At 48.3% G+C, this 57,671-nt stretch carries 38 protein-coding genes (2 of these 38 cut by a window edge); 35 read left to right on the top strand and 3 right to left on the bottom strand.

The genetic code is table 11. The features are described 5' to 3' along the window. The 6 genes from QFZ81_RS20330 to QFZ81_RS20305 form a co-directional block, all read left to right on the top strand. On the top strand, window positions 1-1,475 hold the 3' portion of the coding sequence (locus QFZ81_RS20330; protein WP_307604470.1) for a response regulator. The gene continues 115 nt to the left of window position 1, outside the view; the window shows 1,475 of its 1,590 coding nt (coding positions 116-1,590); its start codon lies off the left edge, out of view; the stop codon is at window positions 1,473-1,475. A gap of 20 nt (window positions 1,476-1,495) precedes the next feature. Further along, window positions 1,496-3,220 (top strand): glycoside hydrolase family protein, encoded by a 1,725-nt coding sequence (locus tag QFZ81_RS20325; RefSeq protein ID WP_307604468.1) that lies wholly within the window; start codon window positions 1,496-1,498, stop codon window positions 3,218-3,220. A 24-nt stretch (window positions 3,221-3,244) separates the two neighbouring features. Continuing rightward, window positions 3,245-3,904 carry an aspartate/glutamate racemase family protein gene (locus tag QFZ81_RS20320; RefSeq protein WP_307441934.1) on the top strand — a complete coding sequence of 220 codons (660 nt, stop codon included), beginning with the start codon at window positions 3,245-3,247 and terminating at the stop codon, window positions 3,902-3,904. Window positions 3,905-3,936: 32 nt separating this feature from the next. Continuing rightward, a complete protein-coding gene (locus tag QFZ81_RS20315) occupies window positions 3,937-5,196 on the top strand; it encodes a ribulose-bisphosphate carboxylase large subunit family protein (RefSeq protein WP_307604466.1) in 1,260 nt (419 codons plus the stop codon). 7 nt (window positions 5,197-5,203) lie between these two features. Further along, complete coding sequence (locus QFZ81_RS20310) at window positions 5,204-6,622, top strand: four-carbon acid sugar kinase family protein (protein WP_307604464.1); 1,419 nt, start codon at window positions 5,204-5,206, stop codon at window positions 6,620-6,622. A 76-nt stretch (window positions 6,623-6,698) separates the two neighbouring features. After that, window positions 6,699-8,981 (top strand): glycoside hydrolase family 95 protein, encoded by a 2,283-nt coding sequence (locus QFZ81_RS20305; RefSeq protein WP_307604462.1) that lies wholly within the window; start codon window positions 6,699-6,701, stop codon window positions 8,979-8,981. Between the two features lie 348 nt (window positions 8,982-9,329). Here QFZ81_RS20305 and QFZ81_RS20300 read toward each other — a convergent pair whose 3' ends face one another. Next, a complete protein-coding gene (locus tag QFZ81_RS20300) occupies window positions 9,330-11,996 on the bottom strand; it encodes an alpha-L-rhamnosidase (RefSeq protein WP_307604460.1) in 2,667 nt (888 codons plus the stop codon). Window positions 11,997-12,034: 38 nt separating this feature from the next. Then, window positions 12,035-13,039 carry a glycoside hydrolase family protein gene (locus QFZ81_RS20295; protein WP_307604458.1) on the bottom strand — a complete coding sequence of 335 codons (1,005 nt, stop codon included), beginning with the start codon at window positions 13,037-13,039 and terminating at the stop codon, window positions 12,035-12,037. Between the two features lie 237 nt (window positions 13,040-13,276). Here QFZ81_RS20295 and QFZ81_RS20290 point away from each other — a divergent pair, with 237 nt between their 5' ends. The 23 genes from QFZ81_RS20290 to QFZ81_RS20180 all read left to right on the top strand — a co-directional run bounded on the left by QFZ81_RS20290 (window position 13,277) and on the right by QFZ81_RS20180 (window position 47,687). After that, complete coding sequence (locus tag QFZ81_RS20290) at window positions 13,277-14,431, top strand: iron-containing alcohol dehydrogenase (protein ID WP_307606971.1); 1,155 nt, start codon at window positions 13,277-13,279, stop codon at window positions 14,429-14,431. A gap of 456 nt (window positions 14,432-14,887) precedes the next feature. Then, window positions 14,888-16,189 carry a four-carbon acid sugar kinase family protein gene (locus tag QFZ81_RS20285; protein ID WP_307441943.1) on the top strand — a complete coding sequence of 434 codons (1,302 nt, stop codon included), beginning with the start codon at window positions 14,888-14,890 and terminating at the stop codon, window positions 16,187-16,189. Continuing rightward, a complete protein-coding gene (gene pdxA / locus QFZ81_RS20280) occupies window positions 16,186-17,205 on the top strand; it encodes a 4-hydroxythreonine-4-phosphate dehydrogenase PdxA (RefSeq protein WP_307604456.1) in 1,020 nt (339 codons plus the stop codon). Before QFZ81_RS20285 ends, pdxA begins: the two co-directional genes overlap by 4 nt. A gap of 41 nt (window positions 17,206-17,246) precedes the next feature. Beyond that, window positions 17,247-18,140: a 4-hydroxy-tetrahydrodipicolinate synthase gene (gene dapA, locus QFZ81_RS20275; RefSeq protein WP_307441947.1), complete on the top strand. Its 894-nt coding sequence runs from the start codon at window positions 17,247-17,249 to the stop codon at window positions 18,138-18,140. Window positions 18,141-18,159: 19 nt separating this feature from the next. Further along, window positions 18,160-19,101 (top strand): dihydrodipicolinate synthase family protein, encoded by a 942-nt coding sequence (locus tag QFZ81_RS20270; RefSeq protein WP_307604455.1) that lies wholly within the window; start codon window positions 18,160-18,162, stop codon window positions 19,099-19,101. A 30-nt stretch (window positions 19,102-19,131) separates the two neighbouring features. Next, window positions 19,132-19,770 carry an SGNH/GDSL hydrolase family protein gene (locus QFZ81_RS20265; RefSeq protein ID WP_307441950.1) on the top strand — a complete coding sequence of 213 codons (639 nt, stop codon included), beginning with the start codon at window positions 19,132-19,134 and terminating at the stop codon, window positions 19,768-19,770. A gap of 197 nt (window positions 19,771-19,967) precedes the next feature. Further along, window positions 19,968-22,688 carry a glycoside hydrolase family 78 protein gene (locus tag QFZ81_RS20260; RefSeq protein ID WP_307604454.1) on the top strand — a complete coding sequence of 907 codons (2,721 nt, stop codon included), beginning with the start codon at window positions 19,968-19,970 and terminating at the stop codon, window positions 22,686-22,688. Then, window positions 22,663-23,442, top strand: a complete 780-nt coding sequence (locus tag QFZ81_RS20255; protein ID WP_307441952.1) for an SDR family NAD(P)-dependent oxidoreductase — start codon at window positions 22,663-22,665, stop codon at window positions 23,440-23,442. The genes QFZ81_RS20260 and QFZ81_RS20255 overlap by 26 nt, the downstream gene beginning before the upstream one ends. 36 nt (window positions 23,443-23,478) lie before the next feature. Further along, window positions 23,479-24,783 (top strand): alpha-L-fucosidase, encoded by a 1,305-nt coding sequence (locus QFZ81_RS20250; protein WP_307604451.1) that lies wholly within the window; start codon window positions 23,479-23,481, stop codon window positions 24,781-24,783. 31 nt (window positions 24,784-24,814) lie between these two features. Further along, window positions 24,815-27,526 (top strand): hypothetical protein, encoded by a 2,712-nt coding sequence (locus QFZ81_RS20245; RefSeq protein WP_307604449.1) that lies wholly within the window; start codon window positions 24,815-24,817, stop codon window positions 27,524-27,526. A gap of 26 nt (window positions 27,527-27,552) precedes the next feature. Continuing rightward, window positions 27,553-29,928, top strand: coding sequence for a glycoside hydrolase family 95 protein (locus QFZ81_RS20240; protein ID WP_307604447.1), 2,376 nt, complete (start codon window positions 27,553-27,555; stop codon window positions 29,926-29,928). Beyond that, window positions 29,925-30,908: a sialidase family protein gene (locus tag QFZ81_RS20235; RefSeq protein ID WP_307441958.1), complete on the top strand. Its 984-nt coding sequence runs from the start codon at window positions 29,925-29,927 to the stop codon at window positions 30,906-30,908. Before QFZ81_RS20240 ends, QFZ81_RS20235 begins: the two co-directional genes overlap by 4 nt. A 110-nt stretch (window positions 30,909-31,018) precedes the next feature. After that, entirely contained in the window at window positions 31,019-33,172 is a 2,154-nt protein-coding gene (locus tag QFZ81_RS20230; protein WP_307604445.1) for an MGH1-like glycoside hydrolase domain-containing protein, read from the top strand. 37 nt (window positions 33,173-33,209) lie between these two features. Further along, window positions 33,210-34,277: a sialidase family protein gene (locus tag QFZ81_RS20225; RefSeq protein ID WP_307441961.1), complete on the top strand. Its 1,068-nt coding sequence runs from the start codon at window positions 33,210-33,212 to the stop codon at window positions 34,275-34,277. Window positions 34,278-34,291: 14 nt separating this feature from the next. Beyond that, the gene (locus QFZ81_RS20220; protein ID WP_307441962.1) at window positions 34,292-35,182 is read left to right on the top strand and encodes an AraC family transcriptional regulator; all 891 of its coding nucleotides are present in this window, start codon (window positions 34,292-34,294) and stop codon (window positions 35,180-35,182) included. A gap of 69 nt (window positions 35,183-35,251) precedes the next feature. Further along, window positions 35,252-36,274, top strand: coding sequence for a dienelactone hydrolase family protein (locus QFZ81_RS20215; protein WP_307604443.1), 1,023 nt, complete (start codon window positions 35,252-35,254; stop codon window positions 36,272-36,274). Between the two features lie 112 nt (window positions 36,275-36,386). Further along, complete coding sequence (locus tag QFZ81_RS20210; protein WP_307441965.1) at window positions 36,387-37,508, top strand: ABC transporter ATP-binding protein; 1,122 nt, start codon at window positions 36,387-36,389, stop codon at window positions 37,506-37,508. A 15-nt stretch (window positions 37,509-37,523) separates the two neighbouring features. Beyond that, window positions 37,524-40,490, top strand: a complete 2,967-nt coding sequence (locus tag QFZ81_RS20205; RefSeq protein ID WP_307604441.1) for an extracellular solute-binding protein — start codon at window positions 37,524-37,526, stop codon at window positions 40,488-40,490. Further along, a complete protein-coding gene (locus tag QFZ81_RS20200; RefSeq protein ID WP_307441971.1) occupies window positions 40,477-41,454 on the top strand; it encodes a carbohydrate ABC transporter permease in 978 nt (325 codons plus the stop codon). Before QFZ81_RS20205 ends, QFZ81_RS20200 begins: the two co-directional genes overlap by 14 nt. Beyond that, window positions 41,455-42,354: a carbohydrate ABC transporter permease gene (locus QFZ81_RS20195; RefSeq protein WP_307441973.1), complete on the top strand. Its 900-nt coding sequence runs from the start codon at window positions 41,455-41,457 to the stop codon at window positions 42,352-42,354. It abuts the gene before it with no gap. Window positions 42,355-42,388: 34 nt separating this feature from the next. Then, window positions 42,389-43,822, top strand: a complete 1,434-nt coding sequence (locus QFZ81_RS20190; protein ID WP_307441974.1) for a DUF5060 domain-containing protein — start codon at window positions 42,389-42,391, stop codon at window positions 43,820-43,822. A 28-nt stretch (window positions 43,823-43,850) separates the two neighbouring features. Further along, window positions 43,851-45,293: a DUF5605 domain-containing protein gene (locus QFZ81_RS20185; RefSeq protein WP_307606969.1), complete on the top strand. Its 1,443-nt coding sequence runs from the start codon at window positions 43,851-43,853 to the stop codon at window positions 45,291-45,293. Between the two features lie 33 nt (window positions 45,294-45,326). Next, the gene (locus QFZ81_RS20180; protein WP_307441976.1) at window positions 45,327-47,687 is read left to right on the top strand and encodes a glycoside hydrolase family 95 protein; all 2,361 of its coding nucleotides are present in this window, start codon (window positions 45,327-45,329) and stop codon (window positions 47,685-47,687) included. Window positions 47,688-48,425: 738 nt separating this feature from the next. On the opposite strand, the gene QFZ81_RS20175 is transcribed toward QFZ81_RS20180, so the two are convergent. Beyond that, window positions 48,426-48,650, bottom strand: coding sequence for a hypothetical protein (locus QFZ81_RS20175; protein WP_307441977.1), 225 nt, complete (start codon window positions 48,648-48,650; stop codon window positions 48,426-48,428). A gap of 395 nt (window positions 48,651-49,045) precedes the next feature. Here QFZ81_RS20175 and QFZ81_RS20170 point away from each other — a divergent pair, with 395 nt between their 5' ends. The 6 genes in view from QFZ81_RS20170 to QFZ81_RS20145 are tightly spaced (at most 43 nt apart) and all read left to right on the top strand, a layout consistent with a single transcriptional unit that may run on beyond the window. Next, window positions 49,046-49,174, top strand: coding sequence for a hypothetical protein (locus tag QFZ81_RS20170; RefSeq protein ID WP_307604439.1), 129 nt, complete (start codon window positions 49,046-49,048; stop codon window positions 49,172-49,174). Continuing rightward, the gene (locus QFZ81_RS20165) at window positions 49,140-50,141 is read left to right on the top strand and encodes a Gfo/Idh/MocA family protein (protein ID WP_307604437.1); all 1,002 of its coding nucleotides are present in this window, start codon (window positions 49,140-49,142) and stop codon (window positions 50,139-50,141) included. Before QFZ81_RS20170 ends, QFZ81_RS20165 begins: the two co-directional genes overlap by 35 nt. Then, window positions 50,138-50,989, top strand: a complete 852-nt coding sequence (locus tag QFZ81_RS20160) for a sugar phosphate isomerase/epimerase family protein (protein WP_307441981.1) — start codon at window positions 50,138-50,140, stop codon at window positions 50,987-50,989. The genes QFZ81_RS20165 and QFZ81_RS20160 overlap by 4 nt, the downstream gene beginning before the upstream one ends. Window positions 50,990-51,002: 13 nt before the next feature. Next, the gene (locus tag QFZ81_RS20155) at window positions 51,003-52,652 is read left to right on the top strand and encodes a hypothetical protein (RefSeq protein ID WP_307604435.1); all 1,650 of its coding nucleotides are present in this window, start codon (window positions 51,003-51,005) and stop codon (window positions 52,650-52,652) included. A gap of 43 nt (window positions 52,653-52,695) precedes the next feature. Next, window positions 52,696-55,773 carry a glycosyl hydrolase 2 galactose-binding domain-containing protein gene (locus QFZ81_RS20150; RefSeq protein ID WP_307604433.1) on the top strand — a complete coding sequence of 1,026 codons (3,078 nt, stop codon included), beginning with the start codon at window positions 52,696-52,698 and terminating at the stop codon, window positions 55,771-55,773. Further along, window positions 55,728-57,671, top strand: the 5' portion of a protein-coding gene (locus QFZ81_RS20145; RefSeq protein WP_307604431.1) for a glycoside hydrolase family protein. Its footprint extends 135 nt past the window's final position; 1,944 of the gene's 2,079 nt are visible here — the first part of the coding sequence; it begins with the start codon at window positions 55,728-55,730; its stop codon lies off the right edge, out of view. The genes QFZ81_RS20150 and QFZ81_RS20145 overlap by 46 nt, the downstream gene beginning before the upstream one ends.

The raw sequence follows: 57,671 nt of genomic DNA, 5'->3' as shown, positions 1-57,671 counted from the left end.
AGGCGCACACGATCGCTCTTGCCGAGAAACCGGATCTTCTTTTTCTGGATATGCGAATGCCTGGACTGGACGGCAAACAACTGCTCGGAATGCTGCATCGTGATTTACCGGATTTATTAACGATCGTCGTAAGCGGGTATTCCGACTTTGAATATACGAAAGAAGCTATCCGACAGAAAGCATTTGATTATTTATTGAAACCAGTTAAAAAAGATGAGCTAGTCTCTGTGCTGGAGAGGGCAGTAGCAAAGATGAAACAGCAGGAAAAAAAGAAGAGCACATGGCAGTTTGACAGTAAGGAAGACTGGCTTCAACGAGTTTTGTACCATGCGGTCACAGATGTAGAAGCTCATGAGAATGAGGAAGAAATTCCTCTTCCTGAAGGTTGGTCTTGCGGCGAAACCTATGTGATGGTCGGGCAGCGCGATACATTTCGAGATGGATGCGAGTCAAACAAACTTGTTGGGCAACTGCGGGAACTGTTAAACCGGAACAAACCATTCTTGTTCGGGGGAGAATGGAACTTCGTCGTAACAACCTCACCGGAAGCAAATTGGGAATTCGTTATCACTATCGTCGGTGAGCGACTGCAGTTAGAGGAAATGAATAAACTATGTCAGCTCATCCAAAGGTTGCTCAAACAATTGGAAATGGGCAGCTACAGCTTGGGCATCGGCTTGAAAAAAAAGGATGCCCACTATTTACGGCGTGCTTATCTGGAGGCCGGGCAAGCACTGAAAAAGAAAAGGCTGGGTGTGTCAGGTACCGTCCTTTGGGCTGATAATGACATGAGTAAGCAACGGGTTAATTATCCTCAGGAGAAGGAAAATGCTTTTCTCCGTTCCCTTCAAATGGGCAATAAGGAAGGGGCTCAGCAAGAATCAGACATGCTGTTTGCCGCAATTAGTGAGGATTCAATGACTGTAGATCATTTACAGAGGAGCGCCTTTTTGCTCGTCCACTCTATCGAGAAACAGCTTCGAGGAACGGAAAATCGGCTAGAGGAAGTATGCGGTAAAAATCCGCAGATGTATACAGAGATGATCCAGCACCGGAACGATGCGGCATCCGTAAAACGGATTTTCGATGAAGAGATCATTCCCTCTGTGCTCGCGTACTACAAACGTTCGCGTGAAAAGCAGGGCAAGAAGATTGTCCGTATGATTCAGAATATGATAGAAAATAACTATGATCAGCCGCTTTCCCTTCATCAGATTGCTGAAAGTCATTACATGAACACGGATTATGTAAGCCGTTTATTTAAAAAAACGACAGGTCACAATTTTGTTGATTATATGACGGATTTCCGGATTAATAAATCGAAAGAACTGATGAAATTGTCTACCTATAAAAATTACGAGATTGCGCAAATGGTTGGCTACGAGGACTACCGATATTTTAGTCAAATCTTTAAGAAAAAAACAGGCATGACCATTGGTAAATATCGGATAGCCGCCGAAACTGCTAATCATTGATGACTAAGGAGTGAATGTAGATGGTAAGACGACTTATTCCCGATACTCTGATGCTGGAAGAACGAGCAGGACATGCTATTAATGCCATGGTGGGGATGGCTGACAAGGATCACAATTATATTCCGTTCTTTAATGCGGATCTGTTACACAAGCCTGCTTTTATGACACATGGTGATTGGGATTACGGCTCTTCGCATGGCAGGATGATCGATGGATTGATTCTTGCAAGACATATGTCGGGGGAAACATTCGGTAAGGATGTAGAGGAGCATTACCGTGCTAACTTGCTCTCCTTCTTTAAAGAGGATGGCATGAGCTACCGCCAAATTAATCCCTCCCGTAATTGGGAGCCAAACGCTAATCTGATCGATCAACGTGCCGTTATTTTATCTTTGACGACATGGTTTATGGAAACAGGTGACCCGAAAGTAAAGGAAGCAGCAGACCGTCATGTGGCAGCGCTGAAAAGAATTGCTATCAAAGAGCGCGATGTGTGGTACTATCCGGCATCCGAATACAAAGAAACAGGTTGGCCTTCCGCCAATGGCGTGCAGCTGAGGCTCGCTCCAGATCCGGCTGCGTTCTGTGGCCGATTGGTCATGCCGCTCTTGAAATATCACGAATTGACAGGGAATCAGGATGCTTATGATTTGTGTCAGTTTTTCACGGCTCTGATCATAGAGCGCAGCGGCGTCTTTCATCCGGATGGCAGCTTTAACGATTCGTTGGCTTACCGCAGCGGTCATTTCCATACGCGTCTGGGCACACTCGATGCAATTGCCCGATTCGGTACCTTCACGGGCGATGCGGCGATGATCAGTTGGGTGAAGAAGTGCTACGATTGGGCGCTAACCAAATGCACGGCGTTTGGCTGGACGCCTGGAGATTTGCATGAACAAGCTTATGAGCATGAAACTTGCTCCCTTGTGGATTTGATTGCGACAGGAATAACCCTGGCTAAGAGCGGTTACGTGGAGTACTGGGGAACGGTAGAGCGCTTCCTGCGCAACCATTTGACGGAATCACAGCTTCTGGATTTGGATTGGGTTGAACAGACAGATGATAAATCGAATGACATTCCAGCTAACAAGTCATTTTACAAAGTGGCCGAGCGTACACGGGGATCTTTTGCCGGCTATTCAGCTCCTAACGATTTCATAAGCGATGTAAATGAAGGCCGGGGACATACGAGCGATTTGCAATTATGCTGTCTCGGTTCAGGCACGCGCGGACTGTTCATGGGCTGGAGCAACAGCATCACCGAGAAAAATGGGGCAATCAGCATCAACTTCCTCCTGAACCGAGGCTCCAAATGGCTTGATGTGAGCAGTTATTTGCCGCATGAAGGCAAAGTCATTATTGATGTTCATATGGATGTGCCACGACTTCAAATTCGGATTCCGGAATGGGCCGGTTTTACGAAAATCCGCTTTACTCGCGAGGTTCATGGTCAGGTTACGGAAGGAAAAGGTAGCGAGGAGAGCAGATGGGTCAATAAGCATTTCCTACTGCTAGGTCCAGCAACTGCCGGGGAAAAAATTACGGTAACTTTCCCTCTCAGCTTCCGCAAAACATTGGAAAACGCCGTGGGTCAGACGTTCGAAGCGGAATGGCGCGGTGATGATGTCGTGAATATTACGCCAAAAGGCGAGAAGAAGCCGCTCTACAGTGGTCGTAAAGTATACAATGAGGCACCGATGCGTGAAGGCGATTACCGCAGGTTGGAGAAAGAATTTGTGTGGTAGAGGTTGTATTTTAGAGGAGGAAGAATGATGAAGACTGTTGTAGCTGTCTATACCGGCCAAGGTTTGGCCGACCCGCTCAAAGCGGTGTTTAAGGAACTGCTCCCGGATTGCAGGCTTGTGAACATTATCGATGATAGCCTGATTGGCGATGTGGTGCAAGCAGGGCATGTTCCGCCGGGAGTGGCACGAAGATTAATCCAGTATTTTCATCATGGAGAAGAAATTGGAGCCGATGTGATCCTGAATACATGCTCCTCCGTAGGCGAAGTTGTTGATGATGCGCGCCGACTCATCGGTGTACCCATTGTGAAAATTGATGAATCCATGGCAGCAGCGGCTGTTAGCTATGATCGTATCGCAGTGCTGGCGACTCTGCCATCAACATTAGAACCTACGATGCGGCTCATACAGAAGCAAGCAGAGGCAGCTGACCGACAAGTGACGCTCGTCAATGGACTTGCTGAAGGCGCATTTGATGCGCTTGTTGGCGGTAAACCTGAGGAACACGACCGCATTTTGTTGGAGACGGCAAAGCGGATTGCAGATGCGGCTGACGTGCTTGTACTAGCACAGGGTTCGATGGCACGCATGGAACAGAAACTCAAAGAATTAACCGGTAAACCGGTGCTCTCTTCTCCTCGAATGGGCGTTGAAGCAGTTAAAGCTTTGCTGGAAAAAGCATAACAGTAGCAAGCATAGCAGAGGGGAGAGGCAGGATGAATCAAGAACGTGTTAGGGCTACCTATCTGGTAGAAACGCCATATTCTTTAGAACGTGCAGCAGCGACGATTGCTGGGGAACAATCAACGGGTACCTTTACATCTGTCCCAGGGGAAACGGATGAATTAAAAGCGAAGTACGGCGCAATTGTTGAACATATAGAACAGCTTGCAGAAGTAGATATACCTTCCTTACCGGGAGCGAAGCCGCCCGCTGGGCATGACGGCAAGTACCGTCAAGGGCGCGTAACGGTCTCATTTCCGCTGCATAATTTTGGCCCTTCGATTCCTAACTTGCTTGCAGCGGTAGCCGGAAATCTGTATGAACTCCAGGAACTCTCAGGACTACGTCTATTGGATCTGGATTTACCGCAATCGTTTACGACCCGCTATCCTGGACCGAAGTTTGGCATTGCAGGCACTAGAAAGCTGACTGGGGTGTATGATCGACCCATTCTAGGCACAATTATTAAGCCCAGTATAGGGTTATCTACGGAACAATTGTCAGAACTCGTAAAGAAGCTTGCTCTAGCAGGGATGGATTTTATCAAAGATGACGAGTTGAATGCAAATCCTCCGTGTGCTCCCTTGGAGCAAAAAGTAAAAGCGGTTATGGAAGCCGTCGAACGAGCTGCGGACGCTACCGGTAAGAAGCTGATGTATGCTTTTAATATTACAGGTGACATTGACGAGCTTCGCCGAAATCATGATCTCGTCGTGAAATCAGGAGGCACATGCGTTATGGTCAGCATATTGAGTGTGGGACTGAGCGGCCTTGCTTACTTGAACCAGTACAGTGAAGTGCCGATTCATGGTCATCGTAATCAATGGGGGATGCTGACAAGGAGCCCCCTGCTCGGCATAGAATTTACCGCATATCAAAAGTTATGCCGTCTGGCAGGTGCCGACCATCTTCATGTCAATGGCTTTAACAGCAAATTCTATGAAAGCAACGAATCCGTATTGCGTTCTATTCAAGCTTGCACATCGCCGTTATTAGGCGGGTATCATTCGATGCCTGTCATTTCGTCTATGCAGTGGGCGGGGACAGCTCCAGTCACCTATGAGGCTACACGTTCCGTTGATGTGATGCACTTGGCCGGTGGCGGCATGCTCGCACATCCAGATGGTCCAGCAGCAGGATTTGAGAGCATGAAGCTCGGCTGGGAGGCCGCTGTACAAGGATTTTCTCTTGACAGCTATGCTAAGCAGCACCCGCCGCTTCAACGTGCGATAGAGAAATACGGGAGAGGTTGAAGCGCCTATGAACGGGATGAAGCTAGTCGATAATCAGGATGAGGCTCAAGATCAGATTAAGCGATTGTTATGTTATTATGGTGACGATTTTACCGGGTCAACTGATGTACTCGAAGCTTTGTTTCAGGCAGGGTTGAAAACGATCTTGTTTCTGGAGCCACCTTCACCGGAAATGCTGCGGGAGCAGTTTCGAGACGTGGATTGTTATGGGGTGGCGGGTGTGGGACGGTCTTTATCACCTGGAGAGATGGAGAAGGAATTACGTCCGTTGTTTACAACGATGAAGATGACCGGAGCGGTTGTTGTGCATTATAAGATATGCTCAACGTTTGATTCTTCACCTGATATCGGAAGTATCGGAAAAGCGATGGAGATCGGCAGGGATGTATTCGGTGGACGTTATGTGCCTTTATTAGTGGGCGTGCCCTATTTACGAAGGTATACACTCTTTGGCAATCATTTTGCGGCAGCAGGAGAGCGCATACATAGGCTCGACCGCCATCCTACGATGTCGCAGCATCCCGTGACTCCGATGGTAGAAGCGGATATACGGAAGCATTTGCAAAAGCAAACGAAAATGCAAACTTCATTGTTTGATATTTTAGCGCTTGAAGGACCCGATGTAGAGGTGCATGGGAAATTAGAGCAATTAATTGAAAACGAACGGCCTGATGTCGTGTTATTCGATGTTCTGGATGAGCCTCGATTAGAAAAAGTAGGCCGTTCGATCTGGCAGGAAGCGAATGATGGCGAGGGATTGTTTGTAGTCGGCTCATCAGGTGTTGAATACGCGCTCAATGCTTGCTGGAAAGCAGATGGTATCTTAGCACCCGCAGAGCAAGATGTAGTTGCGGTTGAATCTGTCGATCGTCTTTTAGTGGTGTCGGGCAGCTGCTCACCAGTTACAGATAAACAAATTCAGCGTGCTTTGGAGGCAGGATTCACCGGAATTCGGGTTCCGATGAATGAATTGATCCAACCGGAGCTGGCTCAGGAAGCGCAGTTGCGATTGCAGCAAGAGGCGCGATCGGTGCTGGAGAGCGGTCGAAGTGTGGTACTGTATACAGCCTCGGGACCACAAGACCAGACGATTGCTCTCATTCGTGAAACGCTTGCTGCACAAGGGCTTAAGGCCGAAGACAGCGGGCGTCTGCTGGGCAAGGCGCTTGGTATGCTGACCAGAGAATTAGTGGTAGAGACAGGTCTTTCTCGCATTCTTATCGCTGGCGGGGATACATCAGGCTATATAACCCGTGAGTTGGGTATTTATGCACTAGCCTGTAAGGCGGCGCTGGAGCCTGGTGGACCTTTATGCCGTGCATATTCGACAGAGGCGCAGTTTGACGGTCTGGAGCTTGTACTGAAAGGCGGGCAAGTCGGTGGTGAGAATTTTTTTGAGAAGGTAAGAGTTGGCACGTCATTGTAAAAATTGTGCATGGCTATGCGGTATGACGTTCGGGTGGCGAAGGTCGTGGTATTGCATAAATACTTGGGAGGTATTCATGGATAAAATTTGGTTTCGGCAGCCGGCTGCCGAATGGAACGAAGCGCTGCCGATTGGGAATGGCAGGCTGGGGGGCATGATTTTTGGCAAGGTTGCCAAGGAAAAAATTCAGCTGAACGAGGATTCGGTTTGGTATGGGGGACCGAAGGAACGCGACAATCCGGATGCCCTGCAGCATCTTCCGCAAATCCGTCAATGGATCGCGGAAGGGCAAATCCGCAAAGCGGAGCAGCTTGCGGTAATGGCGCTTTCTGGCGTCCCGGAGGGGCAGCGCCACTATATGCCGCTCGCCGATTTGACGCTGGCGTTTACCGGTCACGAAGATGAGGTCGAAGATTATCTGAGGGAGCTTGACTTAAGTACTGGCATCGCATCCGTATCTTACCGAACGGGCGGTGTTCGTTATAAACGCGAGATGCTTTCAAGTCACATCGATCAGGTGTTGGCGGTTCGGCTGGAGGCTGACAGGCCTGGCGCCTTATCGTTAACCGCGCGTCTGATGCGGGGCGAGAAAAATAAGTATGTAGAACAAATAGGCAGGCTGTCCGATCACAGTATTGCGATCCGAGGCAATTGCGGCGGCGGTGGGTCCGAATTTTGTGCCGTATTGTTTGCGGAGGCTCAAGGAGGCGCCGTCAGCGTTATCGGTGAACATTTGATCGTGGATCGAGCCGACAGTTTGACACTCTACATAGCGGCAGCCACCTCATTCCGTTACGAAGATCCGGAGGCAGTATGCGTCAGACGGGTAGAGGAAGCGGTATCGAAAACGTACCCGCGGTTGAAGGACGACCATCAGGAAGACTTCGGACGTCTGTTTGACCGAGTTTCCTTTAAGCTGGAACCCCCTTCGGAAGAAGCTAAGGATTTACCAACAGATAAGAGGCTTGAGCGGGTTCGCGAGGGCGGCGAAGATTCAGGGATCATCCCGCTCTATTTTCAATATGGTCGGTATTTGCTCATATCCAGCAGCCGTCCAGGCTCCTTGCCTGCCAACTTGCAGGGTATTTGGAATGATAAAATTGAGCCGCCGTGGGACAGCAAATATACGATCAATATTAATGCTCAGATGAATTATTGGCCTGCGGAAACATGTAATTTGTCGGAGTGCCACGAGCCACTGTTCGACCTGATCGAGCGGATGCGCGAGCGCGGACGGAAGACCGCACAAATCATGTACGGCTGCCGAGGATTCGTTGCGCATCACAATACGGATATTTGGGGCGATACTTCTCCGCAGGACATATATATTCCGGCAACGTACTGGCCGATGGGCGCTGCATGGCTTTGTTTGCACCTGTGGGAGCATTTCGAATTTGGCGGCGACCGCGAATTTTTGCTGCGAGCTTATGAAACGATGAAAGAATCGGCATTGTTCTTTCTTGACTATTTAATAGAAACTCCGGACGGCAGGCTGGTGACCTGCCCATCCGTATCGCCGGAAAATACGTACGTGCTGCCAAATGGGGAAAGAGGCTGCCTCACTATGGGCCCGGCGATGGATAATCAAATCTTACATGCTTTGTTCTCAGGATGTATTCGGGCAAGCGAATTGTTGGAAGCGGATGAAGCGCTGCGGGAAGAGTGGATTCATGTCCGCAGTCGGCTTCCGGAGCCGAAAATCGGCCGTTACGGCCAACTGCAGGAATGGCTCGAGGATTACGAAGAGAAGAAGGCCGGACACCGGCATATTTCCCATCTGTTCGGACTTCATCCCGGCAGTCAAATTAACGTTCGGGAAACACCGGCATTGGCCGAGGCAGCGCGCAAAACGTTGGAGCGCAGACTTGCACACGGAGGCGGGCATACCGGTTGGAGCCGGGCGTGGATCATCAATTTCTGGGCTCGTCTGGAAGACGGAGAGGCCGCATATGAGAACGTCATGGCTCTGCTAAGCAAATCGACACTGCCGAATCTGCTTGATAACCACCCTCCGTTTCAAATCGATGGCAACTTCGGGGGAACTGCGGGCATCGCCGAAATGCTGCTGCAAAGCCATGCCGGAGAACTTCACTTGCTGCCGGCGCTGCCAATGGCATGGTCGGACGGAGAAGTGAAGGGACTGAGGGCACGAGGGGGCTTTGAGGTGGATATCAAATGGAGGAGCGGAAAACTCGAAACGGCCGAGGTACGATCGCAGCTCGGTGGTATTTGTCGTCTTCGAACGAGTGTCGAAGTTCGTATAGTTGGAACTGAACTCTTAAAAGATTATTCGCTATTGGATCAAGTGGTGTGGTTTAAGACGGTCCCCGGAATGGCTTATGTCATCGAGTCGGTCTAAATCGTGATCCTATGTAAGTAGAAAAAGAGCTGTCCACCTTGTAGTCCTACACTGGTCGAAAGCTCTTTTTTTTGTTGTTGAAGGTTCCCAAAAGTAATATAACGGTTGAAATTGCCCATTTGAAGCGAAATCGACACGAAACATTGTACTTTTGAGACTGTCGATCAATATAAGTCTCAAAAAAGCTTTTTAAATATGTCGAATTAATTGATTTTCAGCGAGATTTATAGAATAAGAGCCTCTTTGTAAGGTTGTTTTTCATCGTTCCAGATGCTTGGGAAAGCGGAAGCGGGTTTGTAACGATGTTTTTCAATCTTACAGACGAGAAAAGAGCGGACCTGTAAAATGTTATATTTCGCTATTAAAACAGTACTGTCCCGAAGATACGCGAAGGACGGCATACCCGGCTTCATAACCGATGATCTCGACGCACGGTACTTTCTCAATCATAGATCCGTTTTCTGTAATCGCGTCCATGGATATCGCCGGGACGTATACATCTCCTGAACAGTTTGCAGGAATGACCACGTTTAACGTCAACTGATTATGATCAGTTCGCTTCCAAACTACACGCAAACATCCAATTGGCAGCTGGTGCTCAGCCTTGACTTCTTCCAATCCTTGGGGGAATGCCGGTTTAATCGTCACCTTATAACTTTCAAAGTCAGGGTCATATCGATAATCGATTCCAGCCAAACCGGCGTATAACCATTCCTCCAAGTGACCGAGCATAAAATGGTTTTGCGATTTGCCAACGGTCGGACCGTCCCACGCTTCCGTCAACGTCGTCGCACCGTGTGCGATTTGATATCCGTAGCTCGGATGATCAGTTTGTCGAGTCATTTCGTAGATGATGTCCGAACGGCCATTCAGCGCGAGTGCAAGCAGCACATAACGATGCCCGACATCGCCCGCTGTCGTATGATAACCATGCAGACGAATGTCTTCGATCACTCGGGATAGTACGGTTTCCTTATACGGCTCATCGACAAGCCCCAATACAAGCGGCATGGCGTTCGAGGTTTGACTGCCTGTCGCATAACGGGATGTTTCCCGTTCAAAAAATGCGTCATTAAACGCCGATTTGATCTTCTCCCGCAGGGCTGCGTAGTTGACGGCGTCCTGGCTGTTGTTTAACAAGCTTGCGATTTGTGCGAAAATATCTACGATATGGTAAAACATCGCTGTTTCAGTATGAGAGACTGGTGTCTTTTGTGCGAACCCGGGTCCTTTTTCCCCGACATCATACCAATCACCAAGCCCTTGACTGACGATTAAATGATCGGAGCCTTCTGTCACGTAATCGATGTACGCTTTCATACCCTCATAATGCTCGGCCAAAATCCGAGTGTTGCCGTACATACGAAATAGGTTCCATCCTGTCAGCACATACGCACCGCCCCACGAAACGGAATCGCGGAAACAGCGCCACTTATCGGAAAACACGACATATTCGGGTGCCGTCGTTGGCACCATCCCACTGGGCAGTTGGGCATCTCTGATGTCTTCCATCGTTTTCGTTAACAAGGGTTCAATCTGATAATTGAATGCTACGGCAGAGCCCATCAGATGGACTTGTTCCAACCATCCGAGCTTTTCTCGATGGGGACAATCCGTAAACAGGCTTTTCATGTTGCTAAGAATCGCTTGATTAATAATCTTGTGCGTCCGGTTCAGCATAGTATCCGAGCTTTCGAACCTTCCTAAAAATTTCGTATCTGGGTAGATCATCTGTCCTTCAATGGTGACAAGAACGGGGTAATCCGTAGGGGACCCGGACGAATCTGCGGGAATAGCGCTTTCGATTTGTACATAACGAAAACCGTAATAGCTGAACCGAGGCGACCAGATTTCTTCTCCGTTTCCTTTCAGGATGTAGGAAAATCTGTATGGGGAACCGGTCCATTTTTGATTGGCCGTACCGTCATCCTTCAATAGTTCTGCTGGGGATAGGGTGATCTTGGAACCTTCCTGACCAACAACGGATATTTCAACCCATCCTGAAAAGTTTTGCCCGAAATCGGCGACATACACGCCTGGTGTAGGTTGCGATATGCTCACTGGTTTGAAGGTCTGCATGACTTTCAAAGGAGAAAGCGCTTGTGATTTCAGCTTTCCAACAGGCGGGGCAACCTCGGCAGCGTATCCCCAGGCTTCGCGTTCCGTGAAACCGGGCAAATCCCAACCCGCTTGCACACGGCGTGCGTCAAAGTCCTCGCCTCCATATATGCATGAAAAGGTGATCGGTCCCGCAGAGGTTTCCCAGTCCTGATTACTGGCAATCGTGACGGTCGTTCCATCGGTATGCGTGATTTCGAGCTGGATCAGACATCTCGGGGTACCAAAGGAATGTTTGAATTTGCTGTAACGGCCGCCCGTCACGTTGAAAAATCCATTCCCGAGCATAACGCCCACCGCGTTAGCGCCATTTTTCACTTCGTCAGTCACATCGTAAACGCAGTAGAGACAAGTTTTGTCAAAGTTAGTCCATCCGGGCGTAAGCACATGATCGCTGACCTTGTTTCCGTTTAACCGAAGCTCGTATTGTCCCAAACCGCATATGTAAGCTCTTGCTCTTTCCACAGATTTATCTAGGTTGAATTCATATCGGAACAAAGGAAGCGAAGCACGTTCCTGCGGCTCTCCGTCAGGTTCACCAATCCAACGGGCTGCCCAATCATTCTCGTTTAAAAGTCCCATTTCCCACCATGATACCGGACTTTCCGACATCTGATCGTTTTGATCCCAAAACTGAAGCTTCCAATAGTAGCGAGTGCGGGACTGTAGCGGAGGGCCTTCATATAGAATATGTACGTTTTTCCTGCTGGCCATTTTCCCGCTATCCCATAGGAAGCGCTGCACACATTCCTCTTCGGTTGACACCACGATCCGGTAGGCTGTTTGCATTTGTGAGCGAATGAGACCGGATTTGTAGCTCCAGCCGAAAGCAGGGCGTGTGACATCGACCCCAATAGGGCATATTTTGCTTTCAACAAACATTTCATCCAGGTGCATCGGTTTGAGTCTCCTTTTAACCATCCTCTAATAGGAATTCATTGACGAAAGACATCTTGCGAGGCGGCCACACTAATCGTTCGGAACTCTTTACCGTAATTTTTTGTCGGATCGCCATCCTTATAGGGTCTGCAGGAGCAATAGAAGTGATATAGCACGCCATTATGCGTAATGACGGAAGGCTTATGGGCAAAAATGGAGTCGATGGTTCCCTCTTCTCCAACGCGAATGATCGGATCGGGATATTTGTCCCAATGTAAAAGATCCTTCGAAAGCGCAATCCCTTCTTGTGCTTGCTTGTAATTATAGCCAAAGAAATACATAACCCATTGGTCTTTATCCTGTAAAACACAAGGGTCGCTGACAAAACCAGAGTCCCATCTTTCCGGAGAGACACATAATATGGGGTTTTGCTCGTATCTTTGCCAATGCATCAGGTCAGTGGAGAGAGCAACGCCTGTCTGTTCGATCCATTTCCCCTTATTCGTGTTTTTGGCATTATAAAACAAATAGAAAGTGTCTTTATGTTCAATTAGGCATTCCTTGTATAAACCGCCTTTTTCCCAATCCGCACCTGCCTCCGGGGTTAGAATCGGATCAGAGTATCTGTGCCACTCCAGCAGCTGTTCATCTTCCGTCCATGCGATTCCGATTTTTGCCGAACCTTCTTCGTACCCGAACTCAGGATAGGCGTGATAGAGCAGCCAGTATTTGTTGTTCCATTTCTTGAGCAATGGTGGAGCATCGATCTGATTTTCCTTCAAGATCCATGTTCCTGCTATATTTTTCGAATCCCAGCCTGAACCTTCATCTCGTCGTAAAATCACACTTAGGTGATCCCAGTGTAACAGGTCTTTGCTTGTGGCCAAGGCTGTTTGATAACCCGTACCGTCAAACCCTACATACATCATGTAAAACTTATCGTTATGCTGAAAGACAAAGGGGCAATCAACAGCACGTTCATCAAAATGACTGGGGACGCCGGATCCGACAAGCACCGGTCTACCCAATTTATATGGTGTTACATAGGGCGCAATATTCATCGTTTTCACACTCCTCAACTGTGGTTAGAACTTGTGACAGATGTAACTTATTTTAAGATTACTATCATACATCTTCCTACTGAGGGGGGGATTGAATCCGATATATAGGGCGATTGAATCTTCAACTTACAGCTGCATTGACATCGCCTGTAAGCGGGCGTAGGATGAGGGGAAATTGTGGAAGTTTCGTTCGGAAGGGGGACTACAGTGAAAGCCGATTATGTATCCAATCCGTACATGTTTCAGACAGCTGGCAGCATTGTCGCCGGACGTAATACCATCGCCCAACTGATTCCGCGAATCAAGTTGCTCGGCGAATTTCGGCATGCGGTGATCGTTACACAGCCTTCTATAGTAGCGCTGGGGGTTATCGAGCAAATCGGCGTCGAGCTCAAGCAAGCGGGTATATCCAGCCATTGTATAACAGAGGTGAAGCCAGAACCGACCGTTGACAATATACGCGCAGTATTCGCTAATATATCCGCAGAACCTGTGGATTTGTTGATAGGTATTGGTGGAGGAAGCGTTCTCGATGCTACGAAAATATTTTCCGTTTTGCTGACTAATCCAACGGACGTGCAGAGTTTGATCGGCACCGATCTCGTTTCGCAACCGGGCATCCCGACAGTTCTAGTGCCGACGACTTCGGGCACCGGTTCCGAAGTGACGCCCAATGCGATTGTAACCGTTCCCGAAGAACAGTTGAAGGTCGGTGTAATTAGCAGGCATTTGCTACCCAAGCTGGTCATTATCGATCCAGTTTTGACGGTAAGCCTGCCGCAACCGATTACGGCAGCAACGGGAATGGATGCTTTTACACATGCCTTAGAATCGTATATATCCAATAAGGCCAACCCGATAAGCGACATGTTTGCTTTGGAATCAATACGCTTGATTGCAGACAGTCTGGTTCATGCCTATCATAATGGCTCGGATCTCGGAGCGAGGGAGAAAATGCTGCTCGGGTCGATGTACGGCGGCATGGCATTGAGTGCGGCAGGCACAGCAGCCGTACATGCGCTCGCTTATCCGCTCGGGGGCAAGTTCAACATTTCGCACGGAGTTGCCAATTCAATGCTGCTGCCGCATGTCATGGCCTATAATATGGATGCCATATCTGGGCGGCTTGGAAACGTAGCCCATGCCATGGGACTACAGGTGGAAAAAGGGGGAGGGAAGGACTCATCTGAACGGGTGATCGAGCAGATTTTTGAGTGGACTTCAGAGATGCATATCCCGCAAAATTTGCGTGAATTCGGCATTACGGAACAGGATGTGGATGATTTGGCGATCGCAGCATCGAAGGTCACCAGGCTTTTAAATAATAATCCGAAGCCAATGGACTTGGAATCGATCAAGTCGGTTTACTGGAAACTGTTCCCAAAATTATAAAACGAGTACTATATACATCAACATCAAAGCGAGATGAGCGGATGAGCCATCGTTCAATAAATAAGAGCTTCCAGGGACTTCTAATTCTTTGTCATAAGATCGGATCCTTAAAATAGCAGTCTCCAAAGACCTTTATCTGTTTGATTTTCACCGAAATGAAGAAAAGCCTTAAGAATAAGAGCCTCTACGGGCTCCTATTTCCACTAAATGTGATAAAAATGGCAAATTAACAGCCTCTAAAGACTCTTATTCGCAAGAATGCCCCTCACCAGATAAAATTTGTTTAGAAAGCGTTCTAGTTGTTGGTCGTTGGTCGTTTCTGAGCGAATGCTTACGAAGCAAGTTTTGATAAGAAAAGGTCAGTGAGTGCTTACGTAGTAGGTTTTCTAGTGAAAACTCAGCTAATTCTTACGAAGTAAGTTTTGCTAAAGCAAAACGCTAAGGAGGAAACCGCAATTGAAAATTGCCGTCATAGCTGATGACCTTACGGGAGCGGGGGATACTGGCGTACAGTTTGCCAAACGTGGGCTGCAAGTATCCGTGCTTCTGCAATTTGTGTCCGAGTCATGCGCGGTGTCAGAGCGGGATGTGCTCGTACTGGATACCGACAGCCGTTCCCTAGATGCCGAATCGGCATACCAAAGAGCTGCGGAGGCATCGAGGTGCGCTCAGGCTTTCGAGGCGGATGTTGTGTTTAAAAAAATCGATTCCACCTTGCGTGGGAACCTTGGGTCCGAAATTGACGCCGTTTACGACACATTTCGTCCCGATTTCGTCGTCATCGCCCCTGCCTATCCGGAAACCGGCCGTCTGGTTCGGGAAGGCAGATTGTATGTTCATGGAAAACCGCTGCATGAAACCGAGTTCGCAAACGATCCGAAAACGCCGGTCACCGAATCATATATCCCCGAATTGCTGCGGCACCAGACGAAGCAACCTTTTGAAGTCATCCCATCCGGGATATTAGCGGAAGGGAAAAGCTCTATAGAACTGGTTTTGCAAAGCTGCATGTCTCGGGGAGTCAGCTACTTACTAGTAGATTCGGCCGATGATGAAGACCTGCGGCGTATCGTTTCCTTGATCGGGGAGACGACTTACGCAGTCGTTTGGGTCGGTTCAGCCGGCTTGGCGCGACAACTGGCTATTCAACATTCGTCTTTAACACAGCCCTCGCCACAGGAATGTCGCAAAACGGACGGACCAATACTTATCGTGATTGGCAGCGTCAGTCCTCGGTCGCGTCGCCAATTGGATGTCCTTCTCAGTAATCCGGAAGTACGGGGCATCCGGATGGAGGCTTACCAGCTCGTATCGGGCAAAACCGAAAGGGAGCAGGAATTGGCGAAAGCGGAGGAAGAAGCAGCGTTGACCTTAAGCGCAAACCTTCATACGGTGTTATATTCGTCAGGTGACCGGGAAGCCATACGACTCGCTCAGGATGCTGGAGTACGAAATGGCATGGATGCGCAAAAAGTCAGCAACGCGGTATCGCAAGCTTTGGGGGAATCCGTGTCCCGTGTACTGAGACGAGTTAGGGTTGGAGGGATCGTCATGACTGGAGGCGATACTGCAAAACATGTTTGCTCAGCTCTCCAAGCGATCGAATTCCGTGTGTTTGACGAGGTGGAAAGCGGTGTGCCGATTGGACTGCTCATGATGGACGAACCGCTTCCGGCGGTCACCAAAGCGGGAGGATTTGGATCGGATCAAGTGCTGCTGCGAGCGTTGGAGTCATTGAATGGAGGAATCGGGATATGAAACCAATTATTGGAATTACAATGGGCGATGCATCAGGCATCGGACCTGAAATAATCGTGAAAGCGCTGCATCATGCTCCGGTATACGAAACCTGCCGTCCGCTCGTGATTGGCGACCCCGTTATGTTGAAACGGGCTCTTCAGATCGTGGGAGGTTCGGCTTCCATACATACAGTGTCAGGATCATCAGAGGGGCGTTACGAATACGGCAGCATCGATTGCTTGGATATACGTCTGCTCCCACCGAATCTTCCATTCGGTAAAGTATCCGCCGATGCGGGACACGCCGCTTATAAGTTCGTTGAGAAAGCAGTGGAATTGGCGTTAGCCAGGCAAATTGACGCCATATGCACCGCCCCGTTAAACAAGGAGGCTCTGCATAAGGGTGGTCACCTATATCCGGGTCATACGGAAATATTGGCAGGATTGACGAGTACCGAAGACTATTGCATGATGCTCACTGCCCCGAAGCTGAAGGTCATACATTTGACTACACACGTCGGATTAATTCAGGCGATCGAGATGATCGACCCGGAGCGGACATACAAAGTGATTAAGCTGGCGCATGAAACGTTACGGAGGGCTGGAAATGATAGACCGCGTATCGCCGTTTGCGGGATTAATCCGCATGCAGGGGAGAATGGCTTGTTTGGGAACGGGGAGGAAGAACAGAAACTGATTCCCGGCATCATGCAGGCAGCGGAAGAAGGTGTGGACGTTACCGGCCCTTATCCAGCGGATACACTATTTTATCGGGCTGTTCGCGGGGACTTTGACATTGTAGTGGCTTGTTATCATGATCAAGGACATGTTCCGATCAAAGTGCTCGGCATTGAAGCAGGCGTGAATATCACGATCGGGTTGAACGGAGGCATCATCCGCACCTCAGTCGATCATGGAACGGCCTTTGACATTGCCGGTACAGGTAAAGCGGATGAACGAAGTATGTTGGCAGCGATCCGCTCTGCGATTGAGCTTGCGCCCAAACGGATTGACAACCTTTCACAAAACATATAACCGATGTATTCTACTATCCGATCCATACAAGGAGAGATACGATGTTAAAGCCCGCCGGCATTATTCCCGCTATGATTACCCCTTTTGACGAAACTCAAAACATCAATGAGTCCGCATTACGACAATTAGTCCGCAGGTTCATCGATGCAAGCGTTCACGGTCTGTTTTGCCTCGGTACCAATGGGGAGTTCTTTGCTTTGACGATCGAAGAAAAGTTGCGAGTTGCCGAGATCGTCATAGAGGAAGCGCAAGGCAGGCTTCCGATTTATGTGGGCGCAGGGTGTGTCGGAACGAAGGAAACGGCCCAGTTGGCCGCAAGCCTGGAACAAATGGGAGCCGATGCGTTATCTATTATAACTCCCTATTTTTTGGCGTTTACGCAGCAGGAGCTGATCGAGCATTTCCGTACGGTTGCGGAAGCGACGGCACTACCTATTATTTTGTATAACATTCCGGCGCGGACTGGCAACTCTCTTTTACCTCGGACGGTCATGGAGTTAAGTAAAGTGCCTAACATTGTTGGAATCAAAGACAGCAGCGGAAGCTTTGATAACATTTTGCAAATTCTAGAGCTGTGCGAGCCGGATTTTGCCGTATTGGCAGGGACAGACTCGCTCATATTGCCCACACTAATGGCTGGCGGACACGGAGCCATCGCAGCAACAGCCAATGTATTCCCGGAGGTCGTCAGCTCCATTTACGATTTATGGATGCAGGGTAAACCGGAAGAAGCCGAATTGTCACAGCGAAAGCTGCGCGCTCTGCGCAGTGCGTTCTCGCTGGGAACCCTGCCGTCCGTTCTGAAGGAAGTGATGAACATGATCGGTTTGCCTGCGGGAGAACCGCGACTGCCGGTTCAATCGCTCACTCCATCAGCCAAAGGGGAGCTGAGAATTGTGATGGATCGATATATGGGCGAAGGCGTCATAAAATAATCAGGATGAGGTGTTGAAGATGAAGGATGTAAACATTCCGAATGGAGTTTGGCCAACGATGCTGACCCCGTTCACAAATTCCAACGAAGTGGACTATGGCGCATTAGGGCAACTAGTCGAATGGTATATTGCCCAAGGCGTTCACGGCCTGTTCGCGGTCTGCCAATCGAGTGAAATGTTTTACTTGTCTTTGGAGGAGAGAGTAGGGATCGCGCGGTTCGTTAAGGAGAAGGCTTCTGGCCGTGTGCCAGTGATCACTTCTGGCCATATCTCAGACAGATTCGATAAACAGGTGGAAGAGCTTCAGCGGATGGCTGACACGGGAGTTGATGCGGTCGTGTTGGTCAGCAACCGGCTAGCCGGGCCGGAAGAATCGGACGAGATATGGTTGACCCGTGCAATGGAGCTGCTGGATCGAGTGCCGGATGTGCTTTTTGGTATTTACGAATGCCCATATCCTTATAAAAGGCTGATGACCCCGAAGCTGCTCAAATGGTGCGCGGATACGGGCAGGTTTGGGTTTCTCAAGGACACGAGCTGCGATCTTAAGCATATTGCCGAGAAGCTCGATGCGGTAAAAGGAAGTCCATTGAAAATATTCAATGCTAATTCCGCAACACTGCTTGAATCGTTACGTTTGGGCGCGGCCGGCTTCAGCGGCGTAATGGCCAATTTTCATCCCGAGCTGTATGTACGTTTGATGGAGCGTTGGAATATAGAGACCAATACGGCCGAAATGATACAAGCGTTTGCCGGACCGGCGTCCTTGATCGAACTGCAGATGTATCCCGTCAATGCGAAATATCATCTGCGAAAAATAGGCCTACCCCTAGCAATACACTGCCGCACCAGAGATTCTAGTGCTTTCAGAGAAAACCAAAGGTTTGAAGTGGAGCAGCTCAATTCACTGTATCAATTGTTCAAGCAGCAGTTTATAACAAAATCGAATGTAAGCGTTTGAGCAGAGTGAAAATACGAGGGGGGCGTTACAGTGCCATTTAAAGCAAAGGACAAAATCGTATTTATCGGTGACAGTATAACGGACAAGGGAAGAAAAAAGGACCCCTTAAAGCTGGGCTCGGGTTATGTTCGGCTGCTGCACGATTATCTCACTGCGGTATATCCGAAGCTGTCGTTGAAAATAATCAATGAAGGTGTATCCGGAAACCGCGTGATTGATTTGGAGAGAAGATGGAGAATCGATGTACTGGATCACCAACCGCAGTGGATTTCGATTTCTATCGGTATCAATGACGTATGGCGGCAATTGGATTCGCCAGATGCGGAACAAGTATACCCCGACAAGTTCGAAGCGGTGTATCGCAGCCTGCTGGAACAAGCAAAACAATTACCCAATTGTCGTGCGATTCTCATGCAGCCTACGGTAATCAAGGAGTATCCTGATTCTACAGGGACCCAGTTACTGAAACCTTACGTGGATATTGTTAACCGTCTGACGGAAGAATTTAATGGCATCCTTGTGCCGACGCATGAAGCATTTATCGATTTCTTACAGTGTGAAACAGGTCAGGACTTAACGACCGATGGCGTTCACATGAACACGCTTGGAGATATGCTGATGGCCACAACTTGGCTGAAGGCGGTTACGGGCACCCCCAATAGGAATTAGTATTGGCTATTATTCAGACTGCATGCCATTCACGATGGATGCAGTCTTTTTCATGACTTTTTTCAAGAGATTCATGGAGAGGTGGAAGGCGTCGCCTATAAAATAGGTGAATTCGCCCTATAAACGAAAGTTGAATTTTAGATACACTTGACTCAAGCATCCCGGTGAAGGGAGTCTGTCTATAGGAGGAGAGGACTATGAAAGTTTCTGATCTAAAAACGGAATACATCGAAAATCCGTTAGGTATCGTTACAACCGTTCCCCGCTTAAGCTGGATCATGGAATCGGAAGAATACGGTCAGGTCCAGTCGGCCTATCACGTATTGGTAGCATCTCGTCCGGAGCTGTTGAATGAGAATAAGGGCGATCTATGGGACAGTGGAAAGGTTCAGTCCGGCCAATCTATCCATATCTCTTACGAAGGAGCACCTCTAGAATCTAAGCGGGTTTATTATTGGAGGGTCAGGGTTTGGGATAAACGCGATATGGTGTCTGAATGGAGCAGGTCAGCTCACTGGTCGATGGGATTTCTAAACCAAAACGAATGGCAAGCACGTTGGATTGGCAGAACCAATCCTCAGAATACGGAGCTTTTGCCTTCTCCCTATATGAGAAAAACATTTCGAATCGAAAAGCCGGTCCGCCAGGCTTTCATTTACGCAACTGCATTGGGCTTGTACGAACTGCATATTAACGGTGAAAGGGTAGGACGAGATTATTTTGCCCCCGGATGGACAGATTACAACATTAGGGTACAGATTCAGACCTACGACGTAACGGCGCATCTGGGTACCGGAAGTTTCGGAAGTATGGCTTTGGGAGCGATCCTAGGCACTGGTTGGTATGCCGGTCACGTGGGCATGTTCGGTCCGAACAGGTACGGAGACAACCCTTACTTGCTCCTTGAACTGCATATCGAATATGAGGACGGTTCCTCTGACATTATTGTGACCGATGAATCATGGAAAGCGTTTGCAGGTCCTATCCTGTACTCGGATTTACTAAAAGGCGAAAGCTTTGACGCCCGTCTGGAACCGAAGGGATGGAGCCTGCCGGGATTTGACGATGACTCTTGGGAGACGCCTGTTGTTTTGGAACGCTACGATGGGGTCCTGACGGCACAAGTAGATCCTCCTGTTCAAGTCATGAAGGAACTGCTGCCGATCAGCATGAAGAAAACACCGCGAGGCTCTTACCTATTTGACATGGGACAAAATATGGTTGGCTGGGTTCGTCTTCAAGTTGAAGACGGGCAAGAAGGTCAGAAGGTTACCGTCAGCTGCGCGGAAATGTTGAATGACGATAATACGTCGTTATACACCATAAATCTGCGCGAAGCCGTTCAGCAGGAGACCTACATCCTAAGTGGTGAAAGGGAGGAATGTCTGGAACCTCACTTTACTTTTCACGGGTTCCGGTATGTGGAAGTAACGGGATTGATGAATTCACCCACGCTGCAAACGGTCATCGGTAGAGTGGTTCATTCGGCGACGCAGCAAACGGGTTGGTTAGAAACTTCCAACGTCATGCTGAATAAGCTTCTTAGCAATATTGAGTGGGGACAACGCGGCAATTTTCTCAGCGTGCCGACGGACTGTCCGCAGCGTGACGAACGGTTAGGTTGGACGGGAGACGCGCAAATTTTCGCTCGTACGGCCAGTTTTAATATGGATGTCGGACGCTTTTTCAATAAGTATATGATCGACGTTATCGATGCCCAACGGCCCTCCGGAGCTTTTCCAGATGTGGCGCCGGATTCCGGCTGGGAAGCGTTTAAGCATAATCATGCGGAACTTAACTGGCATGCTCCCGACAATGGCGGATGGGGTGATGCGGGGGTTATTATTCCTTGGACCGTTTACCAGGTGTATGGCGACCACAGAAATTTGGAGGAATGCTATCCGGCGATGGTCAGATGGGTGGAGTATTTGCAAGCGAACACGGTGGACTTGATCCGACCGGGTTACTCGAATTATGGGGATTGGCTCTCCATCCATGCGGACACGCCAAAGGACGTGCTCGATACTGCTTATTTCGCTTACAGCACCTTACTGTTGTCCAAATCTGCGAAGGCACTCGGCAAGGAAGAAGATACACGTAAATACGCGGATTTGTTTGAAAAGATCAAACAAGCTTTCGAGGATGCGTTTGTGGATGAGGCCGGACGGATCAAAGGAGATACGCAGACCGTATACGTGCTTGCACTGAAGATGAACCTGCTGACAGAAGAGCAGCGCGAACTTGCGGTTCGACATTTGGCGGGGAATATCCAGCTGCACGGCAATCATTTGACGACAGGTTTTCTCGGCGTCGGGTATTTACTTCCTGCTTTAACCGAAGGGGGGAGAGAAGATCTTGCTTACACCTTGCTCAATCAAGGTACTTTCCCTTCTTGGCTTTATTCCATCAAGCATGGAGCTACGACCATTTGGGAACGGTGGGACGCCTGGACAGAAACAAACGGATTCCAGAATCCGGGTATGAATTCGTTTAATCATTACTCGTTGGGTTCAGTCGGCGAGTGGATGTATCAAAATATTATGGGGATCAACACAGACGAGGACAGACCGGGATATAAGCATATTGTGATTCATCCCCGTCCAGGGGGCGGGCTCCATTTCGCCAAGGGCGAATTTCATTCTGTTTACGGCAGGATCCGAGTAGAGTGGAAATTGGAGCGGTCGTGGTTCGTTTTGAAAGTCCAAATTCCTGTGAACACAACCGCCACGATCTATGTGCCAGGTGCCGTCCTGAATGAGGATGGGCACGTAACCGAGGGATTGCATTATGTAGGAATGGAAAACAATAAATCCATTTACAGCGCTGGTTCAGGAAGTTACACATTCGTTTCTCGGTGGACAGATGTCGGATTGTGTCTGGGAGCGGAGACAAATGTCACGCATGAGATTGGAGCGTAAAGTAGCTGTTATTACCGGTGCAGCTTCCGGTATTGGAGAGGCTGTTGCACGGCGATTCGCCGAAGAGGGAGCCTGCGTTATCGTCAATGACATTTCCGAAGAGGGAGTTCGGGTCGTCGAAGAGATCGTAGAGGCAGGTGGGAACGCCTTGTTTGTCCACGCCGATATTCGCGCCGAAAACAGCGTAATTGCATTGATGGAAGCTGCCAAAACATATTTCGGCGCCCTGCATATTCTCGTTAACAACGCCGGGGTTACTTGTAGTGCGAACGTCGTGACAGCTGACGAAGCAGCTTGGGATCACGTGATGAATTTGAATTTGAAAAGCGCTTGGTACTGCTGCAAGCACGCCATTCCGTTCATGATGGAACAGGGTGGTGGCAGCATAGTCAACATCGGCTCGACTCATGTTATCCGTACTCAGCGAAATCATTTCCCTTATCACTCTTCCAAGGCAGGCATGCTTGCGATGGCGCAAGGGATATGTGTCGATTTCGGAGGTCAGGGAATCCGTGCGAATACCATTAGCCCGGGGTTTATTGAAACCCCGCTTGCCGAGACCTACATGCAGTCCTATCCAAACCGGGAACAGAAACGCAATGCCATGCTGGCAACACACCCTGTCGGGCGATTCGGTAAGCCGGAAGACGTGGCGAATGCGGCCGTTTTTCTTGCATCTGATGAAGCCGGATTCATTGCTGGAGCAAATCTCGTTGTGGACGGAGGCAGGTCTGTTCTGCAGGTCTTCGATTAAAGATCGAACGGTTAATCATAACAAGGGAGAGAGACTATGACATTCGAAGTTGAGAAAACCGCAGGCGACAGTGAATGGTTTACACATGACCGATTCGGCATGTTTATCCATTGGGGACTATATTCACTTGCAGCGAGGCATGAATGGCTGCAATCCCGGGAAAAATTGAGCGGGGAACAGTACAGGCAAAAATATTTCAAACGATTCGATCCGGATTTGTACGATCCCGATCTTTGGGCACAACTCGCCTCCGACGCAGGCATGAAGTACTTCGTGGTGACGACGAAGCACCATGAGGGTTTTTGCTTATGGGACAGCAAGCTTACCGATTATAAAGCGACGAATTCTCCGGCTGGGCGAGATGTGCTAAGACCTATGGTAGATGCGTTTCGTAAACGCGATATGAAGGTTGGTTTATATTATTCCCTGCTAGATTGGCATCATCCCCATTATTCGGTCGATCCTAAACATCCGCTTCGCTTTGATCCCAATCATATTGCCGGGAATACACAATTAGACTTCACCAACTACCGGAACTATTTGTATGGACAAACGAAGGAATTGCTGACGGATTTCGGTCAAGTAGATCTGTTATTTTATGATTTTTCGTTCCCGGAAGAAAACGGTTTGGCGGGCAAAGGCAAGGAAGATTGGGGCAGTGAAGAGCTAGTCAAAATGATCCGCACCTTACAGCCGAACATTTTATTGAACGACCGCTTGCAGGTGGGTGGCGATATCACAACCCCTGAACAGTATATGCCGACCAAATGGGTCCAGGTAAACGGAAAGCGCGTCGTATGGGAAACTTGCCATACCTTCAGTGGTTCATGGGGCTATCACCGGGAAGAAGAGTCATGGAAAAGCGTCGAATTGCTGATCAAAATGATGATTGATACCGTGAGTAAGGGTGGCAATCTATTATTGAATGTCGGCCCAACCGGACGCGGTGAATTCGACGAGCGTGCCGTAGACCGGTTGAAGGGAATGGGGGAATGGATGAAGCGACACAATCGCTCCATATACGGATGCACACAAGCCCCGGAATCATTCGTATGCCCCGAAGATTGCCGTTTAACCTTCAATCCTCAGACGAACCGTATGTATTTGCATGTGTACAGCTGGCCTTTCAAAAATATCCATCTTCACGGATTCGCCGGAAAAGTGGAGTATGCCCAATTCCTAAACGACGCATCGGAAATCAGATTTAAAGAAGGCTTTGTGCCAAGCGGTATTGAAAACGGAGCTTTCAAGGAAGGGCGAGATGACCATACAGTGACTTTATCGCTTCCAGTCAAGAAACCAAATGTTACGGTGCCGGTCATTGAACTGTTTTTAAAATAAAGCAAAATAGAATGGAGGTTGGGTAATAACGATGAAAGCCGTCACTCTTGGATACGCACCTAATCCTGCCCCGCGGGTGGAAAATGGCATCCGGCTGTTGAAACAAGCGCTGCTGGACTGCGGATATGATGTGAAAGTTGAAGAAGTGTCCTGGACGTGGGACAGCTATCGATCCGCACAGGAAAGAAAAATCTTTGTGGGAAACCGCAATGAATCTGACTTGCTTCGGCAGTTGGAAGAACGTGACGTACTCTTGTATCACACGGAAGCTCCTGAGGGAGAAGGGTTTTATATCGCCGCTTGCCCGGGCAATCTGATGACGGTTTCTGGGGGCAGCGATTCCGGAATATTATACGGCTGTATGGAGCTTGCGCAGCGAGTTCGCGCTGCAGGGCTTCTGCCCGAAGATATCGCCTACGGTGACGCTCCGCGATTCGCGCTTAGGGGGCCGGCGATTGGACTGCAGAAAACAACCGTCGAACCGCCTCGTCAAACGTATGAATATCCGATTACCCCCTCACGCTTTCCCTGGTTTTATGACCGGGCATTGTGGCGGGAATTTCTCGATATGCTGCTGGAGCAGCGGTGCAACATCGTCTATTTGTGGGCTGGACATCCCTTCTCCTCGCTAGTGAGATTGGATGATTACCCGGAGGCACTTGAAGTTACAGAAGAAGAGTTTTCGCAGAACGTTGAAACGTTTCGTTGGGTGGCGCAGGAAGCGGACCGACGAGGCATTTGGCTCGTGTTGAAGTTTTACAACATTCATATTCCGCTGCCTTTTGCGGAGAAGCATGGATTGAAGCTGCATCAACCGAAGCCGCTGCCTTTAACAAGCGATTACTATAAGAAATCGATCGCCACTTTCGTTCGATCATTCCCTAACGTGGGTATGATGGTCTGCCTCGGGGAAGCGCTGCAGGGGCAGATATACGGAGTGGAATGGTTTAACGAAACGATTCTCGCAGGCTTGTTGGAAGGGCTTAAGGATTCAAATGTGAAGGAAAAGCCGCCGATTATTCTACGCTCACACGCGATAGAGCCACAAAAAGTCATTGAGGCGGCGCTGCCTCTGTATCCGAATCTGTATACGGAAGCTAAATATAACGGTGAATCATTGACAACGTATACGCCTCGGGGCAAATGGCAGGACATTCACAACCGTCTCGGTTCGCTGAAGACGATTCATATCGTCAATGTACATATACTTGCTAACCTGGAGCCTTTCCGTTACGGGGCGCCTTCGTTTATCCAAAAATGTATGCAGGCGGCGAAATATCGGCTGAAAGCGAACGGACTGCATCTGTATCCGTTGTTTTTCTGGGATTGGCCGTTTTCGCCGGATTTGGCGGAGCCAAGGCTGAAACAATTGGACCGCGATTGGATTTGGTTCGCAGCCTGGTTCCGTTACGCTTGGAACCCGGATCGCGATCCAGCAGCCGAACGGCATTACTGGATCGAAGTGCTTGGACACAGATACGGTAGCCCGGAAGCAGGCGAAGCGATACTGGACGCATACGAAGCGTCCGGAGAATGTGCGCCCAAGTTGCTGCGGCGGTTCGGTATTACCGAAGGCAACCGTCAAACGATGAGCCTGGGGATGACCATGAGTCAATTGACGAATCCGGAACGGCACATGCCGTGGCCAGATTTATGGGAATCCCAGTCGCCTCAGGGTGAAAGGCTGGAGGAGTATGTGATCCGGGAGCTGAAAGGCGAACCGCACGTCGGAGAGACGCCGCCGGACATTATTGCTGATGTCAGTCGGCATGCGGAAGATGCGGTGCAAGCGATTGAAAGAGCGCGCAAGTTGGTGAAACGAAACTGGGATGAATTTGATCGCTTGTTCGATGACATGCATGCGATTCATCATATGGTGCAGGTGTATGTGCATAAAGTCCGGGCGTCGCTGCTAATTTTGATCTACAAGCATTCGGTCTGTGGAGAGTATTTCAAGCAATTGGAGTTCTTGGAAGAAGCCGCTGTACAGCTTGAGATCGGCCTGAATAGCTACCGAAAGCTAACGCTTTTGACGGAAAAGACGTATTTATTCGCCAACAGTATGCAGACGCCGCAGCGGAAAGTGCCGATTCGTAATGGTCTTGAATTCAAGCACTGGACGGAGTGTCTGCCAGTCTATGAGTTAGAATTGGAACGCTTCCAATTCCATCTCGATGAATTAAAGACGGGCACCCTGCCTGAGGCACTGAAAAACATGAAAGAACCGATTGTTCCGTACCAGGAAGTGCCATTCACCTTGCTGTCTGAAAACGCGGAAACATACCGCGTTGAGAAGGAAGCGCAAGTGTTTGTGGATGGGGATATTCACATTGTCGGTTGTGCGGAAGAACTGGATGGTTTGACGGGAATCCGATTCAGCCAAATGGAAGCAGGTTTGAGCGGAGTGACGATCGATATCGAATTGCAGCAGCCATCCAAGGTGTTGATCGGATATTTCAATTCGAAGGATGAGCAGTGGCTTCAAGTCCCGAGCTTGGAGGAAAACACACACGCGGACGACTTAGGCGGGTATGCGCCGGTATTGCAAAAAGGATTGCGTTTGTACGCGTATCCATCTGTAAATATCCATACGTTTCGATACGAAGCAGGACGGCATTCGCTAGATTTCGGCATGGGAGCTTACTTGATTTTGGGCGTCGTACCTGCTGATCTAGAAATTCGGCCAAGGAATGTCGAGCACAAAAACGATGGCATCAACACATTGGATTGGCTGTACGAGTAAGCAAGCGACAGATTAGGAGAGAGTCTATGTCTGATAAGAGATCCACACTCTGGTATGCCCAGCCGGCCAAGGATTGGTTCGAAGCGCTTCCTATCGGCAATGGCCGATTTGGCGGGATGGTGTATGGCGGCACGAACCGGGAACACATTCAATTGAACGAGGACACGCTTTGGTCGGGGGAACCCCGGGAGACGGTCCGCTATGATGCAGAGCGGCATTTGGATCCTGTTCGTGAATTGATATTTTCGAAGAAGTACGCAGAAGCGGAACAGATGATCGAACAGTACATGGAAGGGCCGGATATTGAGTCCTACATGCCGCTCGGGGATTTGGAACTTATCTACGACGAAGATGGCGAAATATCGGATTATCACAGGGAATTGGATTTGGATGATGGGGTTGTACGGGTGCGTTACTGTCAAAATGGCGCTATGTTCACCCGTGAAGTGTTCGTATCTGCCGTTGATCAAGTGATGGCGATACGTTTGCACAGCGAGAAAAAAACCAGTTTTACCGCCGTGCTTCACAGCCCGCTGCAGTTTTCCGTACGCAAAACTTCTGTAGATCGGGTGACGCTCTCCGGCCGCTGCCCATATCACGTTTTGCCTAACACGGTCAAATCATCCGATCCCATCCTCTATGCCGAGGGAAAAGGAATCGGCTTCGAAATCCACCTTCAAGCAGCATCGGAGAGCGGAAGGGTGGAAGTCAGCGGCGGGCGGATTCGCTTCAGCGGGAAAGGATCGGTTACTCTGCTGCTGGCCGCCGCTACCAGCTACAACGGCTTCGAGAAAGATCCGGTCGTACTGGGCAAAGATCCTTCAGACTTGTGTGTTGCATGGCTTACGAATGCTGTACGGTTGGGGTACGATCGTCTGAAAGAGCAGCATATGAGCGAGTACGCCGCACTATTCGACAGAGTTTCTATCGACATTGGTGACGGAGGGGAAGACAAAAACATTCTACCTACGGATGTCCGCATCCAAGCGGTTAAAAACGGGAATGACGATCCTGGTCTCGCTGCACTGTTCTTTCAGTTCGGGAGATATTTGCTTATATCCAGCTCCCGTCCCGGTACACAACCGGCGAATCTGCAAGGCATTTGGAACGATAAGAACCAACCACCGTGGTGCAGCAGCTGGACAACAAACATTAATATTGAAATGAACTATTGGCCGGCGGAAGTAGGCAATCTTGCAGAATGCCACCGCCCGCTGTTTGATCTGATTGAAGACTTACGGATTACAGGCCGGAAAGTGGCCAGTATCCATTACCGCAGCAGGGGATGGACCGCTCATCACAACATTGATTTGTGGCGTACCGCGACACCGGTGAGCGGATCGCCCAGTTGGGCATTTTGGCCGATGGCCGGCGCTTGGTTATGCCAACACTTGTGGGAGCATTACGCTTTCAGCCAGGATGAACAATTTCTCAAACAAGCGTATCCGGCAATGAAAGAAGCCGCGCTGTTTTGTCTGGATTGGCTTATCGAGGACCCAGATGGCTATTTGGTCACCTGTCCGTCCACTTCCCCAGAAAATTTCTTCATTACCCCGGACGGGCAGCGAAGCAGCGTAACAAAAGGAACGACAATGGATTTGGCGCTTATCAAAGGCTTGTTTGCCCACTGCATGGAAGCCAGCCGCATTCTAAACCTAGATAACACGTTTAGGGGACAACTGGAAAAGGCATTGAGCCGAATGCCCCCCTTCCGAATCGGTAAATACGGGCAGCTGCAGGAATGGGACGAAGACTTCGAAGAGTTGGAACCGGGCCACCGACATATTGGGCATTTGGTCGTTCTTCATCCACTGGATCAAGTAACACGTCATGGACAGCCCGAACTATTCGACGCCTGCAAGAAAACACTCGAACGCCGTCTTGACCATGGCGGAGCGCACACGGGCTGGAGCTGCGCTTGGACAGTCAACTTTTGGGCGCGGTTGGGTGAACCGATAGAAGCACGCCGATTCTTAAACGACTTGCTGGCTGGTTTACACCCGAATATGATGAATGCTCACCGGCATCCGAAGGTGAAGATGAGTATTTTCCAAATTGATGGTAACTTTGCCGGCATGTCAGGCATTGCGGAAATGCTGCTGCAAAGCCATGCAGGAATGATCCAGCTCCTGCCGGCCTTACCGCCCCAGTGGAGGCGCGGTAGCGTGAAGGGATTGAGAGCCCGAGGTGGGTTTGAAATCGACATGGACTGGGAGGATGGAAAACTATCACGCGCTTGCATCAAGTCGATTGCCGGCAAAAAGTGCCGGCTATGGACCGCTCAGCCGGTTCAAGTCCTTCTGAATGGACAAATCTACCGTTCGTCTAATGACAAGTCGGTGTTTGAAACGGGCAAGGGATTCTGTTACGAAATCGTTCCCGTATTGGAGGCTAAAAGATGAAATACGTCAATACCGTTAAGGAATTCATTTTTGAGGACGACAGACCCTTCCTGAGTTGTCACGCATCCACGTTGGAACTGCTGCCCGGGGGAGATGTGATTGCCGCATGGTTCGGCGGAACACGAGAGAAAGCCGGGGATGTTGCGATTTGGGTATCACACAGGGGAGATGGGGGATGGACGCCACCCGTGAAAGTGGCGGATCAAGAGGATGTTCCCCATTGGAATCCCGTCCTTTTCCGAAACAATGAGGGCGTTCTTTTTCTATATTATAAAGTCGGAACTAGTATTGCCGAATGGGAAACAATGGTTATTCGCTCTACGGATAACGGATACATGTGGTCGCCTCCGATTCCTTTGGTTGAGGGGGATAAGGGAGGAAGGGGACCCGTCAAAAACAAGCCGATTGTGCTGCACGACGGAACGATTGCGGCCCCTGCTTCATTGGAACCAGCTTGGGATGTATTCGTTGACCTCTCGGCCGACGGAGGCGAGACCTGGAATCGCAGTGAGACCGTCCCATTAGACCGCAGCAGAATGATAGGCTCAGGCATTATTCAGCCGACCTTATGGGAATCTAGTCCTGGATACGTGCATATGTTCACTCGAAGCATCGAAGGGGCTATATACCGCAGCGACTCGGTGGACGGGGGAAGAACTTGGTGTCCGGCATATCCCACCGAATTGCCCAACAACAACAGTGGAATCGATTTGGTGAAGCTGGATAACGGAACAATCGCGCTGATTTACAATCCAACACGTCCGGAAACCGGGAAGAAGAAAGGACCGAGAACACCGCTCGTCATCCGGCTTTCACAGGACAACGGCCTTACTTGGGAAAATGAATTCCTGTTGGATGAAGGAGAAAAGCAGTATTCCTATCCCGCTATTGTTGCAAGCGGCCTTAACCTATATGTGACCTATACCTGGAAGCGTGAACGCATTGCCTTCTGGAAAATCACACTTGCCGATTTAGCATGAATGCCCTATAGATTGAGACGATAACCACCATCCATCCCTCAGATGACTTCGATATAATAGACATGGTAATATAATACACCCATAAGTAGTTATGGGATGGGAGGTCATCCATGCCAGCTGGCAGCCGATTGGACGAAAAATTGCGCGCGGGAAAAAAAGCGCTTCGTACGCTCCCCGGTGCACTCTTGCTCGGTTCGACCGGAGCGCGGTTGTGGGCCGATTATTTGGATCCCGTACCTGGTTTTTCCGGACGGTTCGATTTTATTCACAAAGTCAATATTCCTTTGTTGTTTAAGATAACGAACAATTTGGAAGAAAGCTTTGAGCCGTGCCAGACCGAATGGTTTCCGAGTCACTTGCTCATGGCATATACAGGTAATCGTCTTTCATTGGTTGAACGCAAGTTCATTTCTTGGAACGACTGTGCAGTTTCCTGTCAGACTTGGACGAATCGAAGCAGCGAGGAGCTCGTATTACGATTGGAGACGTATGGTGATGCGTTCTCGGAATGCAAAGGGAATTATCTACATGGAATGTTTAACATCGAGCATTACAGCTTTGACATCGCAGGTGTAGTTGCCGTCAGCGATCCCGCATTGTTCGAAGAATTGCGTTTGAAACCAGGAGAATCCAAAGATATTATCGTCTCGGCAGCATTTGGGATTTCCGGTCAGGACAACAAGGACATGCTGAAAGATCGGGCTTCGGCGTATGCGGAAAGCGTTTACACAATCGACCAGATCATAGAAAATCAGAGTAATGAGTATCAAATCTGGTTTGAAAAAACACCGACATTTACCAGCAGCGACCCTGTGTTAAACAAGACTTGGACCTATCGGTGGTTTCTGCTTCGGCACAATTTGGCCGATCCACAGTACGGTCACTTGTCCTATCCATTGTTTTACGAGGGAAGATCTCATAAAAAAAGTAAAAAGCCCTTCAGTAAAGGGGGGTGGGAGTTCAGCAAGCTGATTAATCTGTCCGTTCCTCTGCATATTATGGATGCCAGATGGTACCACGATCCGGTATATGGCGAAGGACCGCTGCGAAACATGAAGAATGCTCCAGGCGAAGACGGCATGTTCAGCTGCTTGACGGTAGATACCATCATGCATTCGTTTGCTAACTTCTCTTGCTGGGCCGCTTATCAGCTGTATCTCGTACATCGAAACATCGAAATGATATCCGACATACTGCCTGCCATGAAATTGAATGTTTCGGCATGGAACCGTGTAAACGGCAACGATCAGGACCATTTGATGATCGAATACAAACATACAAGGACGGGAAAAGAATACCAGCCAAGTTATTGGTATTTCCATCAATTTCCTAAGAACCCGAAGGACAAGGAAACCTACACCCATCTCAAGAGGGTGGATCGTGCGGTCTATCACTACTTGAACACGCTCGGCGTTGCTAAATTGTGCGAGGTTACGGGCGATCCGGAAGCGGAAGAATATAATCGACAAGCAGAGAATATCAAGCAGGACATTCTTGATAAAATGTGGAATGAAGATACAAAGTTCTTTTACGATCTTCATTATCAAACAGACGAGAAAGCGTTTGTCAAAAATATTGTCGGGTTTTATCCTGGTTGGGCAGAGATCCTTGATGAGCGTTTCAATGGGATGATCGAGCATCTGTTTAATGAGCAGGAATTTCATACGAAGTGTCCGTTCCCGTCCGTTTCCATCGATTGCCCAGCCTATTCGAAAGAAGGGGGCTGGATGGGCCATTTTGTCAAAGGAAGGAATGGCTGCGTCTGGGACGGTCCGACCTGGCCTTATACCAATTCGATTGCGCTCGACGCACTCGCAAAGGAGAGTAAACGGAGAAATCATCAATTCGATCGTCAGTTTGCCTATTATCTGCGCGAATATTCATTTCTCCATTTTATGCAAAGGGATTTAAACCAGCCTGGTCTTGTTGAGCATTACAACAGTGCAACGGGTGAACCGTTAAGCGACGAACAAGAATACAATCACTCGTATTATATCGATCTGTTGATTTCACATGTGGCGGGATTGTCTATTGAAAAAGAGGGGATTATCTTAGATCCTCTGAATACAGGATTGGATTATTTTTGCTTGGACCGCGTGAAGGTGGCAGGCACGGAAATACGGATTACTTACAGGAAACCAAGTGTGTCATCGGATCTTCTGAATGTTGAGGAAGGCTACTGTTTATACGTAAATGGCAAACTTATTTTCTCAAACCATACGCTTTGTCGAACAGAGCTAACTTGGAAGGAACTGGCCTTATAGTGAGATAGTGTACTAAGCGGACAAGGAGTGTGTTCTAATGAAACGTTTCAATGGAGTTGTTGTACAGTCGGAGACGGATCCGCATCTACGGGAAGCTTACCTTCCCATTCCGTATCCGAATGACAACCATGCTGCTAATTTACTAGAACTTAACAACGGCGACCTGCTCTGCGTGTGGTTTTCGGGTAGTGGGGAGGGAAATCCCGATACAAATGTGTTGATGTCGAGATTACCTGCTGGATCCAACCAATGGACTTCTCCCATGCAGCTTTCGGGTGATCCCGAACGATCCGAGCAAAATCCGATCATGCATCAAGCACCAAATGGCAAACTTTGGCTGTTCCATACGTCTAACGAGCCCCATAACCAAAAAACATCGAGGGTTGTTTGCCGCATATCGGAAGATCAAGGCTTTACTTGGAGTCCGACTGAAGTTTTGTTTGATGGTTTGGGCATATTTCTGAGGCATCCACTGCTCGTGCTCAAAAATGGCGATTGGCTGCTCCCGACATATTACTGTAAGCTTGACGGGCATTACAGTGTTGTGCAAATTAGTTCGGATCAAGGGAAAACATGGCAAGAATTCGAAGTGCAGGGCAGCACCCACCGGGTTCAAATGAACGTTGTTGAATTAAACGATGGTACGCTCTACGCGATGTTCCGGAGCCGCCAGGCGGACCGAATCTATACAAGTTTTTCTCGCGAAAATGGAAAAAGTTGGACAGTTCCTGTCAAGAGTGAACTGCCGAACAACAATTCCTCGATGCAGTTCATTAAGATGCAAAATGGCCATCTGGCCTTGATCTATAATAACTCCACGATGGAGCGTGACCAATTCCGGTGGGTCCAAAGAAAGGGTGAATTCCGCAAAAAGCCGCTTCGTACGCCACTTACGTTAGCCGTTTCGGAAGACGAAGGAAAAACATGGCCTTATTTCAGAAACGTACAGATGGCAGATTTGGAGTACAAAGAAACTGAAATTGGATATTCATATCCTTCGATTATCTCCACGCGTGACGGAAAGATTCATATCGCTTTTTCGTATTTGCGCAAAGGAATCAAATATGTTTGTCTAGAGGAAGAATGGGTTAAAGAGGGCATGTGACGGAGGTGATGGTCATGAATGGGAGAATAGATCATTTAAGTGGAGACTTGTTTTTTGACGAAAAAATGGATATTTTCATAAATCGTGAATTGGAATCGTTTACAACCTCCCAGCATACGCATGATTTCGTTGAAATCAGTTATGTGGGGGAAGGAAGCGGTTATCACTATATTGAAGATCAAGTGATTCCTATTAAACAGGGAGATCTGTTTGTGATTCCAATTGGAACATCACATGTGTTTAGGCCATCCTCTCCGACGCAGGATAAAATGCTCGTCATTTATAACTGCATTTTCCGAGTAGGGCTCTTGGAGAACTGGATGCATCTTCTTCAGGAAGAATCCCACACCTACAATTCCATCTCTTTTCCGTGCAAGTGTCCCGAGCGGTGGCTGCATTTTCAAGATAAGCACGATACGTTTTCAACGCTTGTTGACAATATGTACCGGGAATATTTGAAGCGAAGCACCGGCTTTGAGACCATTCTGACCGTTTTGCTGATCCAAATGCTGGTGATGCTGCAGCGTTTTGAATTGAAAAATGAATCAGAGGCTGTTCCTTTTAGGATGTTGGAGGAAGTCGTACATTTTATCAAATCTCATTACACGCAAAACCTTACGGTTCAACATGTGGCGGATTACTTTTTTTTAAGCGCCAGCCATTTTCAACGCTTGTTTAAAAAATCAACGGGTCTGTCATTCACGCAGTACTTGCAAAACGTACGCATTCAAAAATGCTGCGAACTTTTGAAATCTTCCGATATTCCGATTTACCAAATCGCCAATCAAGTCGGTTATCAGGATATGAAGTTTTTCCATGCCCTATTCCGTAAAAAAACGGGGGTAACGCCTCGACAATATCGACAAAACTTCCAAGAGTTCGAAGATAAAGCTATAACGTATTAATATGTGTGGGGCTGACCATAGCAATGGAACAGCTTTTTTTTTTTACATATTGAAGTGGAGGAATAACGAATGTTGAATCCGGATGATTATTTGAATCATTTATACAACAACCTGAACGATGAGACCAGCCAAGCGCTCAAAAAACCATGGAACGAAAGAAAAGCTGAGGTGCGGTCAAAACTACTTGAAAGTTTGGGGGAATTCCCCGAAACGTCAAGTGAATTGAATCCGGTTGTACGCGAGAGAATTGATAAAGGAGATCACTATCTAGAGCGTGTTAGTTATACGACAGATATAAACCTTCAGGTTGCTGCATTCGTACTAATTCCGAAACGGCTCACGGGTAGGGCGCCGACCGTATTGGCATGGCACGGACATGGATATGGGAGCAGAGAGATCGTTGGATTGCAACCAGACGGAACAACGGATTATGGGGCTCCCGGCATACATCAGCATTTTGCTTTGAAGCTTGTACAAAGGGGTATGATCGTCGTAGCGCCAGAAATCATCGGGTTCGGTGATCGTAGGCTGTCGGCTGATAAGGAGAAGGATCCAAAGAAGAACAGTTCTTGCTTTTCACTTGCCTCCCGCTTGCTGCTTTATGGAAAAACGTTAGCCGGCCTGCGGATTTATGAAGCCATCAGATCGCTTGATTATTTGTTAACTCGAGAGGATGTCGATCTGGAACGGATCGGATGCATGGGATTTTCCGGTGGCGGTTTGATTGCTTCGCTCGCTTCCGCTTTGGACGTACGTATTAAGGCTACCGTTATTTGTGCGTTTACAAGCACGTTTAGAGGAAGCTTATTAGCAATGAATCATTGCATAGACAATTATATGCCTTCGATTCTTCCTTACGCGGATCTTCCTGAATTGATTGGATTAATCGCACCGAGAGCGCTGTTTGTCGAATCGGGAATCGAAGACCCCTTATTTCCGGTCGCCTCTGTACAGGAAGCTTGCGTCAAACTCCAGGAGATATATCATACAGAGGGAATCGGAGGAAAGTTCGAAGTTGATCTTTTTCCAGGAAAACATGAAGTGTCCGGGAGAAAATCATACGATTGGTTAGCCCGGCAGTTGAAAGCATGATTCACCTATAGAGTAAGCCATCATCACCTATAAGTTAGAAAGTCGATGGATGTATAATGAACTGAAACCGTTATCATCGGGAAGTTCGAAACAGACTATAGGAGGTGCCGCAATGGGGCGCATTCTTTTGAATCACGTGGAAAAACGATATGGTAAAGATGGCGGATATGCCGTTAAAGATTTCCATTTGGAAATACACGACGGAGAATTTCTTGTCATGGTAGGTCCGTCCGGCTGCGGTAAATCGACGACACTCCGGATGATCGCCGGCTTGGAGGATATTACATCGGGAGAACTTTATATCGGAGATCAATTGGTCAACCATTTGCCGCCGAAGGATCGGGATATTGCGATGGTATTTCAAAACTACGCCTTATACCCGAACATGAGCGTGTACGAAAATATCGCGTTCGGTTTGCGCTTGCGTAAGATGCCCAAACACGAGATCGATCAAGCAGTTAAAAAATCGTCAAGAATACTAGAAATCGAACCTTTTCTAGACAGGAAGCCTAAGCAGCTATCCGGCGGTCAGCGTCAACGTGTAGCCCTCGGCCGAGCCATTGTCCGTGATCCCCAAGTCTTCTTAATGGATGAGCCACTATCCAATTTGGATGCTAAACTGAGAGTTCAAATGAGAACGGAGATCATTAAGCTTCACAAGCAGCTTGGCGTGACGATGGTGTACGTGACGCATGATCAGGTGGAAGCGATGACAATGGGTCATCGCATCGTCGTCATGAAAGACGGCATTATCCAGCAAGTAGATACACCGCAGAAGATTTACAATAATCCAAGAAATATGTTCGTTGCCGGATTTATCGGGACGCCGCCGATCAATTTAATTGAGGGTAAAATTATGGAAAGCACCGATGGCAAATTGGAGTTTCACACCAACCGGTATTATTTGGAAATCCCCGCGAATCAATCGAACATTTTAAAGAAGAAAAATAAAGTAAACAGAACCGTCGTATTAGGAATTCGCTGCGAGAATATCCATGTAAACCCGGCAGTGAATGATGCTCACAACCATGCACAAATCGTCGGGACTCAAAAGATTAACGAATTGATGGGGGCGGACATGTATTTATACATGGATATCGGCATGCCCAATCTGCTGATTGTTAGAACCCGGGCCGATCACAATTTTGAGGAAAACGAGAAGCTTGCTCTATCACTCGATATGCAGAAAGCACTATTTTTCGATAAGGACTCAAAGGACAATCTATTGTATTAAATATACAGCGGAGGGATGAAGTTGAAGGTGTTTTTTCGAACCCGGGTATGGATTTCAACGATGCTGGCGCTCGTATGTATGCTCAGTCAAACGCTTCCCGGTTTAGCGGATACAAGCCTTTCATCAGGGACAGACTCGAAGACAACGAGGATGGAAAACCAGGCGAATTCATCCAAGCAACTGGATCCTAATTATTTTGAAAAGCTTGATCAGTGGAAAAAGGAAGGAGCTTCGACCGATCACAATGGGACAATGAGCATCCCCGGCTCGAAGCTCGTCAGTCAGTCGGCTAACGCCAATGTTACTATAGGGCCCTATAACGAAAAAAATGGCGTTCTGATCTGGACCGCCTTAAGGGATGAATGGATCGAATACGAGGTGGATGTGGCGCAAGGCGGGTTGTATACCATTGAAATGTCATACAATCCGTTCGTCGGTACGAAATACCGCAAGCCGATTGCGTTAAATTTGACCGTAGATGGCTCAAGCCCCTATTTGGAATCGAAATCGGTCGAGTTATACAGACATTGGAAGGATAAATTTCCGATTCGCAAAGATGACAAAGGCGATGAGATTCGCCCAACGGCTGATGATAAATCCGGATGGTTATCTTGGGAGCTGCGTGATTTGTCCGGCGTATACGAAGATCCGCTAACCTGGTATTTGAAACCAGGGAAGCACAGAATCCGGTTGGCGGGCAGCGATCCGTTTGCGCTTGAATCCATAACGTTTAAAGCGCCGCACAAAACAACCGACTATAAAACCGTTAGAAGTATGTGGCCAACTAATGTAGCTGCTGTACAGGCGGATCCGATCGTGATCGAAGCGGAACAACTGCTATGGAAAAACGATTCATCCATATCACTGGCATACGATAACGATATTGCTTCTACACCCAGTGTACGCGGCCATATTACTTACAATGTAATAGACGGTTCCCGGTGGTCGTCGAATAATCAAGAGATTAGCTGGAACATCGACGTACCGGAGACCGGATACTACAAAATTGCGATGCGCGCGGAACAATCGTACGTATCTAACCGCTCGTCGTTCCGTCAGATAAAGATAAACGGCAAAGTGCCGTTTGCTGAGCTGAAAGCCTATCGTTTTATGTACGCATCAGGCTGGAAGGGGATTACACTGGCCGACGATCGGGACAATCCGTACGAATTTTATTTGGAAAAAGGGACTAATACGATCTCGATGCGCGTCACATGGGCTCCATTGAGTTCGATAGCTTCCGATTTGGATCATACCATAGGAGAATTGTCGAAGCTTTCCGCTGATCTAAGAACGTTGACCGGCGGGGTGGACGACAAAAACCGGACGTGGGATTTCAAGAATGACCTTCCCATTTTTGTCGAACAATTGCAAGGCGTTCATGATGATTTGAACGGAGTTCGCGAGCGAATGGCAGTAATTAATGGCCGTCCGGATGCGGTTACGCAAGCACTTGTTACTGTGCAGAAAGATATGGAAGATTTGCTGAAAAACCCAGATGAAATTCCGTATAATGCAAGCATCTTGAACAGGCTGCAAGGCCGGGTGGCCGAACAAATCAAGCAGCTCACCTATCAGCCTCTTCAGTTGGATCGTATTTATGTCGTGCCCATTGAACAACCGCTTCCGAAGATATTACCTACCTTTTATGAAAAATGGGAAGGGGCCGTCATCAATTTCATTGATTCCTTTAAATCAAAAAGAACGACAAACAAGGAAGACATGGTGCTCGATGTTTGGATGCTCCGAGGACGGGATTACGTCAATATGCTGCAAGGTTTGGCGGATGAAATGTTTACACCGCAAACCGGAATCAAAGTCAGAGTGAATCTGCTTAAAGATGAGAAGCTGCTTGTTATGATGAATGCCGCAGGAATTGCGCCTGACGTCGCGTTAGGCTTGCAGCAGCAAATTCCGTTCGACTATGCGATTCGCGGTGGGATCTATAATCTGAAGCAATTTCCGGACTTCGACGAGTACTATAAGCAGTTTTCCCCGGGTACGTGGCCAGCGTTCTATTATAATGGCGGTTACTACGCCGTACCGGAAACACAGGAGTTCCGGGTCATGTACTACCGGAAAGATATTTTGCAAAAATTGGAACTGAAAGTTCCGGACACATGGGATGATCTTTACAAGATGCTGCCTGTGCTGCAGCAGAACGGTATGAACTTTACGCCGGTTAATGATCACGGCATATTCCTGCAGATGCATGGAGCGGAATACTATTTGCAAGACGGCTCGAAAACGGGGCTGACTTCGGAGAAAAGCTTCAATGCATTCAAACAATGGACCGAGCTGCAAAACAAATATGCGATCGATCAACAAATGGATAGCTTCTACCAGCATTTCAGGGAAGGGTCCTATCCTCTAGGTATTGCCGATTTGAATACGTATCTACAATTAAATGTAGCGGCTCCAGAACTGAATGGTTTGTGGGGGGTAGCCCCTGTTCCCGGTGAACGGCAGGATGATGGCACGGTAGCCAGGTGGATGGGTGGAAACATGTATTCTTCGATGATTATGAAAAACGCCAAACATCCGAAGGAAGGCTGGGAGTTTTTGAAATGGTGGACTTCGGCGGAAGTACAGGAAAGGTTCGGTACAGATTTGGAAACGCTCAACGGCGTGACGTTCCGCTGGTTTACATCGAATATGGATGCGTTCACTCAGCTGCCGTGGAAGGAAGATGATCTGCAAGCGATATTGGAGCAATGGAAATGGTACAGGGAAGTTCCGAACGTTCCTGGCGGCAGCTATTTAATGGAGCGCGAAATGAAAAACGCATGGAACCGAACCGTGATCGACGGGATGAACTACCGGACTTCGCTCGAACTGTCTGCGAAAGAATTGGATCGGGAAATCCAAAGAAAACTGCAGGAATTTAAATTTATCGATGGAAACGGGAAAATGGTTCGGTCGTTGGACTTGCCGATTATTACAAAGCCGTGGGAAGGGGTGGAAAAGTATGTTAAAAAGTGAGCCGATTGTGCTGCCTAGTGTACAAAGGGTTAAAAAGGCCACAAACCGAGTAAAGGAACCTACGTTATTGCAAACGATTTGGTCATACCGAGTGTCCTATTTGTTCATAGCGCCATTTATGATTTGCTTCATTCTTTTTATCTTTCTTCCTGTTCTTTCCGCGATTGTGCTTAGTTTTACTTACTATAATTCCATTGAGCCTCCCAGGTTCGTCGGTTGGGACAATTTTCGTTACATGTTGTCACAGGATTTGACTCTGCTCAAATACGCGCTGCCGAACACCATTACATTTGCGTTACTTGTCGGACCAGGTGGATATATGGCAGCCTTTTTACTGGCTTGGCTGATTTCGATCCTGCCTGGCATCTATCGCAAATGGTTTACACTTGCTATGTATACGCCTTCTTTGGCAGGCACTATAGCGATTGGCATTATATGGGTTCCTATGTTATCAAGCGACCGAATTGGTTACTTGAACAGTGTACTTCTGAAATTCGGACTCATTAGCGAACCGATATTGTGGGCTACAAGCAAAGAGTATTTGATGAGCTCTATGGTCTTTGTCACGCTATGGAAAAGTATGGGAATAGGGTTCCTAGCTATGCTGGCCGGTATTTTGAATGTGAATCCAGAGCTATACGAAGCAGGTAAAATTGACGGCATTCGCAGCAGGCTGGAAGAAATTTGGTATATCACGATCCCTTCCACAAAGCCGCAAATGTTGTTCGGTGCCGTCATGGCTATCGTTGGTGCGATTCAATCCGGAGAAATCGGTCAGACACTTTCGGGCATGAATCCGACGCCACAATATTCGGGTCATGTTCTCCTGACCCATATGCATGACTATGGATACACCCGTTTTGAGCTCGGTTATTCGACAGCGTTATCCGTACTTTTGCTTATATTTATTTACTTTGCTAATAAGCTATGCGAGAAGCTGTTCGGAACGAAGGAGGGCGAATAAATGAGCATCGCTGGTACTCTTCGAAACTTCAAATCGTGGCGAATACGCAAAAGACTCCGCAAATTCAGTCCTATGGAAAAAATATCAATATTCATTCTAATTTTGATGAGTATTTTTTTGCTGCTGCCGTTGGTTTATATATTCAATCATGCCTTTAAGCCATATGAGGAATTGTTCATTTATCCGCCGAACATATTCGTAAGGCATCCTACTTTTCAAAGCTTTATGGAATTAGCGTCCATAACGAAGGGAACGGCGGTTCCGATCACGCGCTACTTGTTTAACAGCGTGATTGCTACCGTACTGGCTGTTATTGCAATCGTAATTGCAAGCGCCATGTGCGCTTATGCGATTTCCAAGCATAAATTTCCAGGGCACAAGATGATATTCGCGACGATTCTTTTGACACTGTTATTCGTTCCTGAAACGGTTTCAATTCCCAGATATTTGATCATCAGCCAATTGGGCATTTTTAACACGTACTGGGCACATGTCCTTCCGCTCGTTGCCGTGCCGACAGGTGTTTTTTTGATGAAGCAGTTTATCGATCAACTTCCAGATGAATTGCTCGATTCTGCCCGGATGGACGGGGCAAAAGAGTTTACGCTTTTTTTAAGAATCGTTATTCCCGTCGTTATGCCTGCGATTATGACGGTCAGCATCATCGCGTTTAACTCAGCATGGCTCAGCACGGAAGCGTCGGAAAACTTTATTCAGGATGAGGAATTGAAAACGTTTCAGTTCTATGTGCAGACCTTGACCTCCGGTTTGGCTAACAGTGTGTCAAGGCAAGGTGCTGCGGCTGCGGCTGCAATGATCCTATTTTTGCCGAATTTCATTATGTTTTTGGCGTTCCAAAGTAAGGTCATCGCGACAATGGCACATTCCGGTATCAAGTAATGATCACAACGGATTGAGGGGGGATAACGTACCGATGGGCATTCAACAGAACGGGCGAGAAGTGGATAAATGGGGACGGTTTGAGCTGACGTTAAAAGGACCGTCCGAAGGAAATCCGTTTCAAGAGGTTCAGCTATCCGCCCGATTTCAATACAAGAACCTCATTATAGAGCCTGATGGCTTTTACGATGGAAACGGAACATACCGGATCCGCTTCATGCCTGATCGAATTGGCGTCTGGCGCTATGTTACCCGCAGCAATCATGGTGATCTTGATGGTCATTACGGCGAATTCGTATGTGTAGAGCCGTCCCGCGAGAACCATGGTCCCGTGCGGGTGAAGGATCATTATTTATTCGCGTATGAGGACGGTACACCGTATATGCCATTCGGCACTACCTGCTATCATTGGACCCATCACAGAGACGAGCGGCTTGAGGAGCTTACACTACAATCGTTGAAAGATTCTCCGTTCAATAAAGTAAGGATGTGTCTTTTACCCACACGGGATATGAAACCTCCTCTTCAGTTGGCCTTCGAGGGAACGTGTCCGGAAGATGTGGATAAAACACGGTTCAATAGCGAATTTTTTGCCCATTTGGAGCAGCGGATCGATGATTTGATGCAGCTCGGCATAGAAGCCGATCTCGTTTTATTCCATCCTTATGATAAAGGGTTTTGGGGCGTCGATAACATGGATGCGGGAACCGATTCTTTTTACTTGCGCTACGTGATCGCACGCCTTTCCGCATTCCGGAACGTATGGTGGTCGCTTTCCAATGAGTACGACTTTAATACATTCAAAACGGTCGAAGATTGGGATCGGCTGATTCAATTCGTACAGCATAAGGACCCGTACCAACATCTTCGTTCGATCCATAACGGTACGAAGATGTACAAATCTTCCTGGTTGTACGATTTCTCCAAGCCTTGGATTACTCATCAAAGCATACAGCACTGGGATGCGGAGCTTACGACAAGCTGGCGGGAGGCGAATCCCAAACCAATCGTCATTGATGAAATATCCTATGAAGGCAACAGCTCTAGACGTTGGGGCAATATTTCCGGTGAGGAAATGACCCACCGATTCTGGGAAGCCATGTCACGAGGCGGTTTTGTCGGGCATGGTGAATCGTTCATCGATCGGGAGACAAGGGCCTGGATATCCTCTGGAGGTAAACTGTACGGAGAGAGTACGGAGAGAATCACTTTTTTGCGTAAAATTATGGAGCAAGGTCCTGCAGATTGGATGAAGGCTTGGCAGCAAGGAACGTATGGGCTTCAATATTTCGGTCATCACCAGCATGCCTATAAGTTCATTAACCTCCCTGAAAATGCTTCCTATCACATCGAGATCATTGATACTTGGAACATGACCATTACACCGGTTAAAGGCACGTTTCGCGGACGAAGCAGGGTTGACCTCCCCGGAAAACCTAATCTCGCATTGCGCATTTTGAAGGTTTGAGTAGAAAACCCGGAAGGAGGAGGTCAGACTGATAGTAACCAAGGAAGTTGAACGCTGGGGTGTGTTTGAGCTGACACTGGAAGGTCCCTCAGATGGAATCCCGTTCACTGACATACGTCTCTGCGCCATATTCAAGAAGGAACTGCATGTTGCTGAAGCAGAAGGATTTTACGACGGCAGCGGGAAATACCGTATCCGGTTTATGCCGGAGGAAGAAGGCGTATGGTCGTATGCAACGTCAAGCAATTGTTCGGATCTGGACGGGATATCTGGAGAGTTTACCTGCACCATCCCAGCAGCCGGCAATCACGGACCCGTTCGGGTAAAGAATGCTGTTCATTTTCAGTATGCGGATGGAACTCGGTTCATACCGATTGGCACGACCTCTTATGTATGGCATCTGCAAAGCGAACAACTTCAAGAGCAAACGCTGCATACGCTGCAGCAATCGCCATTTAACAAAATCCGCATGTGTGTTTTTCCGAAAAATTACGTGTTTAATAACGCTGAGCCGGATGCCTATCCATTTGAAGGCTCGTCAGAACAGGGATTCGATTATAGCCGTCTTCGACCGGATTATTTTGCCCATTTGGAGAAGAGGGTAAAGGATATGGCAGATTTGGGTATACAGGCGGACCTCATTTTGTTTCATCCCTACGACGAGGGACGCTGGGGTTTCGATGAGATGACTTCGAATGAAGACGATCGTTATCTACGCTATGTCATCGCACGACTTGGTGCCTACCACAACGTTTGGTGGTCGCTCGCCAATGAATACGATTTAATGAACCATAAAAGTCTCGAAGATTGGAAGCGTTTATTTCGTATTGTTCAGGAATATGATTATGGCGGACATTTGCGCTCGATCCATAATTGTCGAACATGGTATGACTTCGGTGTTCCATGGGTGACGCATGCGAGTATCCAACATGCCGACGTGAGAGTTGTTTCTGAATGCACCAAACAATATGGAAAACCTGTCATTATCGATGAATGCGGTTACGAGGGAAATCTGGATACCAAGTGGGGCAGTTTGACCCCTGAAGAGTTAGTTTGCCGGATTTGGGAAGGGATTTGCCGTGGCGGCTATGTCACTCATGGGGAAACGTATTTGAATGCGGAGCAAGTTCTTTGGTGGTCGCATGGAGGGGAACTTCATGGACGAAGCGTTCGGAGAATCGAATTTATGCGTGGCATTCTTCAGGATACGCCGGAGCATATGACATACAGCAGTGATCGGCTCGATGCCGCTACGTTGGAGTTGAGGGGCGAATACTATTTACAGTACTTTGGCCCACATCGGTTTGCATTCCGCGAATTTGCACTGCCAGATGGGAAATATGAAGTTGATCTGATCGATACATGGAACATGACCATCACGCCGCTTTCTGGGACATATGAAGGTCGATTCCGAATTGATTTGCCTGCAAAGCTTTATTACGCGCTGCGTATTCGAAAAATGACCGTTTAGTCTTATCAATAGCTTAATCAGGGAGAGATGTCATTGGAACATTTGCGGAAATTAACGGGAAATTCAAAGCTTTGGTACGAAAAACCGGCAAAAACGTGGAATGAGGCATTACCGATCGGCAACGGTCGTCTAGGTGCGATGATATTTGGAAAAGTAAATCAAGAACGGCTGCAATTGAACGAAGACTCGGTTTGGTACGGCGGACCGGTGAACGGAGACAATCCGGAGGGTCGGCGATATTTTCCGGAAGTAAGGCGTTTATTAAGTAAAGGGAAACAAATTGAAGCAGAAGAGCTGGCACAAATGGGGTTAATGTCCAATCCCAAATCCATGCGACCCTATCAACCGTTGGGTGATTTGCATTTCTACCACGACGGGGAAAAAAAGATGATTTCCAATTATTACAGGGATTTGGACATTGAACAGGGTATCGCCCATGTCAGCTATTGCCTAAACGATGTTCAGCATGAGAGGGAATTGTTCAGCAGTGCGGTCGATCAGGTGATGGTTATCAGGATCACATGCAATCGGCCTGCAACATTGAATCTCAGGATGCATTTGAGCCGAAGACCGTTTGACGAGGGTACGCAAAGGATAGCCAATGATACTTTGATGATGAGCGGAGAAAGCGGAAAAAACGGGGTGACGTACTGCACGGCTGTGAAAGTCGTTCCAGAGAGCGGATCGGTGAATGCCATCGGTGATTTCCTCACTGTCCATCAGGCGGAAGCTGTTACCATCTATCTTTCGGCTGCAACAACATTTCGACATGAGGACCCTCAAGCCGAGTGCATTCAACAGCTGGTTCATGCAGCAAGCAAGGGATATGAACGGGTAAAGAAGGATCACGTAACAGATCATGCCTCCAAATTTGGGCGTGTAAAGCTGGAACTGGGCCGTCCCGAAGATGCGGGTGAAACCGAATTACTACCTACCGATGCTAGGTTGCAACGATACAAAGATGGCGGGGAAGATCCCGGGCTCATTTCGCTGTTTTTCCAATATGGCCGTTATTTGCTTATGGCCAGTTCCCGCCCTGGTTCAAATCCTGCGAATTTGCAGGGCATTTGGAATGAAAGCTTCACTCCGCCGTGGGAGTCCAAATATACGATTAATATTAACACGGAGATGAATTACTGGCCTGCGGAAGTTTGCAATTTGTCTGAATGTCATGAACCATTGTTTGATTTGATCGATCGCATGCGGGTTCATGGCAGGAAAACGGCGCAAAAGGTGTACGGCTGCGGTGGATTCGTCGCTCACCATAATACAGACATGTGGGGATCAACCCAAATAGAGGGAAATCATATACCAGGTTCAATTTGGCCGATGGGTGCCGCTTGGTTATCTCTGCACCTCTGGGAACATTACCGGTTCGGCTTGGATGAATCATTTCTCCGTGAACGGGCGTATCCGGTTATGAAGGAAGCAGCCGAATTTTTCTTGGACTACTTGTTTGAAGACGAAAAGGGACGTCTCGTTACGGGTCCTTCGACCTCTCCCGAAAATAAGTTCATCGGTCCCGACGGAAGCGTGGGATGTCTGAGTATAGGTCCTTCCATGGATACTCAAATCGTCTATACATTATTCAGCGCTTGTATGGTGGCTTCCGATATTCTTCAAACGGATGAAACGATTCGGCAGAAATGGGAAACGACACTTCGCAAGCTGCCGCAACCGCAAATTGGCAAACACGGGCAGCTGCAGGAATGGGTGGAGGATTGGAATGAAGTGCATCCGGGTCACCGCCACATCTCCCACTTATTCGCGCTCCATCCTGGAGAAATCATTCATGTGAGGCATACACCGGAATGGGCGCAAGCGGCCAAACGGACGCTGGAACGCAGGTTGGAGAACGGGGGCGGCCAAACGGGATGGAGCCGTGCTTGGATCATTAATTTTTTTGCGCGCTTGGAGGACGGTGAACAATCCTATGAGCATGTTCGCTTGCTGCTTTCCCTCTCGACACTACCGAATTTGTTCGACAATCATCCGCCTTTTCAGATTGACGGCAATTTTGGCGGAACGGCTGGAATTGCCGAGATGCTCCTGCAATCGCACCGTGGGGAGATTGCACTGCTTCCTGCCTTACCGAAGGCATGGATGCGTGGTAAAATCAGCGGTTTTCGCGCCCGTGGCGGTTTCGAGATCGAGATGGAATGGGAGGAAGGCGAGCTAACCCGCTGTGTCATTAAAGCGACGAAAAGCCAATTATGCACCGTAACGTGCAGGCGCCCGCAATCGTCACTTACCGTGGAAATGGATGGGACGCCGGTTGAAACCATTACCTCGGAGTATTTGACCAAGTTCGACGCTGTTGAGGGTAAGACGTACGTGCTCACAGCAAGGAAGCAGACTCAGCTTGAAGAAGCGAAGATGGTAACCAACATATAGCGTTGGAAATAGGATCATGCACAAGGCCACCGTTATCGGTGGCCTTGTTTGTCGTACAGCCTATCTCTCAGTCATCTTCGGCGACTTTTTGGACAGCCTTTTTTGCTGCAATGATGTTTTTCATCTTAAGATTCAAGTTGAGGTAGCGATGCAATTCCTGCAACGATGGTTTACATCGTTATGAGGGGGGGTGGGAGTATAACAGATCATAAAAAGTTGATGGAACGATGTTTTACATTGTTGCAATAAAGCCAATCTTCGTTTCTATGCTGTAACGATACTTTTCATCATTGTGTCACAGGTCGGCAAATTCTGCTGTTATGGAATGTGATAAGAGATAGACGTACATTCGTTGCTTACCGCGTGCGCCAGGGATAAGTATTCCCTTTGAGAGTAAGCTGCGGAGCAGGTTGCGCGCTTTTTGCTGCTCAACATCTAACTCCGTACATACGTTACTCGGTTTTACTTTTCTATTGCTGCGGAGCGCCATACGAATAATCTCACGTTCTTCGATAGAACAATTGCTGTACCGACCGGAGTGACTGCTTCAAAACCATTTTCCCATGAATGGATGGATCATTTGCTCGCACATTCTCGGTTTGTCTTTCACATCATCGAAGGAGAAGCGGAGCAATTTCCAGCCATCGAGCATCAAATGATTTTGTCGGATCCATTGATCGGAAAACTGAGAGCGTGAAATCTTCTGCAAGTGCGGACCTTAACCGTCGATTTCGATTGTTAGCCGTACGTGCCCGCGAATGAACGCAAAGTCGATAAATCGTGTTCCGTCGCGGAAGTCATGGACTTCATATTCAGGTACCAGATTGTCAAAGTTTGAGAAGGCGGGCCACCATACTTGCTGCAAAAATAACTGTTCCGCATGGCCGAGTCCTTCTGTTTAACGCCTCCGCGCTTCGCCTTGCCGCGACTTAACATGGTGTCGTATAAATTCTGAATAAGCAAGTACAGCCTTCAACCACCATACCTCCTTAGGAAAAAATAAAGCCGCTCCCCAGTCAGGATAACCTGAAACTGAGCAGCGGCGTGTGCTTCACAACCGTATATCTATTGAAATGATATAGCACAAAGCTGAAATCTATTGCTACTTGAAACATCATCTATTTTTGGAATAGGTAATTGCTGACAAGGTCACCATAATCGGTTGCCTTGTTTGTTGTGTGCGCACGGAGAAACTACAGTAACAGCCCTCTAGACCTTCCTTCAACTAACTCCTGATAGGCTCATATTATACCAGCAAATGATTCAATCATTGTGGTCGAATGATCCCTAAAAAAAGCATGAACACCCTATAAATGTTTTTTCGTAGTGATGTAATGTAGTAATTAAGAGGTGATACCATGGAATTCATTAGACCTGAAGATTATTTGCCAAGAAAGCAAAATATACCGGACTTGAAGAAATACGGAATCGGCTTAATCGGCTGCGGGAGCATTGCGAATACGGCGCATTTTACCCGGCTATCGTAAATATGGATTGCCTATTGCGGCTGTCTGCGACGTCAACGAGGAAGCGGCTCGTGCTACAGCACAAAAGTTTGATATTCCGTTTTGGACGACCGATGTTAATGAACTATTGCAAAATGATGAAGTAGGCATTATCGATTTAGCAATCCACCCTGAGCCGAGACTGGAAGTGCTGAAACTGATCGGCAAAGCGCCTCGGCCAGTTTTATGCCAGAAGCCGTTGGCGCTGGATTTGGAGCATGCTCAGGTGCTTAGTCAAGAGGCGAACCGGCTGGGTATCGTGCTAGGCGTGAACCAACAGGCTCGCTGGGCTCCGGCTCACAAAGCGCTGAAGATGGTTCTTGAGCAGGATCTCATCGGTGAGGTATACAGCATCCACCATGATATGCGTTCATTCCAAGACCAAGCCGGCTGGTGGTGGACGAAGATGAAAAATTTCAATATTGTCGATCACGGGGTCCACTATGTGGATTTGTGCCGATATTTTAACCCTAATCCCGAAGAAGAGTGGTCCCGGGTTCACTGCACGACAGCGCAGCTGAAGCAGCAAAACGCGATTGACCCGCTGATCTATTCGGCGAACGTTGAGTTTGGTCCGAAAGGCGGACGAAACCCGCTCATGGCTTCACTTCATTTTAACAATATTGCCAAAGCAAGCCGTTCCCATAGCAACACATGGTGGATTGACGGGACAGAAGGAAGCCTCTGGTGTACGCAAGAAACTCTCTATATGGCGCTGAACAAGCACAAAAACGTCGTGCACGAGATCAAGCTGAAAGGAACTTGGTTCCCGGACGCCTTCGCAGGCTCCATGATCGCATTCATGACCGCGATGGAGGAAGGCAAGCGTCCGCCGGTTACTCCGGAAGATAACTTGCAGACTGTCGCCTTGACGACAGCAATGGTCATTTCTAGTCAAGAAGGATGCGTGGTGGAAAGAACGGGCGTGTTGAAAGGAAGCGATCAATGATGAACAGACTCGGTTTTATGAGTTACATATATCTAGGCTGGAGCGCGGAAGCAATCGCTGAAGACGCAAGTAAACACGGATTGGCTTATGTGCAGATCGACCCTAAGCAAGCTATGCAGGTGATGGACGATGAGCTGTTTTCACTGACTCGTGCTGAAAAAATCCGTACCATCTTCGAGAATAAAGGGATTTCCGTCGTAGGTTTGTCGGGATACACCAATTTACTGAATCCTAACCTTCAGAAGCGAGAAGATAAATTGAAGCAGCTTGAGAAGATGATCGACCTATGTTCGGCTTACGGAACACGGTATATCGCGACGGAAACGGGAAGTCTTCACCCTACCAACGCTTGGCGAGATTTTGAGGGAAACAGGACTCCTGAAGCATGGGATCAACTATTATTCATCGTCGACCATTTGCGGAACCGAGCTGTGAAGAACGATGCCGTATTATTGATCGAAGGATTTGCGCTAAATGTGCTAGCGAGTCCGGAACAGGGTGTCCGTTTGATGGAACAGCTCGGAACCGAAGGGTTGGCGCTCATTATGGATCCTTTCAATTATTTGACGCAGGACGATTTAAGCCGACAAGAAGAAGCAATGGCGAACATATTCGACTGCATTGCCCCATATTCACCGATTGCGCATGCCAAAGATGCACTCTATGGAGATGAAGGCTTTACAACGCCTCGGGTAGGGGGGGGACAAGCGGATTGGAATGTGTATGCAGCGCTGCTTGGCAGTCGATTGCCGGATGTCCCGTTGATTCTGGAGCATGCAAAGCCGGAAGAAGTAGCGGAATGTTTGGATTTGATCCGAAAATCCTTTGAAAGCGCAGTTAGGACGTGAATGAAGGATGTCTATGACGCATAAACCGAAATTGGGAATACAGGGCCCTGTTGTCGCATGGCAGGATTCGTGGGCAGGGGATGCTTCAGAGCGTATTATGCGGACGGGAACGGGGAGTATTTGTCCGTCTCAAGACCGAAAGCCTGATCCAGATGAATTTCTACATGCTTTGCGCGAATTGAAAGCGGACTTTTATGTTCATCATGTGATTCCAGAAATGAAAGGGTATTCAGAGCTCTTGGCAGATATCGCGGGTGCGGGATTAGACATTTGCCTTGGCAACGAATATGGAAACATTAACGGGCCCTGGACGGAAGGAACGAACAGGTACGACGTGCCTGATGAGGCGATTGTGCAGGCCGCAAGTTCGGGTCGGTGCATCGGACTGTTGTATGATGAGCCGGAGCATTTGCAAATTAATGCCGGACAGTATCGCCATGACGGGTGGTTCCCACATTGGGGCAGCACCGATGATATGAATTTGGTAGAGTCGCGCAGCAAGGTGGAGCGGTCGGTTTTGTCCCGTGTCCAGCACGTACATAGCGTCTTGGAGCAAACCGGATCACCCCGCACTTCCATGCCTTTGATTGCGGAGCATGTATTTCCTACCATGTTCCACACGTTTGCCAGAGCGGGAATGGACATCTGTCCCAAGATTATGAAGGAATCATTTCAATCCTTGCAGCTATCTACCGCATTGGGAGCGGCCAAACAATATGACAAAGCGCTATGGATTTGCGCCGATTTGTGGGGTCCGGATACGGGAAGGTGGTTCACCCGTTTTCAAGGATTTCCCGGGCACTCTCCTCAAGAATTTGAGTCAGCTTTGAGGATGGGCTACTTGATGGGACCGTCACATTTGTTCGTGGAAAATATCGATGTTCTGTTCAAACATACCTCAATCGGATTTGAAGCAACCGAATTCGGCGAAGTATGGAAAGAGTTCGTCCGTAAATTTATCCCTGATCACACGTTGACTTGGCACCATTCGCAGGCGAATCCGGATATCGCGGTCATTCATTCGGATGACGGAAATTATGGTCAGAATGAAAGGTTGTTCGGTAATCGGACACTCGCTGATGTAGGCGGGTCCCAAAGCGTGTTTCACATCTGGCATTTGCTCAGCCGGGGAACAATACCTGCTCACGGCAGCTGCATGCATATCCCAGGCTACGACTTTCCAAGACACGAATTGAAAAGAGAAGTAGCGTACGAACAATTTCCGTTAGAACAAGGGTACGTTTCAAGCGACGGAAGAAGGGTGCATCCGTTATTTTATCCGGTTAGAAATGTCCTTGCATTTGACGATCAAGTCAGCGCAGAACTTCTGGGACGACCGAAATTGATTATGGTTGGAGGCTCCTCCCTTTCCGCCGAAACACTGTTTGTTATCATCAAAAGAGCGGAAGATGGGGGAGTCGTCGTGATCGCAGAATGGCTGCTGCCTCCTGATTGTCCGGAAAAGCTAAGGAACAGTGGAAAAATGGGCTTCGGAAGGTGGATCGTCACGAACGATTTTTTGGATGAACGAGTGAAAGAAATCGTTGAACCCTTTTTGGGGGAAGAACGCTGCTGGATGCAGCGCTTCGGCACGACAGAAGTGAGAATGTACCCTAAGGACAGCGACGGGTATACACTCGATTTTGAAATCGCAGCTGTATGAAACGAATCCAAGCGGTAGGGTTTCGGCAGAGGGGGAGATAAGTTTGGAGCAAATCAAACATCAGGATCCGTTTGCGGAGATTGCCTTTCGTGAACATCCCGGAAATAAAGACGAATTGCGGGAGATTCCTCCCGTGGCTTACGAAAAAAAATATTTCACGCCGGGATCGGAAAAAGCGACGAACGTATCTTATCACACCTACGAGGAACAAATCGCATATTTCCATGAAGAGTTGAAGCTGCTGCGCGAGAAGTACCGCCCGTTTATGAGAAATTTGGCTCCGTCCTCCACACTGCGCCGCAACCGACAGGCATGTAAGGAGTTTCAATTTCGCTATCAAACGTCTGAGGACGCCAACTTTACGAATGTGCTGGAAGGAGCAGGGGATTGGGAATCGGTGATGGTTCCTGATTTCCGCGGACCGACGGGAGAAAACGGCAATTGGACGGGATTTTACCGCAGTGAATTTCCCTATGGTCCCGTTCCCGAAGGAAAGAGAGTCTACCTCGTATTTAAAGGGGTTGACTATAAAGCGACGGTATATCTCAATCGCAAGTGTATAGGCAGCCATGAGGGGTTCTTTGCTCCTTTCGAATTCGACGTGACTGACTTGCTGCAGGAACTCAATACGCTGGTCGTTGAAGTGTTAAACGATTATCCGATGATGGGGGTAGGCGGTACGAAGCTGGACGGAGATAAAATGTACGCGGCGACTGGCCCAGGATGGGACGATGCATTCAGCGGCTGGAGCCACTGCCCACCGGGTGCCGGCATATACAATTCGGTCTATTTGGAAGAGCGGTCGACGTTGTTTATTCAGGACATTTTTGTTCGGCCGAACATTGATGACGGCTTCGTGGAAGTATGGATTGATGTGAATAATACGACGAATAAGCTGAAAGAAAACTTCGAATTGATTCTTGAAATCATGCCGAAAAACTTCACCGGTCAAGGAAGCGTTCCCATCTCGTTTCAAGCGGCTTACGCCGGTCCGGGTCTTAATTACTATCGCTACAAGGTGGATTTTCTGTCATTCCGGATGTGGGAACCGGAAACTCCTTTTTTGTATATAGCTCGCGTTCAAGTAAAGAACAGTACGGAATGTTTGGATATCCAAGACCGCACCTTCGGCATGCGAAAATTTCATATGGACGAAAAGGACACACCGAAAGGAACGCTGTACCTCAATAATCAACCGATTATATTAAGAGGCGCCAATGAAATGGGGCACTTGCAGCAATGTGTCATGAATAACGATTTCGAGCAGTTAATGGACGATATTTTGATCGCGAAACTTGCTCATTTGAACTTTTACCGCATCACACAGCGTCCTGTTCAGGAAGAAATTTATGACTATTTCGATATGCTCGGCATGATGCATCAATGCGATCTTCCAACGTTTGGATTTATCCGCCGCAACCAATTTGTCGAGGGGGTCCGGCAGGCGGCGGAGATGGAGAGACTGATCCGCAGTCACCCATCTTCGGTCATGGTATCACTAATTAACGAGCCTTCGCGAACTGAGAAGAGGCGAAAAGGGCACCGCCATTTGCACCGAAACGAATTGGAAGCTTTCTTCGTTGCCGCCAGACAGGCGATTTTCATTGAAAATCCAGATCGTGTAGTCAAAAACGCGGACGGGGATTACAATCCTCCTACCCATGAAGGACTGCCCGATTTTCATTGTTATAACATGTGGTATACGAACAATACGATATCAGTAGGTAAAATGCATAAAGGTTTTCTTCCCTCGATTAGGACGGGATGGAAGGCGGGATGCGGGGAGTATGGCACGGAAGGTTTGGATCATGTGCAATTGATGATGAACCGTTATCCGAAAGAATGGCTTCCCTCTTCTGAGAAGGAGCATTGGCTGCCAAACAAAATCCATGGAGCTCAAACCTACGGTCTGCATGGAGATTGGTTTGCCGAACAGCAAACGATTCATGAGTGGGTCGAGGCGAGCCAAAGGCACCAATGTTTGGCGACGAAGCTCATGACAGACGCATGGCGCAGAAGGGCCGATTTGGTGGTTTCCACCGCCATTCACCTGCTCATTGATGCATGGCCTGCCGGCTGGATGAAAGCACTCGTTGGTGTTGACCGGATTCCGAAACCGGCATACTTCACGTATAAGGAATGTCTGGAACCGGTACGCATTCATCTAAGGTGCGACAGGTGGAAGGTATATGAAGGGGAAACGCTGGAAATAGAAGCGTGGCTCTTGAATGATACAGCGAAGGATTATGACCGGTGTCGTGTCGTCGCTACTCTTCGAGACGATACCCGGGATTACGGCAATTATGAAATTACAGGCCTTGTGCCTAAGGCGATGTCCAGATATGCAGGCACGATCAGCTTTTCGGTACCATCGATAACAGATAGACAGAACTTGTACATGGATACCTGCTTGCTGGATGAAAACGGTAAATTGATAAATAAGGAAAGATTTTCTTTTGAGGCGTTTGCAAAAACGAGATATCCGAAATCGCAGAATATTGCTTTTCTAGATGCAGAATCGGAACTACTCTGTTCCCTGCTAAACATAGAAGGACAATCTTATGACGGAGATACGCATAAGGAGGGCTCAATTGTTGTTTCTTCCAAGGCAGCATTTGATCGCCATCAGGTATCCATCCTCGAGAAAGTCCGTAATGGAGCTACAGCCGTCTTGATATTACGCGGGCCAGACAGTAACTCGTGGGATATCGAAAACACGACGGTCCGAACGGTCAAATTACGTGGGATGTACACGTTGGCATTTCAAACCGAAGACCCGCACTTGCAGTGGATGAAAGCGGACGATTTATCATATTTCTATCATTTGACGAACGACAGGATAGATGGAATAACTAATTGTTACCTGCAAGGAGAAGGGATTGAACCGATTGTATTCGCTTACGAGGCTCATGGTGAACCGAGTGGCAAACAAAAGCTGCCTGTAGTGGGATTGAAACCGCTCGGAGAAGGGCAAATCTTCTTCGTATGCTTACCGTTGTCGGGTAGAGTGGGATTTAACCCAACGCTGGATCGATTCTTGATTTCCTTATTGAACGAGAGAGGAGGGGACGACAATTGTACGCCATTGTTAGCCGAGACAAGCAAAAACGGGCAGAAATAGCGGACACAAGTAAAGGAACACAGCTAATTCTGCAAAATGAGAACGAGCAATCCCCTCATTTCGCGGGACATTTGGATGAGATGCTAATCTATTCCTCCGGAAGACCGTGGCGTTCAGATTTTGTACGGTTAGAGGATGTACAAATCTCCTCCGAGTCGGACTTGATCCGAATTTGCGGGAAAATGGAAGCGTTAACCTTCATGATAGAGCTAGCCTTCGACGAGCATCATTTATTGAAAATAAACGCGACTTGGGAAAATCAGACGGATCAAATGCTGCGTGATGTTGCTACGGGACTCTTGTTCGTACTGCCAAAGCGGAGCAAGGAAATGGTTACGATTCCCCACATGATTTACAACAACAATCCTTCCGCTGATCCGAGCCGGGTTGTCCCTCGACTTGGACTAGGTCCTGACAAAGGATTTATTTGCGAAGAACACCGATTACCGATCCCCTGTGTGAATGTGGAGTGGACGGAAGCTGCCAAGGCCCGCTTCATCTCCTTGTTTTCGGTACCTGCATACATGGAATCAGCGGATGGCGTTGTGCACTACGGGTCGCTTGGAGCGATCCAAGAGGAACACCAAACTATGCTGGCAGCGATGAGCGGAGTCTTGATGTTTAATGGCGAGAAGGATATGTATTATGTGGGTAAAAACAAAACAGGACCTTATCACGGTGGTTATTTGGACATCACACCCGGTTTGTCATTAACCAAACAATACGCTCTGGATTGGGGAGCTGTTGCTAATCCCGGGCAGGGCTTCCGTGAAATCGTTCGCAAAGGCTTGGCGCTGTTTGCGCCGATAGGGGCAAAGCCGCACTCACTCGAAGAGATAATCCAGCTGAAAAATAACGCTTTGGACGATAGATGGAGAACTGATGAACATGGCGCCGCCGGATATGTGAAATTTTCCGATTCGAATGAGTTCGGCAACGTTTCTAAACGTCCGCTGCACTATATGTACGGGTGGACAGGACAATGCTTGAAGCTGGCATGGTGCGACGCCAAGTTAGGGTTTGCCCACGGACAGGAAGAACGGATCTCCCATTGCGAACAGGCCGTCGATTTTTATTTGCGCGAAAGCCGTACCGACGTTCCCGGAATTAGACATGGAGCGTATCGGCTCGCGGACGGGCAATGGGATGACTTCACCTGGAATAAGCAGGCTGTCGTTTCCAGCCGTGCTCTAGGGGAAACCATAGCTGATTTAGCGGAAATCATCCTTCTGTTTCGGGAAATGGGCAGGGAAGTTCCGGCTTACTGGCTGGAGGCTCTTCATGAATCGGCCGATTTCTTCCTCGCTGGCGTCCTGCCGACAGGCATTTATCCGGCAGCATGGCTGCTGAATGGAAATTCGGCGGAAGATAGGATTACAGCAGCTGGCCTACCGTGCCTGATCGCTGTTGTGAAGGCTTATCGGGTTACAGGTGAAAAGCGGTACTTGGATGCTGCCGAAACGACGATGCAGCGTTATTATGAGCAACACGCCCAGACATTCGAACGGCCGTTTGCACGCTCAACGCTTGATGCGAACTGCGAGGATAAGGAAGCTGGCATGTATTTCTTCCTGGCCGCTTATGAATTGTTTGTCTTAACAGAAAATGAACGTTACTGTGAATGGGCCGAAATATCGGGGGATTGGCTCCTTACTTATGTTTATATGTGGAATCCGGTGTTTGATCGGGGGTCACAGTTCAGGAACGCGGGGTTTACCGCCACCGGATGGCCGGGCGTCAGTGTGCAGAATCATCATCTTGACGTGTTTTTTCCGACCTTCGAATTTTGGCATTTCGGTCGGTTAACTGGCAAAACGCAATATGAGCTTTTAGGACGAATGGTATTCGATGCCATTGGGCAGGGAATATGTACGAAGCCTGGGGAATGGAATTTTACC

The organism is Paenibacillus sp. V4I9 (assembly GCF_030817295.1).
Classification (GTDB): Bacteria; Bacillota; Bacilli; order Paenibacillales; family NBRC-103111; genus Paenibacillus_E.
The sequence above is the reverse complement of the archived record's forward strand: the minus strand, read 5'-3'. Positions and strand labels throughout refer to the sequence as shown.

Excerpts from the sequence above, each read along its gene's own strand:
- QFZ81_RS20155 (WP_307604435.1), top strand. The coding sequence starts at position 51,003 with ATGACGCATAAACCGAAATTGGGAATACAGGGCCCTGTTGTCGCATGG.
- QFZ81_RS20255 (WP_307441952.1), top strand. The coding sequence starts at position 22,663 with ATGTCACGCATGAGATTGGAGCGTAAAGTAGCTGTTATTACCGGTGCA.
- QFZ81_RS20235 (WP_307441958.1), top strand. The coding sequence starts at position 29,925 with ATGAAATACGTCAATACCGTTAAGGAATTCATTTTTGAGGACGACAGA.
- QFZ81_RS20290 (WP_307606971.1), top strand. The coding sequence starts at position 13,277 with ATGTTTCAGACAGCTGGCAGCATTGTCGCCGGACGTAATACCATCGCC.
- QFZ81_RS20190 (WP_307441974.1), top strand. The coding sequence starts at position 42,389 with ATGGGCATTCAACAGAACGGGCGAGAAGTGGATAAATGGGGACGGTTT.
- QFZ81_RS20320 (WP_307441934.1), top strand. The coding sequence starts at position 3,245 with ATGATGAAGACTGTTGTAGCTGTCTATACCGGCCAAGGTTTGGCCGAC.
- QFZ81_RS20245 (WP_307604449.1), top strand. The coding sequence starts at position 24,815 with ATGAAAGCCGTCACTCTTGGATACGCACCTAATCCTGCCCCGCGGGTG.
- QFZ81_RS20300 (WP_307604460.1), bottom strand. The coding sequence starts at position 11,996 with ATGCACCTGGATGAAATGTTTGTTGAAAGCAAAATATGCCCTATTGGG.
- QFZ81_RS20295 (WP_307604458.1), bottom strand. The coding sequence starts at position 13,039 with ATGAATATTGCGCCCTATGTAACACCATATAAATTGGGTAGACCGGTG.
- QFZ81_RS20195 (WP_307441973.1), top strand. The coding sequence starts at position 41,455 with ATGAGCATCGCTGGTACTCTTCGAAACTTCAAATCGTGGCGAATACGC.
- QFZ81_RS20215 (WP_307604443.1), top strand. The coding sequence starts at position 35,252 with ATGTTGAATCCGGATGATTATTTGAATCATTTATACAACAACCTGAAC.
- QFZ81_RS20315 (WP_307604466.1), top strand. The coding sequence starts at position 3,937 with ATGAATCAAGAACGTGTTAGGGCTACCTATCTGGTAGAAACGCCATAT.
- QFZ81_RS20260 (WP_307604454.1), top strand. The coding sequence starts at position 19,968 with ATGAAAGTTTCTGATCTAAAAACGGAATACATCGAAAATCCGTTAGGT.
- QFZ81_RS20220 (WP_307441962.1), top strand. The coding sequence starts at position 34,292 with ATGAATGGGAGAATAGATCATTTAAGTGGAGACTTGTTTTTTGACGAA.
- QFZ81_RS20240 (WP_307604447.1), top strand. The coding sequence starts at position 27,553 with ATGTCTGATAAGAGATCCACACTCTGGTATGCCCAGCCGGCCAAGGAT.
- dapA (WP_307441947.1), top strand. The coding sequence starts at position 17,247 with ATGTTAAAGCCCGCCGGCATTATTCCCGCTATGATTACCCCTTTTGAC.
- QFZ81_RS20305 (WP_307604462.1), top strand. The coding sequence starts at position 6,699 with ATGGATAAAATTTGGTTTCGGCAGCCGGCTGCCGAATGGAACGAAGCG.
- pdxA (WP_307604456.1), top strand. The coding sequence starts at position 16,186 with ATGAAACCAATTATTGGAATTACAATGGGCGATGCATCAGGCATCGGA.
- QFZ81_RS20325 (WP_307604468.1), top strand. The coding sequence starts at position 1,496 with ATGGTAAGACGACTTATTCCCGATACTCTGATGCTGGAAGAACGAGCA.
- QFZ81_RS20205 (WP_307604441.1), top strand. The coding sequence starts at position 37,524 with ATGAAGTTGAAGGTGTTTTTTCGAACCCGGGTATGGATTTCAACGATG.
- QFZ81_RS20160 (WP_307441981.1), top strand. The coding sequence starts at position 50,138 with ATGATGAACAGACTCGGTTTTATGAGTTACATATATCTAGGCTGGAGC.
- QFZ81_RS20310 (WP_307604464.1), top strand. The coding sequence starts at position 5,204 with ATGAACGGGATGAAGCTAGTCGATAATCAGGATGAGGCTCAAGATCAG.
- QFZ81_RS20200 (WP_307441971.1), top strand. The coding sequence starts at position 40,477 with ATGTTAAAAAGTGAGCCGATTGTGCTGCCTAGTGTACAAAGGGTTAAA.
- QFZ81_RS20250 (WP_307604451.1), top strand. The coding sequence starts at position 23,479 with ATGACATTCGAAGTTGAGAAAACCGCAGGCGACAGTGAATGGTTTACA.
- QFZ81_RS20230 (WP_307604445.1), top strand. The coding sequence starts at position 31,019 with ATGCCAGCTGGCAGCCGATTGGACGAAAAATTGCGCGCGGGAAAAAAA.
- QFZ81_RS20210 (WP_307441965.1), top strand. The coding sequence starts at position 36,387 with ATGGGGCGCATTCTTTTGAATCACGTGGAAAAACGATATGGTAAAGAT.
- QFZ81_RS20170 (WP_307604439.1), top strand. The coding sequence starts at position 49,046 with ATGGAATTCATTAGACCTGAAGATTATTTGCCAAGAAAGCAAAATATA.
- QFZ81_RS20270 (WP_307604455.1), top strand. The coding sequence starts at position 18,160 with ATGAAGGATGTAAACATTCCGAATGGAGTTTGGCCAACGATGCTGACC.
- QFZ81_RS20225 (WP_307441961.1), top strand. The coding sequence starts at position 33,210 with ATGAAACGTTTCAATGGAGTTGTTGTACAGTCGGAGACGGATCCGCAT.